Below are 57,671 nucleotides of genomic sequence, written 5' to 3' on the forward strand. Positions count from 1 at the left end.
TCGTGAATTGCAGTCATTGTGAATTTAAGGTATCTTTTGTGGCGGCCGAAAACAGTAGTTTATGGCCATGTAAAAATCAAGGCTTTCGATCCTTATATTTAAAGGGTTTTAGACGGACGAGTTTTCAGGGGTTTTTGGCCAGGTATGAAAGCAGGAATTTATGCCAGAGTTTCAACACATGATCAGCATACTTTAGATATGCAAATTGAAGCGATGAAAAAATATGCTAGAGCTCGTGATTGGCAAATTGAAATAGAAGTTGCTGAAATTGGATCAGGTGCAAAAGATTCTCGACCTCAACGTGAAGAACTTATCAACCAAGCAAAACGACGCCAGATCGATGTAATTATTGTTTGGAAGTTAGATCGCTGGGGTCGTTCAGTCAATGATCTTTTTCACACACTGAATGAATTAAACACTCTTGGTGTTGGTTTCATTTCATTAACTGAAGCCTTAGACTTAACCACCGCAACAGGCAGAGCTATGGCAGGTTTGTTAGCAATTTTTGCTGAGTTTGAAAGAGAAATCCTTCGTGAACGGGTTAAAGCAGGTATTGCACACGCAAGAACTAAAGGGAAAAATCATGGAAGACCACCTACTGCTAGTTTACTTTCTGAAAAAATTAAAGAGTTAGATCGCCAAGGAATGAGTAAATCGGAAATTGCTAGACAATTAAAAATAGGTAGGACATCTGTTAGACGAGCGCTCATGGTTAAGTGAAAAAATACACTGAAGTATTTTTATAGGATAATAATTAAGAATAAAAGGGAGAGAATGTGGAAACAAATGAGCTATATATTACAATTCCTGATGGCAAAATATATGTGAAAAAATGGACTCCTGCAACCGTTACGGAAGAAACTCCCATTATTCTATTGCATGACTCATTAGGCTCTGTTGACTTATGGCGAAATTTTCCAAAAGAATTATCTGAAAATCTTTCTCAACCAGTTATTGCATATGATCGGTTAGGTTTTGGAAAATCAGATTCAAGAGAAAAACTACCTTCTATAGAATTTATACATGAGGAAGCTTCCAAGTATTTTCCAATAATTAAAGAAAAGCTTAATATTCAAGAATACATACTTTTTGGACATAGCGTTGGTGGAGCAATGTCTATATGTATTGCAGCACTAGATCGATATTGTAAAGGAGTGATTACTGTTGCTGCACAGGCATTTGTAGAGGACAAAACGATAGACGGAATAAAAAAAGCTAAAGAGTTTTTTGAATCACGTGGGCAATTACAAAAATTAGAAAAATGGCATGGAGAAAAAGCTTTATGGGTACTTCGTGCATGGACAGATATTTGGTTATCCTCCGAGTTTTCTTCTTGGAGTCTGCAAAACTGTATACAGCATGTTAAATGTCCGGTGTTGGCGATTCACGGTGAAGATGATGAGTATGGTTCGATCGCTTTTCCTGAGTTTATTGCTAAAAATACAGGTGGAGTGGGTCAGTTATCAATAATTAAAAATTGCAAACATATGCCTCACAAGGAGCAATCGGAAAAAGTAATAAATCTTACAAAACACTTTATACAAAAGCATATCCTTTCTTCAAAATGAACTTTAATTACAGACAACTGTCTGATAAAAAATTACACATGACCCTTTTTTACCAGGATCCCGGCCGAGGGTCAATTACTTTTCTGGAAAAAAACCACAATATCATCATGTAAAAATATCTGAAATTAAAACAGTAACTCAAGAAGAGCTATATATTAACATCAATCAGGTTCCTCATAAGAAAGACAGGCATCATATTCACGTAGCTTTTAGGGCATTACTTGAGCATATGGACTCCTTACTTGCATCAGGGGAATTGTCTGATAAAGCCAAAAAGGTATTTGCTGAGGAAGCAGAAAATGTTTTAATGACACACGGTCTTCTTGGCCAAGGATTAGAAAACAGGTGCAATTACTCTGATAATGCAATTGGTTTAAATTAGGTGACTGATAGAATAAAAATATATCTAATCGAATTAATGAATTATTAGGTCCTAACAAATAGAGAAACAATTAAAACCGTTATTATGGTATAAAAAAGCTGTCGAAACCTTTGGGTGGTAGTGATTTGATTCAGAAAGTTCGCATTCCACCTAAAAAGACGAACTCCATCCTTTTTGCTGATTTTATGATTGCGTAACAATTTCTCATAAACGCCTTTAAGAACCTGTATTATCAGCGTAGACCCTTAATTTATAAAAGACTAACGTTTAGCGAATAAAATTCGCTAAACTAGAGGGAAAGCGAATTTAACCTATTTGGGGATTACTCATGCCGTATCAATTTGTACGAGAACCTTTGAGAGCTGAGGAAGCCGATCAATTATGTCAGGTCTGTGAAACTATGCTTGAAAAATTGATCATTTGGATTTTGATAGATACCGGTTTGCGTGTATCTGAATTATGCTCACTGACATCGCAGGATATACTCTGGCAGCAAAAATCATTGCGCATCTCTGGGAAAGGTGGGCCTTATGGTAAGAAATCAAAAAAGCGCGTTGTTCCCATGTCTCATAGAGTACGTGCTTTATTGGAACACTACTATGCGATTAATGAGCGTTTTCCAGTAGGTGCTAGGCAAGTACAAAAAATCGTAAAGGATATTGCTAACAAAGCTAAAATTACCAAACCGGTAACTCCGCATATTTTACGACATACGTTTGCCACACTTGCATTGCAAAAAGGAATTTCATTGGCTTCCGTACAAAAAGCTTTGGGACATGATCGATTAGAAACAACCGCTATTTATTTAAATTTTACTGACGCTCATGTCATCGAGGAATTTAGTACCAAATGGTAAGCAAAATAATGTGGCTGATATCGGCAATTTAATTTGGCCGTTTACATTTTAAGTGAGAGGGTCTCCATATCACAAGGGGATGCTCTAGTTGTTACGGCTCGCAATCATAAACCACTCGGCCCGCAAACAGAGCTCTAATTTGACATTTTGTCGTTTATAAGCGACAATTAACTATGAGAGAAAATAAAAAGCGTATTCTACGAAATTATCGAACCCAATCTGGAAAAATTCCTTTTTTAGATTGGCTTGAGTCTATTAGAGATCCTGTAGTTTGTCATCGGATCAGAAGACGTTTGGATAGAGTAGAACTAGGTAATTTTGGTGATTATAAAATACTAGACGAAGGTGTTTGTGAACTACGATTAGATTTTGGCCCTGGGTTTCGTATTTATTTTGCGGAGGAGGGCGATGTTATTGTAATTCTTTTATGTGGTGGCGACAAAAGTACTCAAGCGAATGATATTAAGACCGCCAAAAAATATTGGAAGGAATTATTGGAGCGTAGCAGCCATGAATAGAGAGAAGTTATTAAACAATACTGAAGATTATCATGCTCAGTTTATAGAGTCATTAAAAAATCCTGCACAAGCTTATGGATATTTGCAAGTTGCTATGGAGGAGTATCAAGAAGATAACGATGCGGAAGCTTTGTTTGTTGCTTTGCGTAATATAGCTGCTGCTCAAGGGGGGATGACAGAGCTTTCTCGTAAAACCCACTTAAATCGTCAGAATCTATATAATATTTTATCTAAAAAAGGAAATCCTAGATTAGATACCTTTGGTTTAATACTTAAAGGGCTTGGTTTTAAGTTATCAATTGAGCAGGGCCATTCAGGATTATAAATTAAAGGTCTAATAAATTTAACAATCAGATACAATGTATTGATTTTAAAAGTTTTTTCTCTTGGATTAATGCAGGTTCTTACGGTTGTGCTTGGTTTTTTAAAACCAGCAGCTTCTTCACCAAGCTGTTAATTAAGTACGTATTAACCTCCTGTGTCATTAAATCCTCTTGCTCAAGAAGACTGACTGAGTTAAATCGGGCAAAGCGTGTCCCGAATGGGGTTTTGACAGTGAGCACATAATCGCTCTTGCCATTTTTCCATCCAGCTTCTTTGAACGGAATATCTTTTTTTTCCAAGCAATGAACCAATTGGTCCAGGATGTTTTTAGCACCCTCATTAAATTTTTTTTGGGACATCAATACGCCTCTTCTACATTAAGTGCTGCAATAACCAATTTAATTGTGTCAAAAGAAAATCCACGGCCACTTAAGAAGCGCACTAAACTTGATTTCAGATCTTCATTGCTTTTCTTGGGGGCACGATTTAGCTTTCTTTTGGCCTCATTAAGAGCTCGATTGTATTCATCATCGATTTCTTGAAGAACTATTGCGATTACCTCATCAGAAAACCCTTTTTGCCGCAATGTCTGCTGAATGAAGCGATTGCCTTTGTGACTGTATCGTTGAGCTAAGCTCTCCGCGAGACGGTTATCGTTAAGTAAATGTAACTCTCGTAATCGTTTAATCGTCTCTTCAATGAGAGTATCTAGCTCAGGTTCATGTGCAAACTCTTTCTCAAGGCGTAGTTTTAACTCTTTTTCACTAGAGAAGCGATCAGCCATTAATTTAATTGCGGTAGAAAGCATCGTGTTCATTACATTAGAACCTCAATGAGTAAATAGAACAATTTTTCTCTCGAAATAAAAGTGAATACAAATAGTAACTCATTAGCATTGATGAGACTATGGTATTTAGCACAAATAGGTGCTCCCGGGGACTACATTAATTTTAATGTAGGTCATCACGAAATTTTCGTAGCCACTCCATAGATTATGGGGAGATCCCCATGCCCCCGTTTCGTATTATTTCCAGTGGGTAAAGGGCACCCACCATAAATAATGCGATCCTAAATAAAGAATAAAGAGTAACTTTTACATGATGGATTTGTTATTATAAAAATACGGAACAGGCGTGGACGCCGATGACCGTGACGTGATGAGGGGTGGCTTAGGCTGCCCTTATCTTTTTAGGATATCCAAAAATCACGTCTTTAAATATCCCGTGGAATGGGGCAGCGCCCCATTCAAAAATAAGTACAAAAAAAATTCAATTTATAAAGAAGATTGGTTTATTAATTGTAGGAAATAATTAAAGTGTTGATATTCTCTGCAATACAAATCGAGTTGTTTTTCACAGGTTGCTGTGACTATGCAGCGAACGTCTGGTATGAAATCAATCAGGGTCGAAATAATCACATGATCGGGCGCTGTTCTTTCAATCAGTAGTTTCACTTGGTTATCTACTAAACGAATTATTTCTTTGTCATGGTCTGAAAGCGTGATAGACATTATTAATTTATTTAAAAGCGATTGTTGAATGAGTTAAAGCAGGAATTTGATGAGTGACTTCGACTGTAGTCATTATTCCAACTTGATGAACTCGTGCCCAAGGTATTACCTGAGGTATCAAAAGCACCTCTCATAGGAAGACCCGTTGCCGGATTGATTCGGATATCGTTTTTTTTAGATGAGTTGAAACAAGAGGATTCATCATCGATTGGATCAATATTGTTATAAATCCATATAAAGGGTTTAAACAGCACTTTAATCCATTTCATCATTAGTCCTTATGTTTATTGTGATTCTAATTCTTCTAATTTTGAACTTATTTGTTGTTCTTCCAGTGGTTCTAAATGAAATAATTCTCTATCGGCATTTCTTTTGATGTACTTATCTATTTGTTGGTAGAGTGATGACAAAGTTCCTTCCTGATTAGCCTTATCAATGAAATAGGATCCAACGAGAATTTTACGGCGAGTATCACGTTTTCGTTCGCGTGATTTTTCAAGAGATTCTAATTTTTGGATTTGCGCTCGTAATTGCTCTTGTTTTTTCTTTAGGGCATCCAGCCGCGATTGTTTTTCGCTCATAGTATTTTTAATTATTATTAATCCATAGATAAGATTCTACGAGATTTATTAGGAATTTCAAGAGAATATAAAAAATAAAAAAATACATTGGAGCGAAGCGACCTTAAAAGCCGCACTGGCAAGTGAAGTGCGCGCTTATACGTTGCTTTGCAACGTGCGCTTTGATATCCTGATACTACAAAGTAGATAAACCCTTCATTTAAAATTTCATTATTGGTATAAGGACATGGCAATATATCGTTTTAGCGCTCAACCCATATCTCGCTCCCAAGGACGCTCTGTTGTTGCTTCAAGCGCGTATCGTTCTGGAGAAAAAATGATTGATGAGCGTACTGGCGCCATATATGACTATACTGATAAAAATGACGTTGTTTATAAAGAAATATTTCTACCAGAAAGTGCACCACAGTGGATGAGTGAGCGTTCTAAATTATGGAATGCGGTCGAACTGGGTGAAAATCGCAAGGATGCACAACTTGCCCGTGAAGTACAGCTTGCTCTTCCCCGTGAATTAACCATTGAGCAAAATACTGAATTGGTGCGTGAGTTTGTTAAAACCGAATTTGTTGCACTAGGTATGGTGGCTGACGTGTGTTTTCATAACCCTAAAGGTGATGATGGTTTGTATCAACCCCATGCACATATTCTTTTAACTTTACGTGAAGTGAATGAAGAAGGATTTGGTCTAAAAGAGAGGGCTTGGAACGATAAGGCGTTACTTGAGCATTGGCGCGAAGAATGGGCTAATTGTCAAAACCGTCATTTGGCATTGCATGGTATCGATCAACGAGTAGATCATCGAAGCTATAAAGAACAAGGTATTCCCTTAGAGCCTCAATATAAAATAGGAGCCAAGTGTGCCCAACAACACATGGCTCGCTTAGCTGATCATCAACGTATTGCCAAAGAAAATGGACAGTTGATTTTTGAGAAGCCAGAAATTGCACTGGATGCACTAACAAGAAATCAATCCACATTCACCCATCAGGATTTAGCTCGTTTTATTAACCGTCATACGGAAGATGCTGAACAATTTAAATTGGTGTTTGAACGGGTTAAGTCTTCTACTGAACTTGTTTTTTTAGGTCTTGATTCTGAAGGAAAACAGCGTTTTTCAACGCACGATATGTTGGCTATTGAATCGGCAATGATGAAACAAGCCGATAAACTTTATCATCAAAAAGGTCATCAAGTTGATGAGCATGCGGTACGTAATGCCAAATCCAATCGCACCTTATCTCAAGAGCAGGAAACTGCTCTTGATTATGTGACATCAATAGGTGATATGAAATCGCTTTTAGGTTATGCGGGTACTGGTAAAAGCTACTTATTAGGTGCTGCTCGTGAAGCTTGGGAGCAATCAGGATATCGGGTGCAAGGTGCTGCCCTTTCAGGTATTGCTGCTCTTAATTTAAGTGATAGCTCAGGCATTGAATCCAGAACCATTGCCAGCCTTTTTTATCGTTTGGATAAAGGAATGTTATCGCTTAATTCACGCGATATTTTGGTGGTTGATGAAGCGGGAATGCTGGGATCTCGCACTATGGAGCGCTTGACTTTCGAAGTCGAAAAAGCAAGTGCTAAATTGGTTTTAGTTGGTGATTGGCAACAACTGCAAGCCATTGAAGCGGGTGCTGCATTTCGATCCATTGCCGAAAATTACCAATATGCTGAATTAACTCAAATTAGACGTCAAACAACTCCGTGGCAAGTTGAAGCCTCGCTTCATTTAGCGCAGGGACAGGTGGAGCATGCATTGCATGCCTATGACGTCCATGACCATATTCATCGGTTCAAAACAACGGGTGAAGCCAAAGAATTCTTAATTGAGCAGTGGAACGATGTGCGTATCACACAACCATCTGAGTCCCAAATTATTCTTGCCTACACTCGAAAAGATGTAGCAGAGCTTAATGATATGACGCGTAGAATTATGCGCCGAGATGGTGAATTAGGCGAGGAATTTGTTTTTGGCATGGAGCGTGGAGAGCGAGCATTTGCCGTTAATGATCGCGTGTATTTCTTAAAAAGAGAGGACAGTCTTTCTGTAATTAATGGCACACTGGGCACCATTCAAGGAATCGATGCAAAATCGGGTGTGATAACAGTTGCACTTGACCGTGATGATTTAAAGATGAGTCCTAAACTCGTTCAGGTTAATACTAATTATTACAAGCATATGGAACATGGCTATGCAGCTACCGTCTATAAAGCGCAAGGCGTGACTGTTGATAGATCCTATATCTTACCAACTAATCATTACGATGCGCACTCGACTTATGTGGCGATGACTCGCCATCGTAAAAGTTGTGATTTTTTTGTAAGTCGTGAAGTGTTTGTCCATGATAAAGCGCTGGTTCATGCACTTAATCGAAATCGTGCAAAAGACGTGACCCTTGATTACACGCAAATGGGGCGTGAGTTTGCCAGACAGAGAGGGCTTATTAGTGAAGCAATGCCTTTGCCTCCTCTATCAAAGAATGAGCATTTTAGAAAAGTAGAACCTTCTCTCGAATCCTTGATGAATCAAGTGATGGGAAGGAATGCTCAATTAGAACAACAAAAACTTGATGCCTTTGAGCGACAGTTTACAAAGGAAAACCCAAGTGAAGCACTTCACATTGCCAATAGTTTGCTTTCAAACGCAGAGTACCAAGCGAAATCATTAGCGGGTTTATTTGCGCCTTTTAGTCAAGCGATTGCGCGTAATCAGCTCACTTCCGCGCAAAATGATGAATTAATTCGTTTGATGGGTAAACTGCCTCTTGATTCTCAAGTCATGAATGCCTTTAAAAAAGACTACCCAGAGTTTTCTAAACAGGCAGAACAATTTATTAAAAGAAATGAACAACAACTCATGCGTATAAAAACAATTGACAAAGAATTAGACATATAAAAGGAGATCTATGTTAGACAGAGACGAGGATGAGGTGGTGGAAGCCTCCACGATACCCATGCCCCATGCAAAGACTATGGATACTGATTTAGTTGAAACGGTTCCAAGCCTTAAATCGGTGGTACTGTTACTCAAAGGGCTTTATGGGCAAATGAATGAAGAGCGTGAGGTGATTAGCTTAGCTTCGGGACAGATGGCACATTCGGTCAAGCAATTTGAACAGCATCTTAAGCAGTTTGCGTCCTTTGAACAATCTTGCAAGCAAGCCATAATTGAGCGCGTCAAAACTGAGTTAAAGCAGTCGATTCAAGAAAGCGCTAAGGCCATAGCTCAGGAAGTAACGGACATCGCTTATGAGCCTATTAACCGTGGAATCAACTCATTGTGTCAGTTGAGTTCAGAAATGAACGAATATCGTGCTGAGCAAGTCCAGTCTAGGAAAAAGCGTGTGGGATTATTTCTTTCTGCGGCATTATTAGGTGGACTTGTAAGCGGTTTTACGCTGCATCATTTAACAGCGCCCTCTAAAGAGATCAAAGTGAAGTTGGCAGCAGGGGAGGCTTTAATGCGGTCATGGAGCAAATTAACGAAAGCTGAGCAAGAAAAAATATTCCCGGCTAAAAGCTGATCAGGCGTATTGAAGATCAGGGCCGGACTCTGAGGGATCGCCACATAATTTTATTGCGGCGAGGATGTTTCAATCTGGATTCTTGAAAAGAGTATTAATACTCTTTTCAACTGAATTAAACAATCGATGAAAAACAGATTTTGTCTTTTGTGTTTTCTCTACTTTCAGAGGATCGCCACAATCTGAGTAATAAGCAGTATACCCCTCTAGCAAGCAATTAGAGTTCGGTATAAGTTTTGTCCAGAACCCGCAAAACTCTTCATCAGTAAGTATTCTAAATATTCCTGACAAAATATATTTAGATTCTGTCATTGGAATTATTTCTTGGATCTCTAAAATGAGTCTTTTATGGAACCCCAAAGCTATTTCTGTACTATTAACTTCAATGATATTAAGTTCTATATTTCTATCAGTGATGACAACAGCAGGCATTGGCGTGCGTAATGATAGATAGCCAATTTTTGGCAACGAATGATTTGCTGTAATTTCATAATTAGCATTACTATCAGAATCCTTCTGAAGGATTTCTTTATATTTCTGTCCCTGAAAATCTTGCGGGATACAGTTCTCTAATTCATCGAGATAAAATACTCCTAATAAATTTTTTTCAGCGCGAAAATGATCCATTATTTCATTGTGCACAGCATCTAATATTTCTAGACAAACATCCTCGTTACAGGACACATCTTCTGATGAAATACCCTTCATTTTCTGTTGTAAGATTTTCATCGACCACATGTCTACAGGGATAATATTGTCAGATAATAATGAGTAAGCTTGACTAAAGCTATTCAAAGCTACATATTCCCAGAAAGCTTCTGATGCGAGCTGATAAATCAGCTTTGGATTTAATTCATTCATTTATATCCCTATACTCGTGCCCAAACGTAAGAGATTCTAAATGTTAATTTTTTCACTATCAAGGCCTAGTGTGCATATCGGATCTTCAATTCCAACGGTATGCCTATTGATCCGGAACTTGCGCCCTGATGCAAAATTTACAAAGGCTCAAGGTTAATCTCCTCGATGCATTGTAGTGTCGTATTTATTTTATTCTTTATTAGAGGGTCGTTGCTCATATGGCCGTTTGTTCCAGATTCTAAATTATCATCAAATGATGTTAATTGAGAGAAATTAAAGGTTGTAGGCATACTGCGCTCAATAAAACCATTAGTTTTTGTTGTCCGAAATCCTAAATCAAGTGCTAGCTGAGTAATTGGATAGTGTCCTGGTAAACGGACAAAGCAGTGTAGATCTTTAAGCTCCATAATTTGCGGATAGGAAACAATAGGGCGTGTAACTCGTTGTGCGCCTAGCGAAATCCCATCGCGAATCGAGTTGGCGCCATAGGAGTAATTTTCGCGTGACTCCTCGATTTCTTCTTCGCCGAGCTCTGATGCCACAAGACGTGCCATATCGCTACTTGGACTACGAAAGAAAAATCGCGTGTTTAATAAATCGAAAATTTCTTTAGCGCCTGCCTGACCGTAGACTTTAGTAAGCTGTGAAAAGCTTTGCATGCCTAGAAGAAAGCAACCGCCAAATTTGCGAACCTCGGCAATGGTTTCACCAAGCAGGGGCAGTTTGTGAAGACTGGGCAGCTCATCACAGATAAACCATATTCGCCTATTTCGATTAGGAGTTAGACTCAAAAGAGCAAGGGAAGCTTGGGCTAACCACATCGAAATTAAGGGTTTGAGTGATTTATGCGTTTCGCCATTCGATGAAATAAACAACCAGCCTTTTTGTTGTTCATCAAGGATGTAATCTCGAATAGAAAACGGCTGCTTACCTTCCTGATTCAGTTCTGCCAATGCTGAAAAAGATTTCAAGTAGGTTGTAAGTGTCGCACGTATAGAAATAGCGGTTTTCTCAATTTTACCACTAACCAGGGTTGCTGCTGGAGTTCCTTGTAAATACTCTTCTAGCGCCGAAAATTCATCGGTTAAAATTAATTTCAAAAATTTATCCAGTGAGCGATCAGAATGATGTCGCATTACTGAGCCTAAGCATGAAAAAACGGTTCGTGAGGCATTAACCCAAAAGGGATCCGATTCTCCATGCATGGGTATTGAGCTTTCGGCCATGTTTTCAAAATCAGAGTCACGAGGTGCCTCTAACCACATATCCCAATTGGCACAACGCTTATCAAATGGGTTTAAAATAACATCTGACTCGTCTTGATAATAATGAGGAATAAACGAACAACCCTTATCGTAGACAATCACACGATCTCCTCTTTTACGAAGACAATCCATTATTTTCATGATGAGCTGGCTTTTTCCGGTGCCTACGGTTCCATGTACCAGTAAATGCTGGACTTCACTGTCTTTGATAAGGGGAAATTGATCAATCTTAATATCTGAATCTGATTTATCACGAAGAATTTTCTTTTTTACTGCATTGGAATTTTTAAGTTGGCTGCCACGAACAAATTGGCTATCACTTTGCGCTTTCCCCCGTTTGATAAAATAATAGGCTAACCCCAAGCCAAGAATAAAGGCGAGGCAAAATGCCCAAAAAGCGGATTTGCCAAGACTATTAACCACATGGGTTGCATTATCCTGGTAATATGAATAGTGCAAAATGGTGTCTACTGTTTGCTTGTATGCTTTACCATGAAACGACAGTTCAAAGTTATGTTTTTGGCCTACCAAACTTAAAAACTGTGCATAATAAAACGCTATTGCATGCGTTATTTTTTCTAAAGGGATAAAAATCCAGGCAAAAACCACTGTAAAAACAACCCAAAGAAAAAGACAAATTATGCTCAATGATTTGGTGATTTGATCCCACATGCGCAGGTTATGGAAACTGATTTGGCCGCCACGCGTGTAGTGTTTGAAATTAGGATCCTTGCTCATCAGACACCCTCTTTTTCTTTATGAAAGAAGTTTGAAAGGGCTTTTGACAATACACTCATCCCGATTCGGCTTGCCTCCATATTAATTGCACTACTGGTCACAATAATTGCCCCGAAAAAACAGGGTATGATTGAAAAAAAAGTCGCCCCTTGTGGCAAAATCGGAAAAATGACAAAAGCGAGTGCACCAAAGACGACAAAACATAGGATTGCGCTTAAGTGAATTTTTTTAATAAGGTAGCGTCCTGTTTCAAGCTTTGAAGTGATTTGATATTTAAAAATAATGTAGTTCTTAATAAGGCGCACTCCATATAAAGAAATACACAAGGAGGTAAAAAAGATGCTTAACCACATATAAATAACTTGATTTTTATGATCGCGTAACAATTCTCTTCTTTGATTGCCCTCCCCTTCTTTCCACTGAATTTCTTCTTCGTTAAACAGTTGATTAAGTTTCTCTTCACTGGCATTAGGAAAAGATTCTCTGAGCATGCCTCTAGTTTTTCTCTCCTGTGAATAATGAAATTCATCCATGCTTTTTATTGAATTGTATGGATAGATATTCGGTGCGTAATCCCACGAATGGATACTCATGGCAAAAAAACAGGCCGCCAATTGGATTATAAAAATGAGGACGAATAAAAGGAACCAACCAAGAAATAGGTTTTTATAATAGGTACCCGCAGGAATAATACCTAAGTCCAAATGTTTTATCTTTTCCAAATCCATAGCCATGGCGTTTTTAAAATCCTTCATCATTTTTCTCCGTTAAAATACCGTTCAGACAGGTTATCTACACCCAGTTTATGCGCTGCTTTATCTACAACATGCCCTGGGATAACGCCAGTTGTGGCGTCATACTTCCAATTCGGTTCTATTTTATTGTATTCGCTCATTTGCGTTCCTTTGGTTTGTAGAATATGGTCTGGGGAGCTTAGCTTGACGTTATTTTGATGAGCGCTCTGTGTCTCATTTACCTTGGCATGAACCTGATTGACCAAGTTATTTTTTTTATCAGAAGCCATGCCAACCCCAAGGGTTTTGGCGCTAGCAGTTAGCGCATCATTATTCTGTTGATAATGGGTTCCCATATTATTGCTCTTCTTGTCTAAAGATTGAGCTTCATTTTGATAGAAGTTATTCATAGAAGAAGGCGATTCCTTTGTGCTGTATTCAGCAATTAATTGCTCGCGTTTGGCATTAACAAAGCTACTGGCTAATCCTTCTAACTCGTGTATTGAATTCATATCTCCAGGGCGTGAAAACAGCGCATCGCGATGAGAACTACCCACCTTCGATGCAACAAAAGAGGGAAACGCTTGATTGAGATCGGCGGTAATTTGCTCGGATTTTGATTCCACATACTGTTTGGCTTCTGCGATTCGCATGGCGCGAGTGTTTGATACATCATAGTTATGGCTCGCATTTTCAGCCTCTCTTATATCAACGCCCATTTGATTGGATAGCGAGGCTGCTTCTGAATGAGAATCATCAAAATGATGGTTTTTGGCAAATTGAGAGACATATTGGCTTGCCTTATTAAAATCGTGCGCTTCCTGGGCAGAAACCACCTTGTCATAACCTTCCTGCGAACGATAAGCATTAGTTGAGCTTCGTTCGTAGTTAAGATGTGCATCCAATCCTCCTTTAATGCCAAAGATTTTTCCGGCAACACTTTTTTGGAGGTCAACGCCACCCGATACACCATGCCCACCACTGGTCATGGCGGCAAACGCATCTTCTTTACTTATGCCGTTGCGGTGCGCTACATCCTCGGCAATCCGTGACATTTGAGACAGCGCGCTGGAATATTGAGCTGAATCAGAAGAACTGATTCCATCGCCAAGTCGCATATCGTGCCCTGCTAATTGAGACAGAGCAAGTGCGCGATGGGCAAAATTACTTAAAGCAGATTGATAGGCTTTACTTTCATTTGCAGCGGCCTGCGTTGATTGCTCATACGCCTGATTCAATGAGCCTGTTAATGCTTTAGAGTCGGCAATATGAATATGACTTTTAGTCATGCCGGGACTCACATCAAAAACAGCATCGCCACTACCCGTCAATGTTTTTAAGACACCACTTCCCAATTGTTCGGTATGCATGCCGTGCATGTGTGTCCAGTTGGAATCGTGTTTGTTCGCTGAGAAATTATTAGCCGTGGTGTTGTAAAAACTGGTTTGGCCAAGGCCAAAGGAGCCGCTCGCAGCCTCTCCTGCTACTGACATACTGGAGCCTTGCATATGGCTCATCATGCTGGTTGCCAGATTACTAAAGGCACCACCTAAATTAGACACCAGGCCATGCGACAAGAAAGGAATAAGCATCATCAAATAACCACAAGCTCCTGAAATATCCGCGTGCAATTCATCAATCTTATCCAGATTCACCATTGTAAATTGGCCGTATTCCGCTGATGATGAAGCCCCATAAATGGTCATTCCAGCATTGAGTATTGCAAAGAGTACCGGCCAAAATTGCAATGACATAAAAAACTGCATATAGCCGTAAAGAATCTTCACTCCACCAGGTAACGTGGTTAGGGCAATAATCAAAGGAAACACACCAAACAATAAAAGGGTTAAGCAGGTATGGGTAATCGGTAAAATCCATAAGGCTTTTTGTCCTAAGACTTCCCAACTCCAACGGTGTTGTACCTGGGATTTGGTAAATTGTTGGTTCACAATTCCTGCGGTTGCATCCGTAAATGCCTGATAATGCGCCACACCATCGCCCATGGCATTAATCATCATGCTTTGTAAAAAAATATTACTCGAAGAATCCGTTAATCCCTGGTAATAATCAAAAGCTGATTTAAGATGAGTGCTAAATAACGCTTCATAGGTGGTATTTTTTGGTTTACCAAATAAATTCACCCCAAAAAATCTGTAGGCGTTTTTAATTTCAGCATCCAGCTTTTTGCGCAAACTGTATTGTCCGTCAAGTTTGGATGCTTCTTCACAAGTCACTAATTTGCCATTCACAGAAATCATGCGAAGCGGTGAGGCTTTCCCTGAAATAAGATTCCAAATATCTGTAGAATGCGCTAAATCGCCAACACTGTATTTTCGGTTTAACCGAATGTCCCCTACGACACAAACACGAAAATACTCGTTCATTTCCTCTTTAAGTACGGGATCCTTAATGCGAAATGAGGTTGACGCTGATATCAGACGTGAACCAAAAAGAGCGCCAGACTTGGTGTATTGCAAATCATCGGGCATGGAAAGGAGCGCATCATAAGATTGTGCTAAACCATAACCAATCGTAGTCACAAGGCTTGCACTCAAGGCAAATACCACAGGTACGTTATCCACGAGTTTCGGCGTTTGCGAAGAAATATCGTAAATCTCCACAGAGGTCTTAGGCAATAACACCACATTCACAAAAAGCACATAACCTACAAACCAGCGCGCAAAAGCCATGGGATCGCGGGTTTTGAGAAAACCAACGGTGGCCATCACTATGCCAATTAACGCGGTAATTCGTACCAACCCCAAAAAACTGTCCTGCTTCATAAAGGTGCTAATTGCATTTAATACGTGTTGGAATAATTCTCCACCCGCTAGAACATGAATTTCTATCACAGGTCACCATCCTTATTTTTGACAAAAGTTAACAAATTTATTAACCTATAAATAGGAATAACAATATAAATAATCCAATGAAATGGACAATTGACTACTACAACCAGTCTGTGTATGAAGATGCAAAAGCACTTCCTAAATTGATTAGCGCCAAATTTGAGGCGATTATGGATAAAATGACAGAGCATGGCCCAGATTTGGGTATGCCGTTTACAAAATCCTTTGGTAAAGGACTTTTTGAAATTAGAGCAAAAGCTCAAGAGGGTATAGCTCGAGGCTTTTATTGCACAATTACCGGACGAAAAATTATCATTCTTCATGTGTTTGTGAAGAAAACCCAAGCAACGCCAAAAAAAGAATTGGACTTGGCAAAGAAACGTTTGAGCGAGGTGAAAAATCATGACATATAATCCTGTTCGCCGTACCAATGAATTACGTGACCATGTTTTGGCTGACTCAGAAGCACGAGCAGTGTATGAGGCTACAAAATTGCAAATTGAATTGGCTTTGCAACTTAAAGAAGCGCGAATTAAAAAGAACATGACCCAAGAGGAAGTGGCCACCCTTTTACATACCAAGAAGCCTGCTATCTCACGCCTTGAAAATGGCCATGAGAGCACAAAAAGCTTTCCTTCTTTACTGACTTTAGTCAAATTTGCATCAGCAATTGGGTATGAGCTAACAATCAATCTTACGCCTATCAAAGAGTAATTCATTGTTATCCCTGCCCCATGCCAGAGGCCACTTGCTTTTCAATTTGCGCCATGCGCTCAATTAAAGTAAGCTTTTCTTGCAGTTTTTGACCTACCTTAGGATCAATAGAAGCCACGCGCGTGGTGGCTTTATTAATTCGCTTTTGAATTTCTTTGACCAGATCAGTATTTAATTCAGATCCCGCCGTAGCCACATTCACCTCGGTCAATAATTCAGTGAGGTAATTAGTTAGCAAGTCCTGGGCGATGAGCATCGAATATTCTTCAATATCTACCGCACTACTGCCGTAGTGCATGCTGTTTAATACGGATAAAAACTTCATGACAGGCAGTGAGGTCATGCTTAAAAAATTAAGCTCGCGATTGCCTGGTTTTTCGTCATTAATTAATTTGGTATTAATGGTGCGAATAATCTCCCGCACCTTGTAAGTGAGTGTTGACGCTTCCGGAATGGTAATATCCTGCAAACTTACCTGCATGCATTGACTGTTGCTGCCAGCATCCTTACAACGCCATATTTTTGCAGTTTTAGCACCAACTCCGGTGCCAATTAGTGCATTCACCAAATCAGCGTTACCCGCAAGCGAAGGTACATTGGTCACTTTACCTTCTTTATCAATAATCAGTGTTCCTGTTAAACTCATCACCATTTCAGCCAATTCTCTGTCGCTATTTAAGAACGATTTAGCTTGCAACAGTGACCACACCAGATTTTTATTTATAACTACCTGTTTTTTACGCTCAGGATCTTCTGATGCTTTGTTCATTACATTATCAAAGCCGGAGCCCGAGCAAGCCATCCGTGCCTTCACATAATCACTGAATAATCCCTCTTTCCCCATAGCCGCTTGATCTTTACAGATTTTTTGCTGGCTTTCTGCGGTTTTTGGCCACACTCCACCCACCATATTTTGTGAGAGCTGACAGGAATTAATACTGGCCTGGTTCGCCATTTGTTCTAATTGCTGCAAATAATCCCGAACCTGTTTCAGTTCAGGAACCGTAGAGGCGAGCATCACATCCACTGCATAGGCACCCGCATTGGTCATCACCGATTTTCCTAAATCAACTAATTTTTGTTCACTTAAAAAACTCATGCTGCCCGTGAATAAATCAATGCCCCCGCATCCGGCACGGTAACTGGGCAAGTCCAATTGTACTAACTGGTACTGGCGAACCTGATTGCGAGCATAGAGTGAGCCGCCACCAAAGAACCCCGCTGCTTGCGATTCAAAGGCGGCAGGCGAGGTCACATTGGAGGCATAGCCCATGCCATTAAAAAAGCTATCGAGATCTTGACTCACATTAGCGTGAGCTATAGGTAAAAACCCCAGTAAACAAAGAGTAAGCGCGATTTTTTTCATGACAGCCTCCCCTTGAGTTCATACGCATTAATTTTCGGTATGAGTGCATTCATACGATCATTTAGCTCTGCTTCTGTCATGGAGCCAAAGCCCACTGGATATAACGCTTTTGTTTTAGGGTTAACCACAAAAAGTGCCGGATAATTAATGGCATTCCCTCCAAATGCAGCATTAATCCATTCTGTAGTTGCCGGTAGAAATTTGGGAAATTCAGGTAAGGGTTGATTATCCAACGATAGAGGCACTAGTTCTGCATTGGTTCGAGTTACCCATTGCTTTAAAATCGGCGCAAACTGCTTGCAGTGTGGGCATTGACTGCCATAAAACAAAATCAATCCATGGGTACTAAAAAATCCTTTACGTTGTGTATTGATCGACTCTTCAGGTTGATGTGTTACTACTCCTTCCTGCTTCGCAATCATATGAGTTAGCCATTGCGACCTTGTCGCATGAGCTTCCAAGACAATAAAAGCAAACAATACACTCAAAAATAAACGCACCCTCATCATGCCTCTCCTTTAAATTGGTTGGCCACTTGTTTCATACGTTCCATCAAGACATCCTGGGTGGTTAAGCCATAAGCCACAGGTAGAACACGCTGATTCGCGGGATTCACCAAAAGCAGCGCAGGAAAATAACGAACACCCAATCGATTGGCTTGCCCTTGATCCATTCGAGAATTAAGCAACTCAGGCACAGTTGCACCATCCACACTAACGGGCATCAGTTGAATGCGAAATCTCTTGCAAAAATCAACAATAATAGGAGCTTGTTTTAAATCATAAGGACTCTTTCCTCGATAGAAAAACAACAGACCATGAGATTGTGATAAGCGGTTCATAACCTCTACGGTTTGTGATTCACGTACCTCATCAGTGATTTTGGCACCCAGATTAGAGGTTGGATGAGTCACTGCATAGTCATATTCAGGATGCGCCAACATCGTTTGTTGAAATAACGATTTAAACTTTGATGATTCTTGAAGCCAGTAATCCTGGAGGCTTAAAAATACACGCATATCCTCTACTTTTTTGGTGTGCCGTGCTTTATGAAGCGCTTCCATGTGTAAGCCTCCCGTAAAATAGGTGCATATCTAATTAGAGTTCTCCAAGTTAAACTATGTTTGAGGAGAACAAAAATGAAAAAATCACGTTATACAGAAACACAAATTGTAAAAATTCTAAAAGAAGTCGAAGCAGGTCGGCTGGTAAAAGAAATTTGTCGTGAATATGGGATTTCAGATGCAACCTATTACAATTGGAAAGCAAAATATGGTGGTATGGAGGCATCCGACGTAAAACGTCTAAAAGAGCTTGAAGAAGAGAACCGTCGTCTAAAGCAAATGTATGCTGAGCTAAGTCTTGATCACAAAATCCTGAAGGATATTGTTGAAAAAAAGCTGTGAAGCCGTCTGTGAGACGGGAGCTGGTTGATTATGCAGTGAATACTCATGCTGTGAGTTTACGTCATGCGTGTAAGGTTGTAGGTATTAGTGACTCGGTTTATCGATACAAACCGGATAGCCAATCTGATGAAGATGTAATCGTGGCACTGCAGGCATCATCCGAACGCTATCCGGCATATGGCTTTAGTAAATTGCTTAAAGTGTTACGCCGCCAGGGACATAGATGGAATCATAAACGTGTTTATCGAGTGTATCGTGAGTTGAAGCTTAATATGCGTCGTGAAGGCAAAAAACGGCTTCCTAATCGCTCACCTACCCCTTTGAGTGTGCCAGCATCCATCAATCAGTGTTGGTCTATGGATTTTATGTGTGATGCTTTGATGTGTGGCCGACGCTTCAGAACATTTAACATAGTAGATGATTTTAACCGTGAGGTGTTGGCTATCGAAATCGATTTAAGTTTGCCTGCTCAGCGAGTGGTTCGAGTATTAGAGCGTGTTGTAGCATGGCGAGGTTTTCCCGCTAAATTACGCATGGATAATGGTCCTGAATTTATCTCAAGCACATTAGCAGACTGGGCTGAAAAGCATCAAGTGGCTTTAGAATTTATTAAGCCAGGTAAACCAACGCAAAATTCATTTATTGAGCGATTCAATAGAACTTACCGCACAGAGATATTGAATATGTACGCGTTTAAAAATTTACAAGAAGTTAGAGAGCTGACAGAAAGTTGGATAAAGGAGTATAACGACGAGAGACCGCATGATTCGCTAAATGATTTAACACCGTGGGAATATCTGGCAAAAAATAAGGCAATGAACTCTAATTTAGGTTGCCACTAAATATGGGGGGGTTACACATGGTGTAAAAGCGCAAAACGGCATCGCGCTCGGTATAGCTTAAGCTCTTAAAGGAAGTCCCAGACGGTACTTTTTTTTCAACTTTTTTTGTTTCTTTTTCTTTGGTATACCAAAGAAATCCTACGGGCTTATCGGCAAACACAACCCCATTAAGAAACAAAAGTGCCATCAAAATCATTCTAATCATGAGCACGCTCCTTTTGTTTTAATCGTTCAATATGAGATTGGTTATTGCGATTAATCGAACCGTTATTGGGTAAAGCCATACGCGCAATCAACTCTTGTTGAATCGGAGATAAATCAAGCGTTGAAAAGTTGATGCGCTCTAATTCTTCTGGGGTAATGCCGCGACAATTGGGAACATTTTCCTTACCACCTGCCCATCCAAAATTAATTCCTAATTGGTGTAAGCGCCCTTGAATCTGAATGATTGAAGATAATTTGGTTGGAAAAACACACCAGGATTCTTTTTCTTCAACGCATGTTAAAATTTTCTTGGCACAATAAGTTCCGACATATGCCGCTCGACCCTCTTCCTTTGCTTGTGCAAGACGTTTCTCATCCTGGCTGCAATGGGTCATCTGATGGCTGCCATGACAGCAATTACGCGCATTAGCAATCACCTTACGGCAGGTAGAGTTCTTGCCAATAAAAATGGCAGGTGTTCCACTGCGAACCTGATTAGCCGACACATCTGCCGCAACACCGGCTAATGCGCCAAGACGTGATAACCCTTCTGCCATATCGTCACCGGATTCATCTTTTGAGGTATCGCATTGTCCATCTGCGCACCCTATTTTTCCTGGGCATACGGTTTTTTCTGGCATACAAAACTGCTGCATACAGGAGAAGGTCTGAGAATAACGTACACACCGATTGGACTTAGCCTCTACACAGCTAGAGTCTGTTTGCGAGCAACCTTGGTTGATTAAAGGAGCGCAGTTACTTGAATTAACGGTTGTGCATTGATAGTTATACCCCCTTCCCCAGCACGATCTTTTAACAGAAATGCCACCAATCACTTTCGCCTGATTAGGTTCTAAACAAGATTGACTCGAATCCATGATGCAAAGGCTCTTTGTATGTTCCGCTTTCACACGTTCGCAATCACTCGTGCTCCAGTGATCTTCACTTACATATTCGGTAACGGTGACTTGCAGGGGAGCAGAATATCTACCCCAACCTGAAAATTGCACCGTAACCGTTGGATCGGTACAAGTCGGTTGCTTAGTGACTAACATCGGTTGATTGTTACGAAAAACCTCGACTTTCAGATGCTCACAATTGGGTGCTATAAGTACCGTATTTGCAGTTGTACATCGCCAATCTCTTGGAGGACAGGCTTGCAAATCAAAGGTGGCAGTTGATTGAAATCGATTGGGAGTGACTACTCTAGAAAAACTTTGAGTGATGGGTTTAACCAATACATTTAATATGTCCTTGCAGGAGCTTGTGGTGTAGTGTACCGATTCGTCACATGTTTTAATAACCGATTCATTTTTGCAAACACCTGCTTGCTTATAGCAAGCACCGTCTAAAACACCATCTGGATTCTCAAGAAGTCGTTCAGCGTATTGCATTTCGACACTCACGGGATTTGATTGAACTTTGGCACGACTACCTGCCTGGCTGTACACCTCGCTGGCCGCCTCATTATTTTTTAGCACATTCAACCCCGCTGCACTTAAGACATTGCTCCCTTCTTGTGGTTGCAGCGCTGATTCTCCCGGATTTGCTGTATACCCTTTTAATACAGTTGCCGGATTAAATCCATTTAATGCTCTTAAGGCTTCATCACGCGCATGCAGTGCATCATTCTGGTTTTGTGCAGATACGAACGCTGTAAACAGGAAGCCAATTAAAATGCAACCAAATTGTCTCATCTAATCCTCCTGACCTCTTTAGATGTAAAATGGACTTCCCCGCGTCCAGCCATTCGGTCTAATCCTTCTTTGATGGGTAAATGGCCATAAATCACATCAAAGGCTTTACCATCATCCACAACCAAAGCGGGGACTTGATGGATGCCAAAACGCTCAAACAGCGTTGGGTCAATGGCCAAGTTCAAATTTGGAATAAGCTGGTTTAATGCCATCACCTTTAGTGCTGTTTCACTCATCGAATCCCGGTAAAGTCCGTTTAAATAGGCTGGAATGTTTTGTTGAGCGCTTTCTTTTAATGTTTCTCGCAAAAGAGTCTCTGGCATGGAAAAGCTAACAAATACAGATAGTTGTACTGCAAAAGATGAGGTCATGATCACACAGCCAAGCAACAAAAAAATTCCTTTTCTTAACATAAAATTCTCCCGACTAAAGGAATGTACAGAGACGTTTTCGCCACACTAAAAACCCATATTGGTCAGGCGTATGGGGCTTGATTTTTCCTGCCTCCCAAGCTAGGGTGCTGTGACCTGATGGATAACAATGCTTGCCATCAGCCACCTGATTCACCAGCTCATAGCGATAACGTGATTTAGGGGGTACAGTGTAATAATGCTCTTTACAAATTGCCCCGGATTTTGGGCTTGAGTCAGACACTAAAAACTCACGGTGCATTTTGTAATTCATGCGCTCAGTCAATAGCAGCGCAGTTTGCACGGGTGAAACCGATGCATTAACGTGTCCTGTCATCGGATAATGCGTTCCCTGGCTACCTGCACACCAAAACAGGCTATCCAGTGGTTTATTGGTAAACGTGGAGGACAGTGCATCAGCAGCACACGCACTTGCTGCTACGGGATTGCCAAACAATACCGACTCAGGGCTTAATACAAAGCTCATCTCTGAATCCTGCCAGGTCGGATCAAGTTCGGTCAGATAAGCAATGTCAAAATCACCTTTTTGTAGGCAGCCCACAGAAGTAATGAGATTTAACCAGTTAATAAGCGGGTATTTGTACCAGTGCACATGGAAAAAGGCGCGTTGTTGGCCGTTGCCCACCACATGGCGACCACCCCTACCTTGCTTTAATCCCAAATTCAATTTTGTTCCACCAAGGTTTACCAGACAGTACGGTGTATCCGTGACATCAGTAAGCGCCATTGGTTCCCAAAATCCAATATTCAATCCAATTCGTATACCAGTACTTGCAGGACAAACACCTACCGGACTGGATGCATTTTCAGTGTCTGGAAGTGAAGAATGAACCACCTTGGTATTGCCAATGGATAAAGGAAATAAGCAACGCCAGCATACATCGGTTACTGGGTTCACAAAATGCCCTGTACATTGCTTGGCATTAAGAGGCGCAAAACCAAGAAAAAGGATTGCTAAAAACAGTATCCTAAAGCACATCGCCATTCTCCTTGATTGCAAGCTCTGCAATGACTAGATGATTTTGGTACCGCGTTACTTTTGCTGGTACATGAGCAATATGAAGCTTCGTTGTGATTTTCCCTGCCTGATCGAAATAAATCACCGCATTGAGTTTTTTCTCAGCTGTATTAATTGCACCTCCTGTCAGAATCAATTTAGGGCTCGTGCACTGAGTTTTTTGATGAGCTGCCCAATTCAACTGTGCTTCATCATCGGCATTAAAGAATAACCAACATGGCGTGTAGGAAGGCATCTGTTGCAACGCATTCACATGAGTTCCTTTTGAGAACAAAATGCGTCCTTTTTCATTTCTGATGTCCTGGCTTAGAGTCATTTCAGGCACGTAATCATGACGAGTTGAACGGTTCGTGCGCGTAATATCCAATGCCATTGGTCTGTTCGCATGCTCGGCTGCCGTTTGAACCCAGCGCTGATTTAAAGACTCAAGTTCCCCACTTGCCTTCAAAGAGGCTAACCGTTCTTCAATGAGTGTTAAAAAACTCTTTTCCGCAATAGGAAATACTTCACCCACCACACCAAAGGATTTGGCGTGGACCTGTCCCGTTGAAATCATAAGAAGAATCAAGCAACAAAAAATGTTCACGATTTATTCCTCATTGCCTTACTTAACTTCGTTCGCACCTCATCGGTGATATCAATGCCGCCAGCAAGAACATCAGCCGTCCTTAAAATGATGACCTTCTTTTGCTGTGCTGTATCAACCAGAACTTTATTAAGTACCTCATTAAATCTTCTGGTAGACTGCTCCACTTGGGATTCGGTCGCTTTTATTTCTGCCAATTGGCGAATGAATTGACCTTGCACCGCCTCTTCATCAAAAACAACAATCGACTTTTGAGGTGATGCACCATAAAAACCGTAAACCACACCAAAAACCGCTAATGCACAACCTAAAACCAGGGGAGTTAATCGCATCATTCCTCCCCATAATATGTGTTTGCAACGCGCTGTATTGCATCAGGTAAGCTAACCCCTTGCTTGGTTAAGGATTCAATGAGGCTCACCTCTTCACCTGATGTGGAAAAAAGCACACGAGAAAACGGATCGCAAAAATAACGATGAAAAGTAGTGACATTACCAAACTGAATCATCAAATTGGAAAACCCTTGGGTTTTCGCTTCACCAAAAGATTCAATGACTTTGACTTCTAATGGATTAAAATGCTTTGGATGCTCATCAACGTATTGTTTGAACCCGCCCTGACGCATAATGATTTTAGTATCAGAGCTTGCAGCAATCGCCCGCCCCTGAATGGTGTTCATCGTATCCACAAGATTTTGTGTAATGACCGCAAACCCACCCATATGCTTTCTTGCCGTGCGAAAGCCTTGCTCGATAAAGCTGGCACATACGGGATTTGAGCCAAGAGCCAAAAACCGCCAGGCTTCATCAATGACACAGCGTTTTTCTTGCTTTCTGTCCGAGTGATAAAATTGTCCCTGAATAATCACAATCATGACAAACATGACAATGGTGAGCAGCTCAGGGTTTGATTCCAGCTCACCCATTTCAAGAACTACCAAATTGGAACCATTGAGCAGCGGGGTATCGTTGTTAAAGAGGTGGCCATAAATGCCTGAGCTTGCATATTTGCCGAGCAAAATCGTCAAATCTTTAAGTCGTTGATCACCTTGAGACCCAGGCTTGTCCAACATTCCTTGCAGGCAAGCTAACACATCATCCATTTTTGCCTGGCGACCCCGCGCTTTCCAGCATTCGGTCACAGCATCTAAAAGCCATGATTTTTGCACTTCCCCTAATGCTTCTGAAGGGCTTGCCATAATGGCCAACAAATCCCTGATTTGAATGTAATCATTGAGCTTCTCCCCATTAATCTCCGTGACTCCATCAAAATCAAACAGCGTGAAAGGATTAAGGGTTAACGTTGCTGCATTAATATAGCTGCCACCCACCATCTCGCATAAATGCTTATAAGAACCACCTAAATCAATAACAAAAATCTGCTGACCTCGCGATAAACCATCTAAAATTTGGGCTTGCTCAAAGAAGGATTTACCAGCACCAGGGCTTGCTACGGTTAGCCGATTAAAATTGGTAATCGGCAATACCCTGTCATCAAAGGTATTCAAATAAAACAGTTGATGGCGATACGTAGGAACGATTAAACCCTCTCTTGCTCCTTTAAAATCAGCAATCACAGGCAGCAAATTGGCAACATTAGTATGCGTTAGTTTTTTGGTCATCCCCAAAAACGAAATACTTGAAAAAAGCCCCTCAGTCAGCATAAAGGGAAGACTACTTAAAAACCTTAACCATTGTTTGCAACGACTGATGTTTAAGGTAAAACCCAAATGCCGAAAACTTGCAATCGCTTTGGCAACCTGCTCACGCTCTTTGCTTTTGGTTGTATAAAGAATGACATTGTAAAACGTGGGTAATAGATGTAGTTCGCCTTTGGTTGCATGTTCATGCACAAATTGCCACTCAGCCGCTTCTTCACGAATGGATGGATTAATAAAACCTTGCACTGCATTGTTGTTGGCGGTAAGTGACTTGGCGCGAGCCTTAGCTTTCGCCTTCACCTTTTCCTGATTCACGCCTCGAATGGTAAACGAAATCAAAAAAGGACATTGAATTCCCTGCTCCGTATCCAACAGGTTGGCAAATAAATCCGGTGTTTGCCATAAAGCAAACGGCTTGACTGGATAATCAGAAAGCTCACAATTAACAAGTCGTGTTTGCTGGATTTCTCCTTTCAAATCAACAATCGAGGATTGAATGCATTCATCATCAATTTCAATTTTAGTTGAAGGGTTAGGTATACTCTCCGCAATAAGCCCGCAGGATTCGTTAATGACTGGCCAGGATAACTCATTAAAATCAGGGGAAAAAAGTGCGCGCATCAACACCTTAAAATCATCCTCTTCACACCGTCTAAACCCAAATCCTGCAACCTTTAATTCAGATTCAAAATCAGCTTGCAACAGATGAAGCTGCTCTTCCACACCCGCCTGCTTAGGTCTTGAAACAAAAAGATAACAACAATAATCAGCAAGTCCGGCCGGAATATTACGGCCATTTTTATACCCTTTTTTGATGGCATTTAAGTGGTATTTCAGTGACTCCCGCGCAAGTTCCGCATAAATACCGCCTTGCTTTAAAATAGGTTCATAATTTTGTGACAATGAGGCGCCAAGCCAGGGATGTTTATACAACAGCACCGTGCAATCAGTCCCTACAGTTAATTTATTTTTAAACAGTTGCGACAAACTGCTCATTAAGGACTCATCGCTACCTGCCATAGGCAGGAGTTCTAAACCAAAGCCCATCGAGTTGCGATTAACAAAGAAGCCCCTCTCATTCACCGTTTCATAGGGCAAAAGGGCTTTAATCGAGGGAAGCTCAAGCGCACACGACTCATGCGCTTTATCATGTGCATGCAGTGAGGCGGGTTTAATGCCAGATGTTTCCCCAAGCAATGTCGCAGCTTGATGCAATAAATCGCGTGCCTTATCACGAAATGCCGCCAAAGTTAAGCCCATGATTGCTCCTCCATTTTTTTCGCAACCCATACATTCTCGCCATTGTTTTGCTTGATGACTTTGCCTTCAAAGTTTTGAAGAGCGTTTTCTGCGCGCATCTTAGCTCGTCTTGGAGGCGCTGGTTTTACATCATCAGCGAAGCGGGTCATGGCATCGACCTGCTCAATGGTCAGACAGCTATCCCCTGCCGTGGCATTACAACTGAAATTGGAATTCATCGTGCCACAACCAGTAAAAAGAACTGAGATGATAGGTATTAATACAAACATAGGATGCTTCATCGTAAACCTCCTGTTTCATTGCGGCTTAAGGTATTCACCTGGTCAATTTTCCCCAAGACCTCTGGAGGCACAGTAAAATTCATCTCAGGATTTTGGTTGTCCTCTTGACTTGCTATCAGTTCATGAGATTCTTGCTGTGCTTTAACTTGGTTCATCGCATGTTGACTTTTGTCTTCGTCAGGTTCTAAATAAAAACCATCTTTAAAGACAATGGTCACCACATTGCCAGAGCCTACCTGAATCACCGGATGGTATTGTTCTGCCCGTTTGACGTAGTATTGAGATAACGTGTCAGCCGCTTTGGAAGCACCGCCATAGGCTGCAAAAGGTGCGATTTGACTACTTGGTACAACGGAGGTTGCGCCATATGGGCCAATTGCTTGCACGCTTTGCGCGTATTGTGCGGCACTTGCTATACCTGATAATGCACCACTGACACCCGCCCAGGTCATCACTTTGTTATCACGCATCAAGGGCTTACCTTTAATGCCCACCTTGCCGTTGAAAAACACCCAGCCTGTTACTTCCTTATCAATAATCGGCTCACCAGGATGCGCGCACGATAGGCGATATAGCGTTCCGTAAGCACGTTCACTGGAAATATCCCCATACGAATTGGCACTGACGCGACAGCCTCTTAAGCGTGAGCGCTGGCCATTAGGTAACGTGCCATCTTCCAAGAACTTAAAAAGCATCACACCATTGTTTTTTGATTGACCATTCACAGAAGCATCCGCATCTGCCCCGCCCAAAATAACTGCCCGTACTGAGGTATTGGAAGGTACATAGTGAGCGGGATTAAGATAAAAATTATGGTGCGTTTTGATGATGCGCCGTTTAGGCCGAAACGATACCGTGTGGATACCACGATTTGCATCGGATAAGACCGTGCCACCATTCATTGCAGTGTTCATGGCATACGTGTTGGAGTTATGCCACAACTGTGGGTTTTGTACTTCTTTCAACTCGGAAGGGTTATTTTGCGGCTCTTGACTTCCTTGCTTTTCTTGGTGAGCTAAAACCAGCTCTTGTACTTGAGACGTTAATTCTTCTTTTTGCGCCTGCAATTCTTTTTGATGTGCCTCACCCATTGATTTAATGTTAAGGGTTAATTCGCCGATTTGTTTTTTTAATGATTCCAGTTCTGTTTGTTGTGCAGTGAGCGCATTGTCTGCCACCGCATCGGTAAACGATTCCTCAACAATTCCAGTTAAATCCACTGATTTTTTTAGAGCTTGAGTCTTTTTAGGACGACCATCGGCTAATAGCACAATCATCATGGCAACAAGAAAAAACAGACAACTCCCTGCAATAATTAAAGTACGAACCTGACGCCCTTTAACCATTTTATTCCATTGCCAGCTAGCCATGATTGACTCCTTGGACACGGTACAGCTTGGCTTTTTCACCAGGGGCTAAGGATGGTTTGGAAAACTTAATCGCGAGCGTTCCTTCTTTGGCAAACCACTCTTGCGCCAATTCCAGGGGTTCTTTACCACCATTGTACAATTCGATGGTTTCGCCCTTTAACAGCTTGCCATCCCATAATTCTTTGGGTAAAAGCGTTAATCCTTTTGACCAACGTTCCACTTTTCCAAATTGACGTTTGACGTTCACATCCGCAAAAGGCTTTTGTTGCTCCATATGGTTAAGCATGGCGAGAATGGCTTCGGGAACTGCCTCTTGTTTGATTGTTTTGGGGTTTGTTTTTGTGGCATTAGCGACCGTTTTTGTAATAACTGGCTGAGATGGAACCAGCTCAATGGTCTTTCCTAAGGATTCCTCACCATTTAAAGTCACAGAAAAATGCCGACCTGCCTCAGTAGTTAAAAACAAAGTAAATGGGTTGGCAGCTGATAGCATCACATAGACAGAACCATCTTGCTCATCCCTTTTAATGGCCATTGCGTTGGGAGGAAACACCGCTTCCATGATTTTGTCGTTTTTGACTACCAAACGGTTGTAATTACCTTGACTTAGAGTGAGTGCAATATCGCTGTTATCTTTCACAGGAATACTATTTGCACCTATTGCTAGTGTTGATAATAATGTCAATGCGATACTTATTGGTTTACGCATCTTGCTTCTCCTTTAAAAGCGAAAACTTAACTATGGACAGACGGCTGTCTTTGTATTGGAACTGCAAAACATAGGTCTTACGCTCATCATTTAATGCTTGAAGCCCTACGAACCGCTTCAAAAGCCCTGAAACAACGACAGTTAATTCCTGTGGGTTGGCTTTATTTTTGTCGATATAAAAAATGGACGACATTTTTTTAGCTTTAATCACCTTGGCTTCATTGGTTAGATGCCGGAGCATAGAGGTATAGTTCTGGTGCCCAACATAAGACAGCAGCCGTTGATGATTGGCATCCACTGTTTCAGGCGTCACATTTAAACGTTCATTAACAAAGTTCTCTGCCATAAGGCTCAAGTAATGGCCATCAACACTGGATGCTGATTTCAAATAGGATGGCGCACCGCTAAAAGGAGTGACTTCAATCGTATGGTGATTCCATGCTTGAAACAAAAAGCAAGACAACAAAACGTTAGACACCAAAAGGCCAAATACTAAAACCACCATCAGATTAAACCGTGCGGACAAAAGACTTAAGCGGCTTTGATAACTTTTAAAATCCATGTTCTCCCCTCTAAGCTACGTACACACGGTGGTGTGATAGTGGTAATTTGGGCAAGAAAAATTGGGTGATAAAACTGGGTAAATACCAATAAGCCAGCACTAAAAGCGCTTTTGGACCCTCTCCTTTCTTCAAATACCGCAACCCACTTAACAAACCCAACCCAAACATCGATACCAATATTTTTTGATTCGAGATGATGAGCAACATAAAACCAAGTCCTGCCACCACCAGCTCATCCATGGTTAACGTTAAAACCCTCTTAGGCGCATCAATATGATTTAAGAATTGATAGTTCATGGTGCTCATCATCAACCCTCCGTCAAAAAACAAAGGTTTTCAGTAAGAACGCTGGAATAAAAGCAACAGCAGTTACGCCTACAAACACCATGGGGTTTTTGCTTTTTACAGCCATTGCGGTTGCCAATATGATGTCCACCAGGATAAAGACTTTCCAAAACATGGAACCGCTTCCTAATGAATCTTTGACATCCCCCTCTAACGCACGAGCCAATAAATCATTCGCAAACACACTGTTTGAAAGCAGTGTGAGCAGGAATGCTGAGACTCCTTTTTGCATTAAAATGACCATTTTTTTGCCGATTTTCATTACATTCTCCGTTTTTAGGTTGTAAAAATCCCTTAAGCCTTAAAGTCGCTTAATTTTTAATCACAAAATGTATGTAATTTTATTTGCCGAATTAAATCGGCTTTTTAAGTGAGATGACTCATTAGAATATCCCTGAAATGACTTTAACCAATCCCTGTTCTAACGCTGGACGTGCGTCTTGAAACTTTAAATTTACTTTATCCGCATTGGATACCACCCGGGTTCTATAGCGCTGATATTGGCTATCGCGCGATGAGGCTTGGGAAGTCACTGAGCTGCTTCCATTTTTTAGATTAGATTGGAATTGTTCATTCACTTTAATGCCCCTCCCTACGCGCTCCGAAATTTGAATATCGGTTATCATGGTGTAATTCACATCTTTGACTAAAGAATCCGCTGCCAAGCCAATGACTCCACCAGTAAGCCCCCCTGCAATCATACCAGTGCTTGACTGAGTAAAACTTCCAGCAGCAGTACCTGCTACCGCACCCGCAATGGCTGAACCGTAACCGCCACCCAATGCCGATTGACTTGCTGCAACACTCATTTTTCCTACCTTGAGCACATTGGCCTGCAAGAGGTAGTGCGCTGAATTTGGGTTATTAATTACCTTATAGCCATGGGAACTTAATGCTGTTTTTAATCGCGGAGCAATGTCCACTTCTTCATCAGAGGTATTTTTTACTGAAACATAAACTGTTTTCTGGGCGTTTGAGACTGGATCTAAAAAGATGGTTTCACTTTGTTTGGTGCTGACTTGTAGTGAGCCATGCTCTATCGCTGTTTGGGTTGCGGCGCAGCCTGTGAGTGCCGCGACAGCGCTGGCAAGAAGTGTATGGCTTATTTGATGTTTAATTCCTTTCATTTTTTTATTCCTTAAATCGGTCACACTATTTTTATTAGTTAATGGTTTTGTTATTGTGCTTGCTGTGTCCCGGCTTTAGATACAAGCTGCCACGTGCTTCATCGGCCTTAACTCTTAGATGGATTTCCTCTCGATTCACGGGAATGGATAACGGTGCATTGATGCCCATACGTACTTGATTGCCCTTAATACCCAAGACAGTGATATTGACGTCCTCACCAATAATCATGGTCTCTCCGATTCTTCTTGTTAAAATAAGCATGTACTTGTTCCTTTTTTATTAATGAATACTCATCGATTGATTTGAGTGATGTTGAAATGCCAGGGTTTCACAGGCATCCGCTGTTTTTTCAAAAGCCTCCCAAACGTCGGGACTAAGCGTTTCGTCATAGGCTAATAAGAGCTTGTTGGCGCATTGTTGCAACATGGTCAGTAATTCTTCAGTCAGGGTTCTCATTGAGTTAGGCTCCTATGTGGTGTTTGATTTGTTGCAAATGCATGTGTGCAACGCTTGGGGTTCTTGTTGGTACAGCTCTTTTGTTTTTTATCGATTCAGGGAGTTCATGGCCTTGCTTTACCAAGTGACATACTTCGGTGTAGAGCCTACTAAAATGACCGAAGGCTTGTGCCTCTTGCTCTATTGAGAAAAAATTCTCAGGCAGTCTTTGGGCAATGAACTCAATTAATGGATGGCTCCAGCGTGGGTTGCTCTTATAAATACTATTCGTTATCTCCTGGTACGCATCCCGTGCTTTGGGTAAGCCCAAATCATCATAAAAAGCCATGCACAGCGCTTTAAATTGCAAGCAATTAGGCGGGTATTCTGCAAACTTACCATTTCCTGCTAAATTTCTTAATCGCGCCACCCCGCTCTCTAGTGCTTTGGGTGTTAACTCGTTAAGGGCATCAAACCAAGCGCCACTGTCCTTAGAGCCGTTTTTGCTAAGAAACATCTGACCGTATATTTTCGTCAACTCAACCCAGAGCCATGAAATGTGGTTCGTGCTCAATAGCGTAAGTGATGGGTTTGTGGTCTGGGAAAAGCTCTTGTGTTGTGGGCTCAATGGCATCCGCATTGTCTTGTCTGACTCGCTCCATTGCTGCTTCATAAGAGTTGTTTTTAGGGGATGTACGCTCATTAGTGATGTTCCTTATCTTAACGTTTTGTTCTGTTTGTTTTGATTGTTGAAAGTGCGTGTATTTAGCAAGAAAGCATAAGTAAATTGGGTTGAAATCAGCATAAGTGCTGCCCCATGCTATGTTTTTGTCAATGAACTCCTGAATGATGGCGGGGTTTGTTGCAAAAGGGTAACCTGAGGCAATGGCCCGTGAAATAGTCGCCTCATTGGGGTAAAAATCAGCTGCTATGGGTTGTTTGTTGTTTTTTGCCAAAGGCCAGTGATCTGGAGTGTTGTTATTGTTGTTATTTATATTTATAAATAACTTCTTTACAGCATTGTTAGGCGTGTTAAGTTCCGTGTTAACTTCTGTGTTAACTCTCTCTTCAAAAACCGCTTTTTCCCCAGTGTTTTCGAGGGGTATGTTGCCGTTAACCTCTGTGTTAACTTCCTTGTTTTCAAACAGCTTATTGAATACTTTTGGGATCTCAGGGAATAGAAACTTAAGGGATTGCCCTTCAGAGATTACTTTGAAGTAGTTCCCGCATTCCCGCTCTATTGATTTAATGTAGTTCCGGATGGTTTGTTTGGTTGGCGTGCCGCTTTCTTTTCTTCCTGGAGCCGGATTAATTTCAATTAGCTTGGCAAGATCAAGATAGGAAACATTATATACGATACCAGTTGCCGGATCTGCTAAGTTTATTAAAGACTTAATTAATAACAAAGGGCCATAGGGGAACCCAATAAATGGGCGCTCTATCTCTATTCTAGCTTTATTGAAATATTCGACTGATTGAAGTTTATTTATAATTAAAATTTTATTACACATCTTTTAAATATCCATTGTTAATTGATCGTTGAAATAAAAAACTAAACGATTCGTTTTATTGGATTCTTTGAATAAAGATTGTGTAAAGACTATTGTATTGAGCCATCATCCATAATTTCCTTGTCAAATGAATGCAATGGCTCAATCTATATGTTATGATTTTCACCATGGCATTCTGTCTTATGCCCGAAAAACACCGAAAGTTACTGTTTGGCGACCGTTCTCTCGGTGTTTTTTTTAATCTAAAAAGATATTAGCGCATAGCCGATTATGATTCAACATTTTACTCGATTTTTTTTCGACAAAAGTGTATTTTAGTGACTTCAACCTAAATTACCATAAAGAGCACTAATGATTGGACAAGAATTAATCACTGTTTCTTGGGATGATGTTAAAGGGGATGTTGCTAAACTAAATCCTTCCTTGCATCAGATTATTGAAAATGATGCTAGCTTGACTCCATCGGAATTAACTATCCTTAGCTATAACTATGGGCGTCAGATAGGTGATGAAACATATTTTTATTTCCCTGATTTTAATAAATCTAAAGTAATGCCATTCTGCATGATCTATGAAAACAATTTTGAGATGTACACAGAGATTAATCAAAGAACATCTCCCTGGAAAATATATAAACCAGGCCATGTTTTTCCATTTACAAAATTTCTGAAAAATAATTATCTTTATGAACCATCTGATATTCTTAAAATGACAGCAGGAATAAGGAGTTCCTTTTTGCTAATGAACAAATTTAGCGATAAAAAAAGTCATGGCAAACTTCAAAAAAAGTACAAGCTGACTTGCCCTATTCCAAATGGTTTTGACGATCAGTTTTTTATATTCAAACAAATTATCGACTCAATAAATCCTAAGTGGAAAGCAAAATTACTAGCATTCCCAAAAGAATGGGAAGAAATGGCCTATAAGTCATCACCTTTTGTTGATTATTTAAATTCCATTGCAAATGGCGATCACCTATTCAAGAGAAATATCACCTTGTATGATTATTTATTAGATATATTGGATTCTAAAAGCAAAATCAGCTCAAATAGTTTTGTGAAAGAAGTTGTTCGATATTTATTTTTTATAGCGTGTGGAGATCAACCAGGCTATCTCCCATCATTAGATGAGTCAAATGCGCCTATTGATATTTTAAGGGAAGTCTATGTAGATGTTTTTAAATCAGAAACCGCTCCAATTTTTATGTGCCCTCACAAATTGGTACCCTTTAGCTCTAATGAAACAGTTTATTTCTCATTGAATAAGGAGGACTTTATTTTTAAACCTAACCAAATTTCAAATCTAAATAAATTATCACAGGAAATAAAATCAGCCTTTGAACAAACTTGTGAGAAAATTATCGAATCGAACGTTGCTAAGAATACGGTTCTGTACAAATCGGCAAGTAACTTAATATTGAACGTTATCCATCGCTGGAGTATCAATTCTACCTCGCCGATAGAAAAAGATGCGTTGTTTTATAAGAGTGATAAACACTTAATGGAGCAGTTAAAAAAATATGAGCATCTTGATTTCCCGCTTAATTCATCATTTCTATCTGGTTGCTTTTCTCTCTCCTATAAAAACAACTATAAACTTTTAATTACATAAGCCTGGCTCAGAAAATATGCCTCTAACTTTACAATGCCCTCATATATACCTTGAAGAGAGTTTATGGGAATTTTTTTTCTTGATATAAAATTTAGCAGGTCTGATTGCCGAGTTAATTTCTGTTCTTTCCTAATCATTCTAGAAGCTTTTTTTATTCTTTCGGAATTGAATGTAAACCCAATTAACTCTGACAATATTTTAGCAATATCATCAACATAACCAATCGGTAAATCCAAATAATTAATGATGTTCTGTGCATATTCCTCTAAGGATTTTTTGGTGGTAATCTTAGGGGCCCGGGGCATAATACTCAAACAATAGTCCAAAAAACTAGTTATAGTTGGGTATCTCTTCTTTACAATATTTTTTATAAAAAAAAGGTTCAGCTCTATATTAGAAGTATCTGTTACTTCGCGATGCTCTGGGCTTGATTTGAAAAAAGAAATAACATCCTCTCGTTTCAGATCGATATAGTTTTTCATGAGGGACTCATGTATCACTTTTGAAACTTTCTTGCTTATCTCCAACCAGGTGCGCTTCCTAAAATGAATACTACGAATTGATGTAATCAATTCATTATTCTCCTCTATGGATAGCCGCCTAAGAGTCGCTCTAATATTGATCATGGGTATGGTTTTAGTAGAGTTCTGTAATCCTGGAAAGTAAACAATAGACACTTCGTCATCCCCATCAAGATCCCCTTCTTCATACTGACGAAAGATTTTTCCATAACCCTTCATTCCAAAACGCATTAACTCATATGCTCTCAGAGCCCCTAGTGATGCAAGTCCCACAACTTTTAATCCCTTGGCGAGTGCCCATAGAATCTCTTTATGAGTAATGCTCGCTTGCTCTTCAAATACACCATCAATAATGACTATAGACTTTAGATTAGGATGCAAACCAACGGCACGAATTAAGTCTCCTCGCCGTATACCAGGCAATAACAAATCCCTCGACGTCGTATATTCGAGTAGTTCCTTATGCGAAACAGTAGAATCAACAAAAATTACTCTAGTTGGATTATTCATTATCAATAAGAAAAGTTTTCAAGATACAAATATCTTCGTTCAAATAAGTAAAAACAACTAAATCTTTAGCATGTGACTTAAGAATCTCAAGGATTTTTTGATATTGCTCATTCAGGGATAAATCTAAAGAGTACATGTCATTAAAATATTTTATTTTGCTAACCCGTGGCAATGTATTTATTTCATTGAATTTATAACAAGGGGGATCCAAATCATCTCTCGCCCCAGATATAATGCCAATCTTTGATTGTATGGCCTCTATCAGCGATTTATAAAGGGCTTCATGCTTGGAGAAGTGGCAACTATAACCGGCTGTTATTACCTGATTATCCAAAGGACTGTCATTTAAAATAAAGCAAGCGATAACCGGTATATTAAACACATTCTGATAATAGTGGAATGAATATGAAATATTATTCAGGCCCAAATTTTTGTATTCTTCCTCATTTACATCTGCAAGTTCGGTCACATTGTGATTTCTTATAGATTGCCTTTCAATTAACTCTAAAAAACTGTAAATAAGGGCCTCTTCAAAATTAGATCCAGAGGCAATGCCATCTGAATTTTGTCCAATCAATGCCGATATCAACATAGTGCTATCTAGTGAAACTGATACATGCGGTACAAATATTTCTTTATTTGTTAGAAGAGTCCTCCCTAGACACCAATTAATTTTTTGGTCTTTTGAAATAGCTGTAGAATAACCCAGCTTATTTATATCAACAAAAGCTTTACCATCTCTGACAAGTTCATTTTGTGACTTGTCGATGATTTCAGCAACCACTTGCTCTGCAAAATACGTTTCAATTGACTCTATTATAGCCCCACACTGGGCTTCAATTTTATCTAAAGACTTACCCATGCTGATGCTTATGGATTTGGAGTTAGGTCTAATCGCAGAGTAAACTCTTAGATGAGAGCAACTGTCTAGATAACTTAAATCGGCTACCCTAGCAATACCAGCCCGATGTATATAACTAGATAGTATTTTTAAAGTATCTTGTGCTGACCTATATCTTAACTTCATGTAGAAGCTTAACCACCAGAAATTGCGGACAAAATATGCAAAGAATCTTCATTTTTCAATGCGATTTCTTTAAGAGACTCTATCTTTGATCCGTTCAAGTATAGCAACACATACTCTTTAGGAGTTTCATTGCTAAATAAGTATTTATAGTTAGAGCCTAGAAGTTCTCGTATAAATTCGTCCCAATATTTTTTAGAATCGATATTATAGCTCTTACTCAAATGACTTAAAGCCCCAGGAAATTGGACTGAAACCATCATGCTAAATCAACTCGATCGTATTCAAAGACACTGGATACTCTGATTCGTCTCCTATATCAGAAAGGTCTTCAATTAGAGAATCAAACGCACCATAATATTGTTCTTGTATCAATGAGCCTTCAAATTCTTGAAATTTATTCATTATTAATACCTAACAAGATTATTTATCCATACTTAATCATATCATTCCTTTCTAAATAAGAAAAATCAGCTAACAAGTCCCCATAAGCTTTACTAAATCCAACAAATGAAACTGCTGTATTACTTGCCGATCTAGGTGCATGATAAGTTGATCCCAACTGAACCCTGATATCAAACTCATAATGCCCTTTTAACATTGGAATATCGATATCTGTAACCAACCCTTTCTTTAGAGGAATATACCCACACAAATCGAAAATGCTTTGATCAGTTTTAGCGATCTCAAATTCTCGATTTAACTCAATGAGAATCATTAGTGTTTCAAGGGAAATGCCTGCTCTTCTTTTATGAACAAGATTAATTGCCCCTCCTGCTTGGCGTATATTTGTTTCAAGAAAAACAGGATTTAAATCATTTCCAACAAAAAACTCTGTATGCATTACTCCATTTTTAAAACCAAGAACCTTCTGAACCTTAATCGATTCTCTCTCGATTACGAGCTGCATTTTTCTATCCTGAACTGGGAAGCTGGCAATAATCTTTCCTTCCAAAAATTTGTGGTTCGGGTATGAATATCGTCGAGCCTGGATGTATCTGATTTTATTGTTTTTCACCACTAATTCACAATGATACAAAGGATCAGAGTAATATCGCTGTATTAAATAACAAATTCCTATATTTCGCTTCGACTTCCTCCACTCGTGGAAATTTTCTTCATCACGTAGGTGACAACTACCTTCTGCACCCGCCAGATTATCTGGCTTGATAAAATACTCCCCTCCTCCAAGCGTCTTTGAGATGTCGCAGAAAGTAACATATTCATCATATTGAATCGTTTTTGGAGTAGAAAGATTTGGGCTTAGGAGCCTGTACATATCTGACTTAATTTTGAATTTCTTAATTTCAGGATACCTGATACCTGGCAAATTATATTTGGTTCTTAGTTGGGCAGACTGGATCAGAAAATTGTCATTAAAACACACTAGAAACTGAATCTTAAAATCTTGGATAATTCGATCCACCTCTTTCACGGATAATGAATCATAATAGACGCTTATGCCATCTGGAATAGCTGTCATTTCTTTTGAATAGGATAAAATGGGTTCGATGTTTTCTCTTCTGAGAAGCTCAAAATCCACTAGCTTGTAACTCAATGGCGTTCCAATGAGTAAAACTCGATCTTTTTGTATTTGGCTTATTCTCTTCATAGTACTCTTTGGGTTACTTGAAATTCCAAGATGACTTAAAATCGTTTTGAGACTAAAATGTTGCAAAACAAATGAGGCAAATCCATACCTAAAGCCATCTAAAAAACAAAAGTTTAATTAAGCTCTTTATATGTCATCAACGCGCTATTCTAGACAAGTTAACCTCATAGGGGAAGAAAGCCAGAATAAACTGGCTTTGTCCTCTGTTGTTGTCATTGGAGCTGGAGGCATTGGCTCCCCGTGTCTTTATTATCTAACAGCCGGGGGTATTGGAAAAATAGGACTAATTGACCATGATGTAGTTAATCTATCAAATTTGCACCGACAAGTTCTGTATGATGAGCAAAGTATCGGTAAACCAAAAACTGCTGTTGCTATTGGAAAACTAGCAAGTTTTAACTCTGAATTAAAACTCCATGAATACCGGGTAGAAATCAACCTGGAAAATGCTAAAAATATCTTAACTGATTACGATTTGGTTATTGACGCATCCGATAACTTTAAAACTCGTTATTTGATCAACGACATTTGCTGTCAGTTAGATAAACCATTTATCAACGCTAGTATTTTTCAGAATTCGATCCAGATCATGCTTTTTGATGTACGAACTGGATGTTATAGATGCGCATTTCCAGAACCGCCACCGCCCTTTATAATGAGCAATTGCTCAGATGCAGGGGTTCTCGGAGCCTCTGTGGGTATAGCAGGGGCAATAACAGCTAACCTCGCCATCAATTTTATTATTCATCAGAATACGCCGTTACTTGGGAACATTTATGCATTCAATTGTGACACATTTAATAGCGATTTTTTCCCCTTCAAGCAAAAGCAAAATTGCCCTGCATGCACACGTAAATTAATATCATGGCCCGCAAAAGGATTCGATGTTGAGTTGGATAAGATTCAGCTAGCAGATTATGTTGCAATCGATATCAGGGAGCTCGATGAAAACAGATCGAAGTCTTTAACTTCAAATGATCTTCATATACCACTTAGTGAATTGATGAATACCTTTAGCAGGCTACCAAAACAGAAATTACTTTTGTACTGTAAAACAGGAGCTAGAAGTGATTATGCGGCTTATATACTCCAAAAAAATGGTTTTGATGCTTTTTCTCTTAAAGGTGGCGTGTAGGATTTTATCGTTTCGATACATCTCCTCAATGCTAACGATAGGTATAAATTGTACCTCAGGAACTTGAATACCGAAAAATATCTTTCTCTTTTGATGCTAATCCTTTGACCTTTCTAGATATTGCCAGCAAAACTACAGCCCCAAGAAAAGCATAAAAACCAAGACTATCAAAAAAACTCAAATAGTTAGGATTGTTTATTGCAGTTTCTGCTGAAATGCCGTAATCAACAGTATTTGACAGGAATTGAGATAAGGAAGCAGCTATTCCTGATACCATCATCCAAAAACCCATCATGATTCCATTAAGACGCTGAGGTGCAAGCCTCCCAATCATCGAAAAACCAACTGGCGCAATTAAAAGCTCTCCTAAAGCCTGAAGGAAGAAGTGCAATATTAACCAGATAGAAGATGTATAACCAGAGCCACTGGCTCTTAAAATACCCCATGACAAAGCATAGAAAGAAACCCCGATTAATAAAAGTGATGAGCTAAATTTATGCGTTAGTGACAGTTCAAATCCACGTGTCTTAAGTTTTTTTAGAAGAAAACCCACTAGTGGAGCGCCCAATATCACAAACCCTGCATTCAAATTCATGTACCATTGAGGAGGAATAATAAAGCCAAACAACTCCCGCTGTACATTATACTTCATGAAATAGGTGACACCCATCGGCCCGACAAAATATAATGACCAAAAAACGATGGATGACAGCGTAAGAATGATAAATGCAGAAATATTCTTTTTTTCTACAGCGACGCTAGTATGTTTAACCTGATGAATAAGGTAGCAAACACAAAGTACACCAAGCGCAACAACTACACTGTTTGATAAAAAGGGATAATTAAATCCCACCATTAATCCAACAATTAAAATAAACATTGTGGCTGTAGTGAAGTAAATCTTCCGAATAGCATTATTTATTTTCATCTTCTTTGGCTCTTTGTAAAAACGCCAACCGGCCACAACTAAAATTATAGATATTACATTAAATACGTTACACAGGTTAAAGAGATTCTGATAGCTTGAGCTTAGATCGTAATAGCCGCTAGCAAAAAAGCCCAACAAAAAACCTGAATTCACCGCTGCATAGTTGATAAAAAAGGCCATTTCTCGCTGACTTTCATCACGCTCCAGTAACTGCGTCAAAATTAACTTCACGCTGGTTGAGTTAATACCACAACCAATAATGAACAAACTTAAACCGTACAAGAGATAATGTGGAGAAGACCAGCTCAGCACGTATGAACCCGCGGCCTGGAATAGGCAAGAAACTAACAACAATAGTCTGTTACTGATATAGTTACCTCCGATATATCCGCCGACAAGATGTAATGCAAAATTAAACGCCAAGAACATACCAACGTAGGCATTTGCTTCATTTTTAGTAAATCCAAGAGCGTTTGTTAAATAGAGAAGCAGTGAAGAAAATAAAACAGCGAAACTAAAGGTAATTAATCCGTTGATTAAGTGCAGTAAATTAACCCCAATATTTTTTGACTTCCATAAAATGGACATGTTAAATCCTTATCGACACACTTGTATCCCTAATCTTTCTGCATGATCCTCATTAACCACACAAAAGTTTCAACGGCCTCGGTATAGTAGACTGTTTTGATCTAAAAACCCATTATTTTGCGGCTGATGAATTTATTTTGTATGCAAGCTCCCTTTTTATCTAGTGAACCTCCAAATATTTGAGGGCTGTTGTTCGTTATCTTTTCCTTAGTTGAATGTATTGTTCTAGAATCTCTGCTGATAAACTTATTTTCCAAGATGAGTTACGCCCTTTCGTAGCTATATACGCTGTAATTACATTTTTATCCTTCAATCTGCATATAGTGGTTTTAAGTGCACCAACCTTAACTCCTGTATTTATAGATAGATCTATCTTTTTTATAAATGGTGTAGTTAGCTCGCCGACTATAATACAGTTATTTATAATCTCATCTACAATTCTTTTTTCATTACCTGTTAGATCTAAATATTTGAATCTTGTGCTTTTCTTATTGATAGTTCTAATCAAATTCTGATTCAGATTTTTGTGTTGATGATATAGATCATTCCTCTCTTTAAAAGTATCTATCAGACCATTTTCACTTGTTTCTACTTTTTCATTATGATTGTCAATTAAAATTGTGTCTCTTATAGATACTGGTGTGGCATCGGATTTTGTGTCCCTTATCAACTCATCAGATCCAACATGAGTTGTGTCTCTTACTCGCTCAGTTAAATCACCCTTTGTTGTGTCTCTTATGGATATTGATGTGGTATCAGATTTTGTGTCCCTTATCAGCTCATCAGATCCAACAGGAATTGTATCTCTTACTCGCTCAGTTAAATCACCCTTTGTTGTGTCTCTTATGGATATTGGTGTGGTATCGGATTTTGTGTCTCTTATCGGCTCATCAGATCCAGCAGGGATTGTGTCTCTTGCTTGCTCAGTTAAATCACCCTTTGTTGTGTCTCTTATGGATATTGATGTGGTATCGGATTTTGTGTCCCTTATCAGCTCATCAGATCCAACAGGAATTGTATCTCTTGCTCGCTCAGTTAAATCACCCTTTGTTGTGTCTCTTATGGATATTGGTGTGGTATCGGATTTTGTGTCTCTTATCGGCTCATCAGATCCAGCAGGGATTGTGTCTCTTGCTTGCTCAGTTAAATCACCCTTTGTTGTGTCTCTTATGGATATTGATGTGGTATCGGATTTTGTGTCCCTTATCAGCTCATCAGATCCAACAGGAATTGTATCTCTTGCTCGCTCAGTTAAATCACCCTTTGTTGTGTCTCTTATGGATATTGGTGTGGTATCGGATTTTGTGTCTCTTATCGGCTCATCAGATCCAGCAGGGATTGTGTCTCTTGCTTGCTCAGTTAAATCACCCTTTGTTGTGTCTCTTATGGATATTGATGTGGTATCGGATTTTGTGTCCCTTATCAGCTCATCAGATCCAACAGGAATTGTATCTCTTGCTCGCTCAGTTAAATCACCCTTTGTTGTGTCTCTTATGGATATTGATGTGGTATCGAATTTTGTGTCCCTTATCAGCTCATCAGATCCAACAGGAATTGTATCTCTTGCTCGCTCAGTTAAATCACCCTTTGTTGTGTCTCTTATGGATATTGATGTGGTATCGGATTTTGTGTCCCTTATCAACTCGCCAGATCCAAAAGGAATTGTGTCTCTTGTTTCTAGATGAATAACTTTGTCAACTACGTTCGGAGTATTATAGGGGCGTGGAGAGGCAACATCAGAAACATATTCATCATAAGTCTGCATCTTTGCTTTAAGCTTATTTTGTTTAAACCCACGCTTTTCTTGCTGTTTAAGCATATCCTCAAGCTTCATAGAAATTTCCTAATTTAAACAAAAGAATCCTCGGTTTCTCTAATGGATTGATGAAATTTACCTCGAGACAACCATTCATTAATACCGGTCAACTCTGAAATTAACGCAAAGCAATCATCTTTCGCGGTAGACTTATTTGCATCAAAAATATACTCGCCATCAGCTTTAGTGTTTTTAAATGCTGTATTAGTTCTGATAACGATGGGCAATAAGTTTTCTTTGAGGTTTTTCCTCTCGCTTATTGATGCCATAATATTGAGACTTAACTTTTCTCGCGCATCATATTTATTAAAAACAATTTTATAATTAATTTTAATGGCTAGGTTTTTAAAAGCTTTTTCTATTTTTTCAATTTCCGAAACAGTCATTACAACTCCATCAAAAGAATCTATATCGGCATTGATCGGGATTAAATTCTCAGTTGCAAAACAAGAGGCGCATACGGTAATTTTGTGAATAGAGGGAGGGCAGTCAATAACGATAAGATCATATCCCGATTTTATAGAGTCAAAAAGATCATCAAAAAAACTAGTAATGTTTATAGACTGTTTCGAATTCATTACGTGCTCAATCTGAGAGTTATCAAGCGAGGAGGGCAGCAAGTGTAGATTAGGTGTAACTTGAACAATAACTTCTTTAATATTTTTTTCACCTATAAGCGCATGATAAAGTACTGATTGTCCCTGCTTTTTCATATTAAAAGACTGGGTTAAGTTTCCTTGCATATCTAGGTCTACAGCTAGTACTCTGAAACCCAATCGACTGGCTCCTTCTGCAAATGCAGTGGCTATGGAAGTTTTTCCAATCCCACCCTTCATTCCAAAAACATTTATAATATGAGGAGAATTATGTTCATTTTTAAACTTAAAGCCCCTTAACTCAAAGATTCTTTTAACAGTCTCTGGGGGAAGGGCGTTTTTATTACCAACAGGTATAACAGGCAAATCATGCTCTTTAATTAATTTATATATTAAATGAGGGGAAACGTTAATTAAGGATGAAAAATCTTTAGTGCTTATTGTTTTCATTATTATCCGCTCTGAACATAAAATTCTAATATATAACAATTAATTAAGACGTCAACGTTTTTTTTAGAATTTCTGCAAAATTGTAGATCGTCAACTCCAGGAATAAAATATAAAAATATATTTTTTTCAATATTTTTATATTTTTTTACCACAAGATCGTGTCTCCTTTAAAAGATCCAATCAACTATTATTGTGTCCTTTTATTAAAAACAAAGATTCAAATAATGTGTCTTTTATTATTAGTTTTTGCAGCTATCTATGCGTCTCTTTTAACGCTATAAATCATCCTTGGATGACATGGTTTTATTGATATTTATCAATATATTATTTGATAAATATCAATAAAAATAAGTTTGGCATCACTGGGAAAAACATCTTTTAGACTCGATAATATCCACGACTCTTGTGTCTCTTATAAGTATGGGTATTTATAATATTTGTGTCTCTTATTAAATAAAAATCGCAATCATTTTGTGTCTCTTATTGATAGTCTATTTAGATAATTCATTGATTTTATGGGTATTGACACTTTTAAATGCTGAAATTAAAGTCTAAAAAAAGACAATATTCCCGAGGAATTAATTATGGTATTTAATTGTAGGTAATAAATAAAGGTAAGTTATGAAGAGCGGCAACTCTTCATAACTTGATGATGTATTATTGGAACGAATCTTATTTTCCAAAGTAAATAATAGCTTCGTTCCCCCAAAAAAACAATAAGATAAGGATATTATCTATGGGGAACTATTACTCAAATTTTTGTTTAAGATTCAATCAACTAAGGCTGATTGCTTTAACTCTATATTATTCACTGGTCATTCAATGCATGAACTCCGTTACTGATAGTGGCTATTAAGGATAGCGTCCCATGCAAGATAGTGCATTAGTGATAGGTAGCATGAATTTTATAGAGCAAAAAACAGGCAACGACTACAGTTTTAGAAGGGCAGGGGTGGCGCGCCAGGGTAACTGGTGTGGCCACGATCCCAAGACCCCGCGTTTTTTTCAAAAGCCCCAGGAACATAAGGAGCGTCCCAAAATAATTACCTGGGCGATTGATGCGTGGCGGCGTTACTATGGGCTACCTTCCTCCTATTTCAAAGAGATTCGTTTGCGACGTAACTCAACTCGCCAGCAGCGCTCTGAAGCGCGTGAAGCACTTGCAAGCATTGCTCAGGTCTTATTGCATTATACGGAACTTGCAAGTCTTAGAGTGGGTATACCCCATGCAAGCGAAGGCTTTCGCTCACTAACCATCCAGTTTTTGGCCGACAAAGCTGGAATTGGTTTAAAGCGTGCACAACGCGCTATTAAATTATTGGTGCGTGCAGGTTACTTAAAAATGATTGAGCGTTTTGATGTTAAAGTAGATGAGGGCAAAGAACGTTTTATTGGTCTGGCTGCCGTCAAGTGCTTAACGCCAGCCTTTTTTAAAGCATGCAACATTAATTTGCAGGCGCTGTCTGCACAACGTGCCCTGGCACGTAAGCGTCTTAATAAAAAGCGGAGTACCTTTATTGCTAACGCCCAGGAATCTCAGGCTGCCGCACGTAACATTCTTGATTTTATAGCCCCTCAAGGAAATGCTAAAACCCATATTGATGTAATGAAAGACATGCTTAAGTCGGAGCAAAAAGAGGAAGAACGGTTGCGCGAAAAAGAGCGCAGACGCCGCGAATCCCTTCTAAACCGCCACAAATTACAGGAATAGGGTGCTTTAACGCACCGAAACAAACAATAAATACTATTTTCATTGCTTAAAGTGTTCCTCTATACCTAAAAATCTTCTAAATGCCTCACAAAACCAGCGTTTTTATCTTTATTCTTCATTTTGGCAGAAATAGCCTTATTACCTTAAAAATAGGTGGATAAGGTGGAATAACACCGCGTACTTAACAAAAAGCACTGTACATAATTTGTCATAATGAAATTTAAGTGTCTTCTAGAAGTGTTTTTAAGTGTCCGCTCTTACTTATAGTCCCATTTAAACCTTCTAGAAAATTATCCACAGATATTTTCTGTGGATAATTAATCATGAGGAATTCGCTACGCTCATCAATCATTTAAACTTATTAAAAGGAATTGCCTATGGCCAATAATCAAATAAAAAAACGAACAAAGCAATAATTAAAGATCGATTGCCTCATCACCCATCACTCAATCGCAATAAAAGATAACTACGCATTTTATTAAGAACAATGACTACTCACGCGCTTCGCGCGCTGCGTTCCTCATTGTTCTTAATAAAATACTCCGTTATTTTTATTTTTGCGACTGAGCGATGAATGACGAGGCAGAAATCTAAATCTTTCTTTTAATCTGCTTTAAATGAATTCGCTTCGCTCATAACCATTCAAATGCTCCTAAACTCCGAAATCAAAGGCACGTGGGTAAAATTTAAACACATACCTTTATCCACAATTTTGGGGGATAACCCTGTGCATAGCTTGAGTTAAAGCAGTATCGGCAAGAACTTAAGAGCAAGGCGAAAGGGTGCTCAATGAAAAGAGTGGTTTATTTAAAATGTAATTAATGAAATGTATCAACAGATGGTAAATAAAAACGGGTGCAAAGCCTATTTTAAAAATCCAATGTATCACCTATTGATAAATTTAATAGTTATCAATAAACTGCCTTCTATAATTTACGGGGCTTTATAAAATATGGCTAATAAAAAACGCAAAGTATCGCTGAATGATTATGCATCCTGTTATCACTATTTTGAACGGGCCATTCAAAACAATCGATTTATGAGAGAGGAGACAGACAGTTCTGTCAGAATAAAGGCAATTCATGCCTTTGCAGAACTCAAAAGTACTGCAGAAGATGAAGAAACGGTACGCCTGTTTCAATTATGGCTTGATGAATTCGTAGACGCTCAAACCTTCAGCCGCTGTTATCGTGCTCTGAATCAAAAAAAGTATCTGATGGAGAAAACCATGCGTACCATCACCATCAGTGATGAGACTTATAATGCATTAAAAGACCTGTCATATCAAAAGAATGCCAGCCTGTCACAGGTAATACTTGATGGCTGTACCCTACTGCGAGACAAAAATAAAGAATCAATTAGACCCTTAATAAACACGTTGAACACCGCCACATTAATACCAGCTAACATCCCAACCGGTTCGCAAAAATCCTTGATGACAGGGGTAACTTCTGGCAACACTAATGTTATTTCCTTATTTGGAGATGAACAGGGTGAATCCCATGATGAGGACGAAGGAGGTTCTGAGTTTGATTTCTTTGATTTTGATGAGGTACGCGAATGGCCACGTAAACCCGAAGGTTATGATTTTAGAGCCAATGAGTCCTATAAAAAATACCGAAAGCACATTGAGCGTCTAACCATTAAAAAACCAGATGAGGAGCTGCTTGCGTATTTTACTAAAACAATTAATTACTTTTTAACTGAAGATAATTGCCAGCAGATTGGCTCACAACTGCTATCAATTCAAGAGGTATGCCTGAAACAAAAGCTTTTTTCACGGCAATTTAATTCTAATCACTTTGCGATTAGTAAAGGCTTTAGCATCCCGGATTTGAGTTTTGAGCATTATGCTGATGAGCTTTTGTTGTTTTTAGGATTACTCTTTGGCTGCACGACCGCCTCGATTACCTCAGGCAACAGACAGCCTTATGTGTTTGCAGGACATCCTAACCAGGTGCAAATGGCTTATAAAGCCTATCATTACCTCGATGCTTTTTTAAGCGATGAGGTCAAGCGCTTTAAAGACAACTGCCATAAAAATACCAAAAGGAAAAACAAAAAAATGAAAGCCCAATGGCATGGCGGTCATTTGGTGGGTATCATGTTCCATCCAATCCTTGATGATGAGGAGACCTATAAGCTACTGACTGATGAAGAGTACGATAAATTAGCAACACATACGCACCATAAAGTGCATGTGTATTATGATGAAAATGAGCCCATCGGTGGCTGGTGGACTCCAGACAAAGAAAAGCCTTTCCGATGGTAAAACCTTTTTGAATCTGTGTTGCACAGGTAACTCAGAGTACTTGCTTTCGCAGCCAGCCTTCAATATAGATAATCGTTTCTTCAATAGTCGTCACGGCCTGATGATAGAGCGCGTCAAATAATTCTCGACGCCCTGTTTTCCAGTAGCGCTCTGCATACTGGCACGCGTATTTCATGCGGGTTGTTCCCACATAAACCGCCCCACTTTTGATTTTATGGGCGGTTTTTTCAACCAGAGGATAATCATGGCGTTCAAATGCATTTTTCATTCGCTCTAAATCAGCAGGAAGCTCCTTAATCATTATGAGCAACATCTCTTTGAGCATCTTGATATCCCCGCAGTTTTTCAAGGCTTCAGTACTGTCAAGAAGGGCAAACTGGTTTATTTGAAACAGTTCGGCATCCTTATCTGGCAAGTCATATCTTGATTTAGCGGAGTCTTTGGCGTTTACTTCATGCCTTGAGGGAATGAATGATTTAATAATATCTGCAGCATGTGCCTGAGTCAGTGGCTTGGTTAAAACCGCATCCATTCCAGCCTCAATACAGCGTTGTTTGCTCTCATCACCTCCGTGCGCCGTGAGTGCAATTATCGGGATGTGTCGTTTTTTATCCATTTGGCTGCGAATACGATAGGTTACTTCATAGCCATCCATGCCTTCACCTAATCCGATATCCATGAAGATTAAATCATAGTCATTTTGTTCACAAAGACCCTCGGCCGGGATCCTGGTAAAAAAGGGTCATGTGTAATTTTTTATCAGACAGTTGTCTGTAATTAAAGTTCATTTTGAAGAAAGGATATGCTTTTGTATAAAGTGTTTTGTAAGATTTATTACTTTTTCCGATTGCTCCTTGTGAGGCATATGTTTGCAATTTTTAATTATTGATAACTGACCCACTCCACCTGTATTTTTAGCAATAAACTCAGGAAAAGCGATCGAACCATACTCATCATCTTCACCGTGAATCGCCAACACCGGACATTTAACATGCTGTATACAGTTTTGCAGACTCCAAGAAGAAAACTCGGAGGATAACCAAATATCTGTCCATGCACGAAGTACCCATAAAGCTTTTTCTCCATGCCATTTTTCTAATTTTTGTAATTGCCCACGTGATTCAAAAAACTCTTTAGCTTTTTTTATTCCGTCTATCGTTTTGTCCTCTACAAATGCCTGTGCAGCAACAGTAATCACTCCTTTACAATATCGATCTAGTGCTGCAATACATATAGACATTGCTCCACCAACGCTATGTCCAAAAAGTATGTATTCTTGAATATTAAGCTTTTCTTTAATTATTGGAAAATACTTGGAAGCTTCCTCATGTATAAATTCTATAGAAGGTAGTTTTTCTCTTGAATCTGATTTTCCAAAACCTAACCGATCATATGCAATAACTGGTTGAGAAAGATTTTCAGATAATTCTTTTGGAAAATTTCGCCATAAGTCAACAGAGCCTAATGAGTCATGCAATAGAATAATGGGAGTTTCTTCCGTAACGGTTGCAGGAGTCCATTTTTTCACATATATTTTGCCATCAGGAATTGTAATATATAGCTCATTTGTTTCCACATTCTCTCCCTTTTATTCTTAATTATTATCCTATAAAAATACTTCAGTGTATTTTTTCACTTAACCATGAGCGCTCGTCTAACAGATGTCCTACCTATTTTTAATTGTCTAGCAATTTCCGATTTACTCATTCCTTGGCGATCTAACTCTTTAATTTTTTCAGAAAGTAAACTAGCAGTAGGTGGTCTTCCATGATTTTTCCCTTTAGTTCTTGCGTGTGCAATACCTGCTTTAACCCGTTCACGAAGGATTTCTCTTTCAAACTCAGCAAAAATTGCTAACAAACCTGCCATAGCTCTGCCTGTTGCGGTGGTTAAGTCTAAGGCTTCAGTTAATGAAATGAAACCAACACCAAGAGTGTTTAATTCATTCAGTGTGTGAAAAAGATCATTGACTGAACGACCCCAGCGATCTAACTTCCAAACAATAATTACATCGATCTGGCGTCGTTTTGCTTGGTTGATAAGTTCTTCACGTTGAGGTCGAGAATCTTTTGCACCTGATCCAATTTCAGCAACTTCTATTTCAATTTGCCAATCACGAGCTCTAGCATATTTTTTCATCGCTTCAATTTGCATATCTAAAGTATGCTGATCATGTGTTGAAACTCTGGCATAAATTCCTGCTTTCATACCTGGCCAAAAACCCCTGAAAACTCGTCCGTCTAAAACCCTTTAAATATAAGGATCGAAAGCCTTGATTTTTACATGGCCATAAACTACTGTTTTCGGCCGCCACAAAAGATACCTTAAATTCACAATGACTGCAATTCACGACACTGCTTATCCAAGATTGAAACCAAATCCTGACGAACAGGAACTCAAACAGAATTTTTTGCCAATAAAAGCAGAGCTTGAACTACTCAATAAAAGCACCAGTGAGAAATCACCTCATAGCCGACTTGGTTTTATGCTTTCACTAAAATGTTATCAATGTTTAGGCTATCACATTCCAATCAACACAATTCCTAAACCGATTATCGAATATATTGCAAACTGCATTGATATCAAAGTGGATAAAGTAAAGCTACAAAATTACATGCAGCTCAAACAACGCAAGCGTCACAAAACAGTTATACGCAAATTTCTGTTCATCAATGAGTGCAAGCAGCAACGCAAGTCAATAATGAAGTCTGCTGGCTTAAAATCTGCGGCTATTAAAGAAAATTTAGCTGATATTATCAATGATATGCTTGAAGAACTAATCAAAAATAATTTTGAAATTCCGGCATTTTCAACATTGCTGAGACTTGCACGTGCTGCTCGAACTATAGTTAGCTCGGTACTGTACCAAAAAGTTAGCGACCAACTTACCGATGAGACTAAACAATTTTTTGATAAGTTATTGCTATCCACCTCACCAGTCCATGAGTTCACTAGTGGCTGGGAATATCTTAAACAAGAAATGAAAAAACCATCTGTCACAAACATTCGAGAATTTACAGATTACCTGGATCAGTTACGTAAGTGGCGAGATGAAAGCCCAATTGATCTTTCTGATATTCCTGAGCACCGTTTAGATCAATATGTTGCTGAAGCAATGGCTTTAGATATTGCCGATATGCGCCGTATTAAAGAAGCCAAAAGATATGCTTTATCAGCCATGTTGTTATATCATCAGTACGCAAAATCACTTGATAGCATTGTCACTGTGCTGACACGCTGGCTGCGTAAAATAAAAACTGATGCAGCGGAAGCACTACAAGAAATCAGAAATTCCAACCAAAAAATAACAGATCAACTTATTGGCAGCCTTAAACAAGTTCTCGTCGCAAGCAAACAAACTGCCCGAACCCCAGAAGAAAAATTAGTGCTTATTGAGCAAAGTTTGCCAAATGATATCGATGCTTCAATTGAAGCCTGCGAACAATATCTGGCTTATGCTGATGATAACGATTTACCTTTAATGTTGAAGTATTATCAAGCAAAAAGACATACTATGCTTCGTTTGCTGAAGCAGATAGAGATCAAATCAGCTTCAAAAGATGTGCTAGTAGAAAAGTTAGTCGAATTCATATTGGTACACCAACGAAGCCATGGAGAATATGTTGCAATCAATCCAGAAGAGTTTAGCAATTTAGAATGGATTGATGACCAATGGTTTCAGTTCATTACCGAGGGCAAAACCAAGCGTTACACCAATCAAATTCGAACCGTTAATAAACAGAAGTTAGAATTGGCTATTTTTAGATTTGCCATGGATGAAATTAACTGTGCCGATGCCTTTGCTCTTAACAGCTATGAGAACGATGATCCCAATAAGCAATTTATTCCATGGGACGAATTTTACCAAAACCTAAAGCCTTATGCTGAGCTGATAGGTAAGTCTGACGACCCCAGGCTATTTGTAAAAGAACTACAGGTAGAGCATCAGCAAGCTGCTGAAAAGGTGAATCAAAATTTTGTCGATAATGAATATTTGAACATTATCAACGGTGAGCCAGTATTAAAGCGAGCTATCAGTAAGAAAGTGAGTCAGCAACAAGAAAAATTTTCAAATTTGGTAGCATCCAAAATGCCGCTGACGGATATCGTCTCTGTACTTACTGACGTGGAAAATTGGCTTGGTATCAGTCGCCATTTAAAACCCTTATCAGGGTACGAACCCAAAATAGATGATTATGATTTACGGTTTATTGCTACCAGTTTCGCATATGGTTGTAATGTTGGCCCAGTTCAAGCTGAACGATGCTTGAAAAAATATTCACGTAAACAAATTGCTTGGCTATTCAATCACCACATTACAGAGCTCCGTCTCAATAAAATTAGTGAAGTCATTATCAAGGCATACAAACAGTTTGAGCTGCCTTACATTTGGGGCAATGGTGAAAGTGCTTCTGTTGATGGGACTTATTGGGATATGTATACCAATAATCTACTGGCAGAGCACCATATTCGTTATGGAAAATATGGAGGGATTGGCTATTATCACGTTTCTGATCAGTATGTTGCTTTGTTTGGAAACTTTATCCCGTGTGGTGTTTATGAGGCCATGTACATTTTCGATGGGATTTATGAAAGTAATGAAACCTTACGCCCAGATACAATCCATGGGGATACGCATGCGCAAAACGAAGTGGTATTTGGGTTTGCCTATTTGTTGGCAATAACACTTATGCCCAGAATACGTAGTTTCAAGCATCTCAATTTTTATCGACCAGCCGAAATGAATGAAAAATCATACCAACATATCAATGATATTTTTACATCGAAAGAGCCCAACTGGCAACTCATAGAGTCAATGTACTACGATATGTTGCGCGTTGTTATGTCAATCCAAAGTGGCAAAATTAAAGCGTCAACTATATTGAAAAAGCTGCGCTCCAATAGCAAAAAGAATAAGCTGCATCAAGCGTTCCGTGAATTGGGACGAGTGGTACGAACCATTTTTCTTTTAAAGTATATTGCTGATGTTGACCTTCGTAAAAAGATTCAAGCAGCTACTTGTAAAAGTGAGGAGTTTAATGATTTTATTGATTGGATCACCTTTGGCAAAGACGGTGTTATTCACGAAAATAATAGTATAATTCAGCAAAAAATTATTGCGTTTGGCAGGATGGTTGCTAATGCGGTGATGTTCTACACTGTTGCCAACACAACCAATGTTTTGAACCAACTTTCTGCTGAAGAAGTCAAATATAGTAAGGATGATTTATCGATTTTATCAGCGTATTTCAGGGAGAATATTAATCGCTATGGTGTTTTTGATTTGTCCAGGTCACGACAGACAATGCCATTACAATTTGGTATTAATAGGGATTAAAAATTGAACATGACCCTTTTTTACCAGGATCCCGGCCGGGGGTCACAAAGGCTAATGGCATCAGCTCCGTTGCATGCAATATCAACCCGGCACTTCATAGCACCAAGAAGTGATTTGGCAACTGTCTGTGCAATGAAGTTATCTTCTACAACCAGAACTTTGCTTGTGATCTTACTGTCTAAATTGTTTTTTTGCGTTGATGATGTTGTTGTTTGAGTTTGTAAAGGGAGCATATAGGGTTTTTCTAATGTAAAATTATCGTCAGAATCAACACCGGATGAATCATCCAGTAGGGGAATCTGCATGGGAATAAGGCAGGTAAAGGCCGTTCCCTTGCGTAGTTCGCTCTCAACGTATATTTCTCCACCCAATTCATCGATAAATTGTTTTACAACATAAAGACCAAGTCCTGCGCCTTTATAAATTCCCTGGTAGGATGGCGTTAATCGTTTGAATTGCAGATAAATTTCTTGCTGCTTCTCTTTAGGAATACCCATTCCAGAATCATTCACGGTCATTTTAATAATCAATTCACGATGTTCCTTTTTTGCCAGGACTACATTAATGGTCACATGGCCTGTATCGGTAAAATTCAGCGCATTTCCTATCAATTCAAGAGCGATACGGTGTAGCCGTATTTTATCGCCTATGACAAAGTGAGGCAGTGTTTTGTCTAAAGAAAGGGATAAGCTCAATCTTTTTTCATGGGCACGCGCCTGATACAAAGCAACTACTTGTTCTAAGGTTTGCGCTAGATTGAATTTTCGTTTCAGCATGGGTATTTCACCCGAACTGACTCTAACTGCTTCGAGGACCTCATCCATTAAATCAAGTAGCGCATGGCTTGAGGCAATGAGATTATCGGCATACTCTTTAATTCGTGGCTCATTGGATTCGGATTTTAAAAGCTCGGAAAAGCCTACGATTCCAGACAGCGGGGTGCGGATGTCATGGCGCATGTTGGCAAGAAACTCTGACCGTGCAATATCGGCTTGCATCTCTTTGGTGATGTCTAACGAAGTTCCCATTAAGCCTATGATTTCTCCTTTATCATTTCGTAAAGGAATTTTCCTTGTCATGTAGAAAGCAGGTTTTCCGTGTGCATCAATACCTTCTTCTTTTAGGCTTTCTCCGATGCCAGAGCTTAATATCCTGCGGTCAGTTTCTTCAAGAAGTACTAATTTTTCATGACTCATCACTGAAAAAAAGAGTTCTCTATCTGTCTTTCCAATAATCTCATCATGATGCTTTAAGCCTGCTAATGAGATAAATGCTTGATTTGCACCTAGATAGCGACCTGTTTTGTCTTTCCAGTACAAATTACCCACGGTATTTTGGAGTATAAAATTCAAATCCATGTTTTTGCACTCTAATTGTTTTATTAAGTATAGGTTGATCATTGATAAATAGGGAATTACGCTTAGGAATGAGTACGTTTTGAACTGTATTTGTGGACAAAAAATAATCACATGGTAAAATGCCTCACTTTTAAACAAGGAGGTTCTTCTATGCAGACGAATTTCACCGCTGTTTTACCTGGTAACATTCCAGCCAATGAGGCGATTGTATTGCCCATCAGTATGAGTCAACCTCTGGAGCGTGGTGAGCGATTAGCAGCCATTATTAAATCAATTCGCGCCCATCATTATGAAGACAGGACTACTATTTTGGTCTGTGATTACTTAAATAGACATAATTGTGAAACCGATGCACAAGCATTAGATCAGGGTGATGAGTTTTTACAAGACCATCAATATATTCTAAACGGATTGCGTATTGTGAGATGGCAGGAATTTTTGGCAACCAGAAACCAGGAGGTATTTACTCAACGGTTTTCTGAGGTGAAAGAAAAAAATGGTGATGGCTCTCATTTTCACCTTAAAATGAAAAAGACCTGGGAAAAATGCTTAAGTGCAACCCAATCGCTGGACGCTTCAATCCAATATCAAATGGAAGAGTATGCTGCTGTTTTATGTATGGATGAGTTCGATCATCTTCTTTATCCAAAACGCATTACTAATGGCCTGGCTTATTTGTATAATTAGACCCCCGGCCGGGATCCTGGTAAAAAAGGGTCATGTTCAATTTTTAATCCCTATTAATACCAAATTGTAATGGCATTGTCTGTCGTGACCTGGACAAATCAAAAACACCATAGCGATTAATATTCTCCCTGAAATACGCTGATAAAATCGATAAATCATCCTTACTATATTTGACTTCTTCAGCAGAAAGTTGGTTCAAAACATTGGTTGTGTTGGCAACAGTGTAGAACATCACCGCATTAGCAACCATCCTGCCAAACGCAATAATTTTTTGCTGAATTATACTATTATTTTCGTGAATAACACCGTCTTTGCCAAAGGTGATCCAATCAATAAAATCATTAAACTCCTCACTTTTACAAGTAGCTGCTTGAATCTTTTTACGAAGGTCAACATCAGCAATATACTTTAAAAGAAAAATGGTTCGTACCACTCGTCCCAATTCACGGAACGCTTGATGCAGCTTATTCTTTTTGCTATTGGAGCGCAGCTTTTTCAATATAGTTGACGCTTTAATTTTGCCACTTTGGATTGACATAACAACGCGCAACATATCGTAGTACATTGACTCTATGAGTTGCCAGTTGGGCTCTTTCGATGTAAAAATATCATTGATATGTTGGTATGATTTTTCATTCATTTCGGCTGGTCGATAAAAATTGAGATGCTTGAAACTACGTATTCTGGGCATAAGTGTTATTGCCAACAAATAGGCAAACCCAAATACCACTTCGTTTTGCGCATGCGTATCCCCATGGATTGTATCTGGGCGTAAGGTTTCATTACTTTCATAAATCCCATCGAAAATGTACATGGCCTCATAAACACCACACGGGATAAAGTTTCCAAACAAAGCAACATACTGATCAGAAACGTGATAATAGCCAATCCCTCCATATTTTCCATAACGAATATGGTGCTCTGCCAGTAGATTATTGGTATACATATCCCAATAAGTCCCATCAACAGAAGCACTTTCACCATTGCCCCAAATGTAAGGCAGCTCAAACTGTTTGTATGCCTTGATAATGACTTCACTAATTTTATTGAGACGGAGCTCTGTAATGTGGTGATTGAATAGCCAAGCAATTTGTTTACGTGAATATTTTTTCAAGCATCGTTCAGCTTGAACTGGGCCAACATTACAACCATATGCGAAACTGGTAGCAATAAACCGTAAATCATAATCATCTATTTTGGGTTCGTACCCTGATAAGGGTTTTAAATGGCGACTGATACCAAGCCAATTTTCCACGTCAGTAAGTACAGAGACGATATCCGTCAGCGGCATTTTGGATGCTACCAAATTTGAAAATTTTTCTTGTTGCTGACTCACTTTCTTACTGATAGCTCGCTTTAATACTGGCTCACCGTTGATAATGTTCAAATATTCATTATCGACAAAATTTTGATTCACCTTTTCAGCAGCTTGCTGATGCTCTACCTGTAGTTCTTTTACAAATAGCCTGGGGTCGTCAGACTTACCTATCAGCTCAGCATAAGGCTTTAGGTTTTGGTAAAATTCGTCCCATGGAATAAATTGCTTATTGGGATCATCGTTCTCATAGCTGTTAAGAGCAAAGGCATCGGCACAGTTAATTTCATCCATGGCAAATCTAAAAATAGCCAATTCTAACTTCTGTTTATTAACGGTTCGAATTTGATTGGTGTAACGCTTGGTTTTGCCCTCGGTAATGAACTGAAACCATTGGTCATCAATCCATTCTAAATTGCTAAACTCTTCTGGATTGATTGCAACATATTCTCCATGGCTTCGTTGGTGTACCAATATGAATTCGACTAACTTTTCTACTAGCACATCTTTTGAAGCTGATTTGATCTCTATCTGCTTCAGCAAACGAAGCATAGTATGTCTTTTTGCTTGATAATACTTCAACATTAAAGGTAAATCGTTATCATCAGCATAAGCCAGATATTGTTCGCAGGCTTCAATTGAAGCATCGATATCATTTGGCAAACTTTGCTCAATAAGCACTAATTTTTCTTCTGGGGTTCGGGCAGTTTGTTTGCTTGCGACGAGAACTTGTTTAAGGCTGCCAATAAGTTGATCTGTTATTTTTTGGTTGGAATTTCTGATTTCTTGTAGTGCTTCCGCTGCATCAGTTTTTATTTTACGCAGCCAGCGTGTCAGCACAGTGACAATGCTATCAAGTGATTTTGCGTACTGATGATATAACAACATGGCTGATAAAGCATATCTTTTGGCTTCTTTAATACGGCGCATATCGGCAATATCTAAAGCCATTGCCTCAGCAACA

General features: G+C 39.3%; 59 protein-coding genes (1 of these 59 running past the window's edge). 17 read left to right on the plus strand and 42 right to left on the minus strand.

The window, feature by feature from the left end; all coding sequences use genetic code 11:
* Positions 1 to 144 precede the first annotated feature (144 nt).
* From OQJ26_RS18100 to OQJ26_RS18125, 6 genes are all read left to right on the plus strand, one after another.
* A complete protein-coding gene (locus tag OQJ26_RS18100; RefSeq protein ID WP_058522411.1) occupies positions 145 to 720 on the plus strand; it encodes a recombinase family protein in 576 nt (191 codons plus the stop codon).
* 56 nt (positions 721 to 776) lie between these two features.
* Positions 777 to 1,568, plus strand: coding sequence for an alpha/beta fold hydrolase (locus tag OQJ26_RS18105; protein ID WP_265705105.1), 792 nt, complete (start codon positions 777 to 779; stop codon positions 1,566 to 1,568).
* 229 nt (positions 1,569 to 1,797) lie between these two features.
* Positions 1,798 to 1,950: a hypothetical protein gene (locus tag OQJ26_RS18110; protein ID WP_265705106.1), complete on the plus strand. Its 153-nt coding sequence runs from the start codon at positions 1,798 to 1,800 to the stop codon at positions 1,948 to 1,950.
* 328 nt (positions 1,951 to 2,278) lie between these two features.
* Positions 2,279 to 2,806 carry a tyrosine-type recombinase/integrase gene (locus tag OQJ26_RS18115; protein ID WP_265705107.1) on the plus strand — a complete coding sequence of 176 codons (528 nt, stop codon included), beginning with the start codon at positions 2,279 to 2,281 and terminating at the stop codon, positions 2,804 to 2,806.
* Positions 2,807 to 2,979: 173 nt separating this feature from the next.
* Positions 2,980 to 3,324 carry a type II toxin-antitoxin system RelE/ParE family toxin gene (locus OQJ26_RS18120; protein WP_265705108.1) on the plus strand — a complete coding sequence of 115 codons (345 nt, stop codon included), beginning with the start codon at positions 2,980 to 2,982 and terminating at the stop codon, positions 3,322 to 3,324.
* A complete protein-coding gene (locus OQJ26_RS18125) occupies positions 3,317 to 3,649 on the plus strand; it encodes an addiction module antidote protein (protein ID WP_265705109.1) in 333 nt (110 codons plus the stop codon). Before OQJ26_RS18120 ends, OQJ26_RS18125 begins: the two co-directional genes overlap by 8 nt.
* 79 nt (positions 3,650 to 3,728) lie before the next feature.
* On the opposite strand, the gene OQJ26_RS18130 is transcribed toward OQJ26_RS18125, so the two are convergent.
* The 5 genes from OQJ26_RS18130 to OQJ26_RS18150 all read right to left on the minus strand — a co-directional run bounded on the left by OQJ26_RS18130 (position 3,729) and on the right by OQJ26_RS18150 (position 5,739).
* Entirely contained in the window at positions 3,729 to 4,007 is a 279-nt protein-coding gene (locus OQJ26_RS18130; RefSeq protein WP_265705110.1) for a hypothetical protein, read from the minus strand.
* Positions 4,007 to 4,465 carry a regulatory protein RecX gene (locus OQJ26_RS18135; RefSeq protein ID WP_265705111.1) on the minus strand — a complete coding sequence of 153 codons (459 nt, stop codon included), beginning with the start codon at positions 4,463 to 4,465 and terminating at the stop codon, positions 4,007 to 4,009. The genes OQJ26_RS18130 and OQJ26_RS18135 overlap by 1 nt, the downstream gene beginning before the upstream one ends.
* A 456-nt stretch (positions 4,466 to 4,921) precedes the next feature.
* Positions 4,922 to 5,158: a hypothetical protein gene (locus OQJ26_RS18140; RefSeq protein ID WP_080477597.1), complete on the minus strand. Its 237-nt coding sequence runs from the start codon at positions 5,156 to 5,158 to the stop codon at positions 4,922 to 4,924.
* Between the two features lie 11 nt (positions 5,159 to 5,169).
* Positions 5,170 to 5,427: a hypothetical protein gene (locus OQJ26_RS18145; RefSeq protein ID WP_265705112.1), complete on the minus strand. Its 258-nt coding sequence runs from the start codon at positions 5,425 to 5,427 to the stop codon at positions 5,170 to 5,172.
* Positions 5,428 to 5,442: 15 nt separating this feature from the next.
* The gene (locus OQJ26_RS18150; protein ID WP_265705113.1) at positions 5,443 to 5,739 is read right to left on the minus strand and encodes a mobilization protein; all 297 of its coding nucleotides are present in this window, start codon (positions 5,737 to 5,739) and stop codon (positions 5,443 to 5,445) included.
* A gap of 226 nt (positions 5,740 to 5,965) precedes the next feature.
* On the opposite strand from OQJ26_RS18150, the gene traA reads away from it, so the two are divergent.
* On the plus strand, positions 5,966 to 8,635 hold the full coding sequence (gene traA, locus OQJ26_RS18155) for a Ti-type conjugative transfer relaxase TraA (RefSeq protein WP_265705114.1): 2,670 nt from the start codon (positions 5,966 to 5,968) through the stop codon (positions 8,633 to 8,635).
* A gap of 10 nt (positions 8,636 to 8,645) precedes the next feature.
* Complete coding sequence (locus tag OQJ26_RS18160; protein ID WP_265705115.1) at positions 8,646 to 9,263, plus strand: hypothetical protein; 618 nt, start codon at positions 8,646 to 8,648, stop codon at positions 9,261 to 9,263.
* 69 nt (positions 9,264 to 9,332) lie between these two features.
* On the opposite strand, the gene OQJ26_RS18165 is transcribed toward OQJ26_RS18160, so the two are convergent.
* The 4 genes from OQJ26_RS18165 to traG form a co-directional block, all read right to left on the minus strand.
* A complete protein-coding gene (locus OQJ26_RS18165) occupies positions 9,333 to 10,124 on the minus strand; it encodes a hypothetical protein (RefSeq protein WP_265705116.1) in 792 nt (263 codons plus the stop codon).
* 137 nt (positions 10,125 to 10,261) lie between these two features.
* On the minus strand, positions 10,262 to 12,127 hold the full coding sequence (traD, locus tag OQJ26_RS18170) for a type IV conjugative transfer system coupling protein TraD (protein WP_265705117.1): 1,866 nt from the start codon (positions 12,125 to 12,127) through the stop codon (positions 10,262 to 10,264).
* Complete coding sequence (locus OQJ26_RS18175; protein ID WP_265705118.1) at positions 12,127 to 12,885, minus strand: hypothetical protein; 759 nt, start codon at positions 12,883 to 12,885, stop codon at positions 12,127 to 12,129. The genes traD and OQJ26_RS18175 overlap by 1 nt, the downstream gene beginning before the upstream one ends.
* Positions 12,882 to 15,713, minus strand: a complete 2,832-nt coding sequence (gene traG / locus OQJ26_RS18180) for a conjugal transfer mating-pair stabilization protein TraG (protein ID WP_265705119.1) — start codon at positions 15,711 to 15,713, stop codon at positions 12,882 to 12,884. The genes OQJ26_RS18175 and traG overlap by 4 nt, the downstream gene beginning before the upstream one ends.
* A 77-nt stretch (positions 15,714 to 15,790) precedes the next feature.
* Between traG and OQJ26_RS18185 the strand changes: the two genes are divergently transcribed.
* The gene (locus OQJ26_RS18185) at positions 15,791 to 16,123 is read left to right on the plus strand and encodes a type II toxin-antitoxin system RelE/ParE family toxin (RefSeq protein WP_265705120.1); all 333 of its coding nucleotides are present in this window, start codon (positions 15,791 to 15,793) and stop codon (positions 16,121 to 16,123) included.
* On the plus strand, positions 16,113 to 16,424 hold the full coding sequence (locus tag OQJ26_RS18190; RefSeq protein WP_265705121.1) for a helix-turn-helix domain-containing protein: 312 nt from the start codon (positions 16,113 to 16,115) through the stop codon (positions 16,422 to 16,424). Before OQJ26_RS18185 ends, OQJ26_RS18190 begins: the two co-directional genes overlap by 11 nt.
* A gap of 7 nt (positions 16,425 to 16,431) precedes the next feature.
* Here OQJ26_RS18190 and OQJ26_RS18195 read toward each other — a convergent pair whose 3' ends face one another.
* The 3 genes from OQJ26_RS18195 to traF are packed head-to-tail and all read right to left on the minus strand — an operon-like array spanning position 16,432 to position 18,853.
* A complete protein-coding gene (locus tag OQJ26_RS18195) occupies positions 16,432 to 17,790 on the minus strand; it encodes a conjugal transfer protein TraH (protein ID WP_265705122.1) in 1,359 nt (452 codons plus the stop codon).
* On the minus strand, positions 17,787 to 18,299 hold the full coding sequence (gene trbB / locus OQJ26_RS18200; RefSeq protein ID WP_265705123.1) for a type-F conjugative transfer system pilin assembly thiol-disulfide isomerase TrbB: 513 nt from the start codon (positions 18,297 to 18,299) through the stop codon (positions 17,787 to 17,789). Before trbB ends, OQJ26_RS18195 begins: the two co-directional genes overlap by 4 nt.
* On the minus strand, positions 18,296 to 18,853 hold the full coding sequence (traF, locus tag OQJ26_RS18205) for a type-F conjugative transfer system pilin assembly protein TraF (protein ID WP_265705124.1): 558 nt from the start codon (positions 18,851 to 18,853) through the stop codon (positions 18,296 to 18,298). Before traF ends, trbB begins: the two co-directional genes overlap by 4 nt.
* 75 nt (positions 18,854 to 18,928) lie before the next feature.
* On the opposite strand from traF, the gene OQJ26_RS18210 reads away from it, so the two are divergent.
* A protein-coding gene (locus tag OQJ26_RS18210; protein ID WP_416209969.1) for an IS3 family transposase occupies positions 18,929 to 20,037 on the plus strand; the annotation gives its coding sequence in 2 pieces (ribosomal slippage) (positions 18,929 to 19,181 and positions 19,181 to 20,037; 1,110 coding nt in all).
* Here OQJ26_RS18210 and OQJ26_RS18215 read toward each other — a convergent pair.
* The 18 genes from OQJ26_RS18215 to OQJ26_RS18300 all read right to left on the minus strand — a co-directional run bounded on the left by OQJ26_RS18215 (position 20,018) and on the right by OQJ26_RS18300 (position 33,235).
* Positions 20,018 to 20,242 (minus strand): thioredoxin domain-containing protein, encoded by a 225-nt coding sequence (locus OQJ26_RS18215; protein ID WP_265705125.1) that lies wholly within the window; start codon positions 20,240 to 20,242, stop codon positions 20,018 to 20,020. The two genes, OQJ26_RS18210 and OQJ26_RS18215, sit on opposite strands and share 20 nt — an antisense overlap.
* Complete coding sequence (traN, locus tag OQJ26_RS18220) at positions 20,235 to 21,938, minus strand: type-F conjugative transfer system mating-pair stabilization protein TraN (protein ID WP_265705126.1); 1,704 nt, start codon at positions 21,936 to 21,938, stop codon at positions 20,235 to 20,237. The genes OQJ26_RS18215 and traN overlap by 8 nt, the downstream gene beginning before the upstream one ends.
* Positions 21,935 to 22,351, minus strand: a complete 417-nt coding sequence (gene trbC, locus OQJ26_RS18225) for a type-F conjugative transfer system pilin assembly protein TrbC (protein ID WP_265705127.1) — start codon at positions 22,349 to 22,351, stop codon at positions 21,935 to 21,937. The genes traN and trbC overlap by 4 nt, the downstream gene beginning before the upstream one ends.
* A 13-nt stretch (positions 22,352 to 22,364) precedes the next feature.
* A complete protein-coding gene (gene traU, locus OQJ26_RS18230) occupies positions 22,365 to 23,348 on the minus strand; it encodes a conjugal transfer pilus assembly protein TraU (protein ID WP_265705128.1) in 984 nt (327 codons plus the stop codon).
* Complete coding sequence (gene traW, locus OQJ26_RS18235) at positions 23,338 to 23,973, minus strand: type-F conjugative transfer system protein TraW (protein ID WP_265705129.1); 636 nt, start codon at positions 23,971 to 23,973, stop codon at positions 23,338 to 23,340. The genes traU and traW overlap by 11 nt, the downstream gene beginning before the upstream one ends.
* Positions 23,970 to 24,308, minus strand: coding sequence for a type-F conjugative transfer system protein TrbI (trbI, locus tag OQJ26_RS18240; protein ID WP_265705130.1), 339 nt, complete (start codon positions 24,306 to 24,308; stop codon positions 23,970 to 23,972). Before trbI ends, traW begins: the two co-directional genes overlap by 4 nt.
* The gene (traC, locus tag OQJ26_RS18245; RefSeq protein ID WP_265705131.1) at positions 24,305 to 26,893 is read right to left on the minus strand and encodes a type IV secretion system protein TraC; all 2,589 of its coding nucleotides are present in this window, start codon (positions 26,891 to 26,893) and stop codon (positions 24,305 to 24,307) included. The genes trbI and traC overlap by 4 nt, the downstream gene beginning before the upstream one ends.
* Positions 26,884 to 27,174 carry a TraV family lipoprotein gene (locus tag OQJ26_RS18250; RefSeq protein ID WP_115264684.1) on the minus strand — a complete coding sequence of 97 codons (291 nt, stop codon included), beginning with the start codon at positions 27,172 to 27,174 and terminating at the stop codon, positions 26,884 to 26,886. The genes traC and OQJ26_RS18250 overlap by 10 nt, the downstream gene beginning before the upstream one ends.
* On the minus strand, positions 27,171 to 28,544 hold the full coding sequence (locus OQJ26_RS18255; RefSeq protein WP_265705132.1) for a TraB/TrbI/VirB10 family type IV secretion system protein: 1,374 nt from the start codon (positions 28,542 to 28,544) through the stop codon (positions 27,171 to 27,173). The genes OQJ26_RS18250 and OQJ26_RS18255 overlap by 4 nt, the downstream gene beginning before the upstream one ends.
* Complete coding sequence (gene traK / locus OQJ26_RS18260) at positions 28,537 to 29,253, minus strand: type-F conjugative transfer system secretin TraK (protein WP_265705133.1); 717 nt, start codon at positions 29,251 to 29,253, stop codon at positions 28,537 to 28,539. Before traK ends, OQJ26_RS18255 begins: the two co-directional genes overlap by 8 nt.
* Complete coding sequence (gene traE, locus OQJ26_RS18265; RefSeq protein WP_115264681.1) at positions 29,246 to 29,815, minus strand: type IV conjugative transfer system protein TraE; 570 nt, start codon at positions 29,813 to 29,815, stop codon at positions 29,246 to 29,248. Before traE ends, traK begins: the two co-directional genes overlap by 8 nt.
* Positions 29,816 to 29,825: 10 nt before the next feature.
* Positions 29,826 to 30,125, minus strand: a complete 300-nt coding sequence (gene traL / locus OQJ26_RS18270; RefSeq protein WP_238583857.1) for a type IV conjugative transfer system protein TraL — start codon at positions 30,123 to 30,125, stop codon at positions 29,826 to 29,828.
* A gap of 10 nt (positions 30,126 to 30,135) precedes the next feature.
* The gene (locus OQJ26_RS18275) at positions 30,136 to 30,423 is read right to left on the minus strand and encodes a hypothetical protein (RefSeq protein WP_265705134.1); all 288 of its coding nucleotides are present in this window, start codon (positions 30,421 to 30,423) and stop codon (positions 30,136 to 30,138) included.
* Positions 30,424 to 30,544: 121 nt separating this feature from the next.
* A complete protein-coding gene (locus OQJ26_RS18280) occupies positions 30,545 to 31,288 on the minus strand; it encodes a complement resistance protein TraT (RefSeq protein ID WP_265705135.1) in 744 nt (247 codons plus the stop codon).
* A 34-nt stretch (positions 31,289 to 31,322) separates the two neighbouring features.
* On the minus strand, positions 31,323 to 31,550 hold the full coding sequence (gene csrA, locus OQJ26_RS18285) for a carbon storage regulator CsrA (RefSeq protein WP_115264678.1): 228 nt from the start codon (positions 31,548 to 31,550) through the stop codon (positions 31,323 to 31,325).
* Positions 31,551 to 31,568: 18 nt separating this feature from the next.
* A complete protein-coding gene (locus tag OQJ26_RS18290) occupies positions 31,569 to 31,745 on the minus strand; it encodes a hypothetical protein (RefSeq protein WP_172461336.1) in 177 nt (58 codons plus the stop codon).
* Positions 31,746 to 31,749: 4 nt separating this feature from the next.
* Positions 31,750 to 32,241 carry a hypothetical protein gene (locus OQJ26_RS18295; protein WP_115264695.1) on the minus strand — a complete coding sequence of 164 codons (492 nt, stop codon included), beginning with the start codon at positions 32,239 to 32,241 and terminating at the stop codon, positions 31,750 to 31,752.
* 22 nt (positions 32,242 to 32,263) lie between these two features.
* On the minus strand, positions 32,264 to 33,235 hold the full coding sequence (locus OQJ26_RS18300) for a hypothetical protein (RefSeq protein WP_265705136.1): 972 nt from the start codon (positions 33,233 to 33,235) through the stop codon (positions 32,264 to 32,266).
* 351 nt (positions 33,236 to 33,586) lie between these two features.
* Here OQJ26_RS18300 and OQJ26_RS18305 point away from each other — a divergent pair, with 351 nt between their 5' ends.
* On the plus strand, positions 33,587 to 34,846 hold the full coding sequence (locus OQJ26_RS18305) for a hypothetical protein (RefSeq protein ID WP_115264676.1): 1,260 nt from the start codon (positions 33,587 to 33,589) through the stop codon (positions 34,844 to 34,846).
* On the opposite strand, the gene OQJ26_RS18310 is transcribed toward OQJ26_RS18305, so the two are convergent.
* The 4 genes from OQJ26_RS18310 to OQJ26_RS18325 form a co-directional block, all read right to left on the minus strand.
* Entirely contained in the window at positions 34,825 to 35,877 is a 1,053-nt protein-coding gene (locus OQJ26_RS18310; protein ID WP_265705137.1) for a TfuA-like protein, read from the minus strand. The two genes, OQJ26_RS18305 and OQJ26_RS18310, sit on opposite strands and share 22 nt — an antisense overlap.
* Complete coding sequence (locus OQJ26_RS18315) at positions 35,870 to 36,904, minus strand: YcaO-like family protein (RefSeq protein WP_265705138.1); 1,035 nt, start codon at positions 36,902 to 36,904, stop codon at positions 35,870 to 35,872. Before OQJ26_RS18315 ends, OQJ26_RS18310 begins: the two co-directional genes overlap by 8 nt.
* 8 nt (positions 36,905 to 36,912) lie before the next feature.
* Positions 36,913 to 37,164 carry a hypothetical protein gene (locus tag OQJ26_RS18320; protein ID WP_265705139.1) on the minus strand — a complete coding sequence of 84 codons (252 nt, stop codon included), beginning with the start codon at positions 37,162 to 37,164 and terminating at the stop codon, positions 36,913 to 36,915.
* A 164-nt stretch (positions 37,165 to 37,328) separates the two neighbouring features.
* Positions 37,329 to 38,513 (minus strand): ATP-grasp domain-containing protein, encoded by a 1,185-nt coding sequence (locus OQJ26_RS18325; protein ID WP_265705140.1) that lies wholly within the window; start codon positions 38,511 to 38,513, stop codon positions 37,329 to 37,331.
* A gap of 130 nt (positions 38,514 to 38,643) precedes the next feature.
* Here OQJ26_RS18325 and OQJ26_RS18330 point away from each other — a divergent pair, with 130 nt between their 5' ends.
* Complete coding sequence (locus tag OQJ26_RS18330; RefSeq protein WP_265705141.1) at positions 38,644 to 39,648, plus strand: HesA/MoeB/ThiF family protein; 1,005 nt, start codon at positions 38,644 to 38,646, stop codon at positions 39,646 to 39,648.
* Positions 39,649 to 39,703: 55 nt separating this feature from the next.
* Here OQJ26_RS18330 and OQJ26_RS18335 read toward each other — a convergent pair whose 3' ends face one another.
* The 3 genes from OQJ26_RS18335 to OQJ26_RS18345 form a co-directional block, all read right to left on the minus strand.
* Positions 39,704 to 41,164 (minus strand): peptide MFS transporter, encoded by a 1,461-nt coding sequence (locus tag OQJ26_RS18335; protein WP_265705142.1) that lies wholly within the window; start codon positions 41,162 to 41,164, stop codon positions 39,704 to 39,706.
* 196 nt (positions 41,165 to 41,360) lie between these two features.
* Positions 41,361 to 42,998, minus strand: coding sequence for a hypothetical protein (locus tag OQJ26_RS18340; RefSeq protein WP_265705143.1), 1,638 nt, complete (start codon positions 42,996 to 42,998; stop codon positions 41,361 to 41,363).
* 14 nt (positions 42,999 to 43,012) lie between these two features.
* Positions 43,013 to 44,026, minus strand: coding sequence for a ParA family protein (locus OQJ26_RS18345; RefSeq protein WP_265705144.1), 1,014 nt, complete (start codon positions 44,024 to 44,026; stop codon positions 43,013 to 43,015).
* An 868-nt stretch (positions 44,027 to 44,894) separates the two neighbouring features.
* On the opposite strand from OQJ26_RS18345, the gene OQJ26_RS18350 reads away from it, so the two are divergent.
* Entirely contained in the window at positions 44,895 to 45,737 is an 843-nt protein-coding gene (locus OQJ26_RS18350; protein ID WP_265705145.1) for a hypothetical protein, read from the plus strand.
* 952 nt (positions 45,738 to 46,689) lie between these two features.
* Positions 46,690 to 48,009: a DUF7168 domain-containing protein gene (locus tag OQJ26_RS18355; RefSeq protein ID WP_265705146.1), complete on the plus strand. Its 1,320-nt coding sequence runs from the start codon at positions 46,690 to 46,692 to the stop codon at positions 48,007 to 48,009.
* Positions 48,010 to 48,040: 31 nt separating this feature from the next.
* On the opposite strand, the gene OQJ26_RS18360 is transcribed toward OQJ26_RS18355, so the two are convergent.
* The 3 genes from OQJ26_RS18360 to OQJ26_RS18370 are packed head-to-tail and all read right to left on the minus strand — an operon-like array spanning position 48,041 to position 50,217.
* Positions 48,041 to 48,736 (minus strand): response regulator, encoded by a 696-nt coding sequence (locus tag OQJ26_RS18360; protein ID WP_265705151.1) that lies wholly within the window; start codon positions 48,734 to 48,736, stop codon positions 48,041 to 48,043.
* 57 nt (positions 48,737 to 48,793) lie between these two features.
* A complete protein-coding gene (locus OQJ26_RS18365) occupies positions 48,794 to 49,585 on the minus strand; it encodes an alpha/beta fold hydrolase (protein ID WP_265705105.1) in 792 nt (263 codons plus the stop codon).
* 56 nt (positions 49,586 to 49,641) lie between these two features.
* Positions 49,642 to 50,217 (minus strand): recombinase family protein, encoded by a 576-nt coding sequence (locus tag OQJ26_RS18370; protein ID WP_058522411.1) that lies wholly within the window; start codon positions 50,215 to 50,217, stop codon positions 49,642 to 49,644.
* Positions 50,218 to 50,344: 127 nt separating this feature from the next.
* Between OQJ26_RS18370 and OQJ26_RS18375 the strand changes: the two genes are divergently transcribed.
* Positions 50,345 to 53,347, plus strand: a complete 3,003-nt coding sequence (locus tag OQJ26_RS18375; RefSeq protein WP_265705147.1) for a Tn3 family transposase — start codon at positions 50,345 to 50,347, stop codon at positions 53,345 to 53,347.
* A 20-nt stretch (positions 53,348 to 53,367) separates the two neighbouring features.
* On the opposite strand, the gene OQJ26_RS18380 is transcribed toward OQJ26_RS18375, so the two are convergent.
* Entirely contained in the window at positions 53,368 to 54,705 is a 1,338-nt protein-coding gene (locus OQJ26_RS18380; protein WP_265705148.1) for a hybrid sensor histidine kinase/response regulator, read from the minus strand.
* Between the two features lie 150 nt (positions 54,706 to 54,855).
* Between OQJ26_RS18380 and OQJ26_RS18385 the strand changes: the two genes are divergently transcribed.
* Positions 54,856 to 55,392 carry a hypothetical protein gene (locus tag OQJ26_RS18385; RefSeq protein ID WP_265705149.1) on the plus strand — a complete coding sequence of 179 codons (537 nt, stop codon included), beginning with the start codon at positions 54,856 to 54,858 and terminating at the stop codon, positions 55,390 to 55,392.
* 43 nt (positions 55,393 to 55,435) lie between these two features.
* Here OQJ26_RS18385 and OQJ26_RS18390 read toward each other — a convergent pair.
* Positions 55,436 to 57,671 carry part of the coding region annotated (locus tag OQJ26_RS18390; RefSeq protein ID WP_265705150.1) for a Tn3 family transposase on the minus strand (this coding region is incomplete at its 5' end). Its footprint extends 750 nt past the window's final position, so 2,236 of the 2,986 annotated nt are shown.

It is taken from the genome of Legionella sheltonii (genome assembly GCF_026191355.1).
Taxonomy (GTDB): Bacteria; Pseudomonadota; Gammaproteobacteria; order Legionellales; family Legionellaceae; genus Legionella; species Legionella sheltonii.

Coding starts and splice junctions, on each gene's coding strand:
- OQJ26_RS18100 (WP_058522411.1), top strand. CDS start 145: ATGAAAGCAGGAATTTATGCCAGAGTTTCAACACATGATCAGCATACT.
- OQJ26_RS18110 (WP_265705106.1), top strand. CDS start 1,798: ATGGACTCCTTACTTGCATCAGGGGAATTGTCTGATAAAGCCAAAAAG.
- OQJ26_RS18115 (WP_265705107.1), top strand. CDS start 2,279: ATGCCGTATCAATTTGTACGAGAACCTTTGAGAGCTGAGGAAGCCGAT.
- OQJ26_RS18120 (WP_265705108.1), top strand. CDS start 2,980: ATGAGAGAAAATAAAAAGCGTATTCTACGAAATTATCGAACCCAATCT.
- OQJ26_RS18125 (WP_265705109.1), top strand. CDS start 3,317: ATGAATAGAGAGAAGTTATTAAACAATACTGAAGATTATCATGCTCAG.
- OQJ26_RS18130 (WP_265705110.1), bottom strand. CDS start 4,007: ATGTCCCAAAAAAAATTTAATGAGGGTGCTAAAAACATCCTGGACCAA.
- OQJ26_RS18135 (WP_265705111.1), bottom strand. CDS start 4,465: ATGAACACGATGCTTTCTACCGCAATTAAATTAATGGCTGATCGCTTC.
- OQJ26_RS18140 (WP_080477597.1), bottom strand. CDS start 5,158: ATGTCTATCACGCTTTCAGACCATGACAAAGAAATAATTCGTTTAGTA.
- OQJ26_RS18145 (WP_265705112.1), bottom strand. CDS start 5,427: ATGAAATGGATTAAAGTGCTGTTTAAACCCTTTATATGGATTTATAAC.
- OQJ26_RS18150 (WP_265705113.1), bottom strand. CDS start 5,739: ATGAGCGAAAAACAATCGCGGCTGGATGCCCTAAAGAAAAAACAAGAG.
- traA (WP_265705114.1), top strand. CDS start 5,966: ATGGCAATATATCGTTTTAGCGCTCAACCCATATCTCGCTCCCAAGGA.
- OQJ26_RS18160 (WP_265705115.1), top strand. CDS start 8,646: ATGTTAGACAGAGACGAGGATGAGGTGGTGGAAGCCTCCACGATACCC.
- OQJ26_RS18165 (WP_265705116.1), bottom strand. CDS start 10,124: ATGAATGAATTAAATCCAAAGCTGATTTATCAGCTCGCATCAGAAGCT.
- traD (WP_265705117.1), bottom strand. CDS start 12,127: ATGAGCAAGGATCCTAATTTCAAACACTACACGCGTGGCGGCCAAATC.
- OQJ26_RS18175 (WP_265705118.1), bottom strand. CDS start 12,885: ATGATGAAGGATTTTAAAAACGCCATGGCTATGGATTTGGAAAAGATA.
- OQJ26_RS18185 (WP_265705120.1), top strand. CDS start 15,791: ATGAAATGGACAATTGACTACTACAACCAGTCTGTGTATGAAGATGCA.
- OQJ26_RS18190 (WP_265705121.1), top strand. CDS start 16,113: ATGACATATAATCCTGTTCGCCGTACCAATGAATTACGTGACCATGTT.
- OQJ26_RS18195 (WP_265705122.1), bottom strand. CDS start 17,790: ATGAAAAAAATCGCGCTTACTCTTTGTTTACTGGGGTTTTTACCTATA.
- trbB (WP_265705123.1), bottom strand. CDS start 18,299: ATGATGAGGGTGCGTTTATTTTTGAGTGTATTGTTTGCTTTTATTGTC.
- traF (WP_265705124.1), bottom strand. CDS start 18,853: ATGGAAGCGCTTCATAAAGCACGGCACACCAAAAAAGTAGAGGATATG.
- OQJ26_RS18215 (WP_265705125.1), bottom strand. CDS start 20,242: ATGATTAGAATGATTTTGATGGCACTTTTGTTTCTTAATGGGGTTGTG.
- traN (WP_265705126.1), bottom strand. CDS start 21,938: ATGAGACAATTTGGTTGCATTTTAATTGGCTTCCTGTTTACAGCGTTC.
- trbC (WP_265705127.1), bottom strand. CDS start 22,351: ATGTTAAGAAAAGGAATTTTTTTGTTGCTTGGCTGTGTGATCATGACC.
- traU (WP_265705128.1), bottom strand. CDS start 23,348: ATGTGCTTTAGGATACTGTTTTTAGCAATCCTTTTTCTTGGTTTTGCG.
- trbI (WP_265705130.1), bottom strand. CDS start 24,308: ATGATGCGATTAACTCCCCTGGTTTTAGGTTGTGCATTAGCGGTTTTT.
- traC (WP_265705131.1), bottom strand. CDS start 26,893: ATGGGCTTAACTTTGGCGGCATTTCGTGATAAGGCACGCGATTTATTG.
- OQJ26_RS18250 (WP_115264684.1), bottom strand. CDS start 27,174: ATGAAGCATCCTATGTTTGTATTAATACCTATCATCTCAGTTCTTTTT.
- OQJ26_RS18255 (WP_265705132.1), bottom strand. CDS start 28,544: ATGGCTAGCTGGCAATGGAATAAAATGGTTAAAGGGCGTCAGGTTCGT.
- traK (WP_265705133.1), bottom strand. CDS start 29,253: ATGCGTAAACCAATAAGTATCGCATTGACATTATTATCAACACTAGCA.
- traE (WP_115264681.1), bottom strand. CDS start 29,815: ATGGATTTTAAAAGTTATCAAAGCCGCTTAAGTCTTTTGTCCGCACGG.
- traL (WP_238583857.1), bottom strand. CDS start 30,125: ATGATGAGCACCATGAACTATCAATTCTTAAATCATATTGATGCGCCT.
- OQJ26_RS18275 (WP_265705134.1), bottom strand. CDS start 30,423: ATGAAAATCGGCAAAAAAATGGTCATTTTAATGCAAAAAGGAGTCTCA.
- OQJ26_RS18280 (WP_265705135.1), bottom strand. CDS start 31,288: ATGAAAGGAATTAAACATCAAATAAGCCATACACTTCTTGCCAGCGCT.
- csrA (WP_115264678.1), bottom strand. CDS start 31,550: ATGCTTATTTTAACAAGAAGAATCGGAGAGACCATGATTATTGGTGAG.
- OQJ26_RS18290 (WP_172461336.1), bottom strand. CDS start 31,745: ATGAGAACCCTGACTGAAGAATTACTGACCATGTTGCAACAATGCGCC.
- OQJ26_RS18295 (WP_115264695.1), bottom strand. CDS start 32,241: ATGTTTCTTAGCAAAAACGGCTCTAAGGACAGTGGCGCTTGGTTTGAT.
- OQJ26_RS18300 (WP_265705136.1), bottom strand. CDS start 33,235: ATGTGTAATAAAATTTTAATTATAAATAAACTTCAATCAGTCGAATAT.
- OQJ26_RS18305 (WP_115264676.1), top strand. CDS start 33,587: ATGATTGGACAAGAATTAATCACTGTTTCTTGGGATGATGTTAAAGGG.
- OQJ26_RS18310 (WP_265705137.1), bottom strand. CDS start 35,877: ATGAATAATCCAACTAGAGTAATTTTTGTTGATTCTACTGTTTCGCAT.
- OQJ26_RS18315 (WP_265705138.1), bottom strand. CDS start 36,904: ATGAAGTTAAGATATAGGTCAGCACAAGATACTTTAAAAATACTATCT.
- OQJ26_RS18320 (WP_265705139.1), bottom strand. CDS start 37,164: ATGATGGTTTCAGTCCAATTTCCTGGGGCTTTAAGTCATTTGAGTAAG.
- OQJ26_RS18325 (WP_265705140.1), bottom strand. CDS start 38,513: ATGAAGAGAATAAGCCAAATACAAAAAGATCGAGTTTTACTCATTGGA.
- OQJ26_RS18330 (WP_265705141.1), top strand. CDS start 38,644: ATGTCATCAACGCGCTATTCTAGACAAGTTAACCTCATAGGGGAAGAA.
- OQJ26_RS18335 (WP_265705142.1), bottom strand. CDS start 41,164: ATGTCCATTTTATGGAAGTCAAAAAATATTGGGGTTAATTTACTGCAC.
- OQJ26_RS18340 (WP_265705143.1), bottom strand. CDS start 42,998: ATGAAGCTTGAGGATATGCTTAAACAGCAAGAAAAGCGTGGGTTTAAA.
- OQJ26_RS18345 (WP_265705144.1), bottom strand. CDS start 44,026: ATGAAAACAATAAGCACTAAAGATTTTTCATCCTTAATTAACGTTTCC.
- OQJ26_RS18350 (WP_265705145.1), top strand. CDS start 44,895: ATGCAAGATAGTGCATTAGTGATAGGTAGCATGAATTTTATAGAGCAA.
- OQJ26_RS18355 (WP_265705146.1), top strand. CDS start 46,690: ATGGCTAATAAAAAACGCAAAGTATCGCTGAATGATTATGCATCCTGT.
- OQJ26_RS18370 (WP_058522411.1), bottom strand. CDS start 50,217: ATGAAAGCAGGAATTTATGCCAGAGTTTCAACACATGATCAGCATACT.
- OQJ26_RS18375 (WP_265705147.1), top strand. CDS start 50,345: ATGACTGCAATTCACGACACTGCTTATCCAAGATTGAAACCAAATCCT.
- OQJ26_RS18380 (WP_265705148.1), bottom strand. CDS start 54,705: ATGGATTTGAATTTTATACTCCAAAATACCGTGGGTAATTTGTACTGG.
- OQJ26_RS18385 (WP_265705149.1), top strand. CDS start 54,856: ATGCAGACGAATTTCACCGCTGTTTTACCTGGTAACATTCCAGCCAAT.